Genomic DNA, 57,671 nt, shown 5'->3' with positions numbered 1-57,671 from the left:
GCTTTCCGCCGGCACCGTCTCGCCCCAGGGGTTGGACAGGGAGGCGATCAGCGCTCCGGCGTTGCTCTTGTCTTCCTGTGCCTTGAGCACCATGGCGCTGACGTTGAGCAGCTTGCCGTTGTCGGCACTCTGCGCGTACATGGCCGGCAGGCCGGAAAGGGAGGCCAGGTAGTCCCGCCAGCCGATCGCCTCGCCCTCGCCGTTGTAGTGGGCCAGCACCTCGGCGTAGCCGCGCGCCAGCGTCGCATCTGCCGCCCGGTCGGCCTGCTGGCGGTTCTTGCCGAAGCCGACCACCAGGTCGAGGGTGGTTTCGCTGCCCGCCAAGGGCAGGCGGGCCAGCATGGTGACGTTACCAGCAGCATCCCCGGTGCTGTCGTAGCGGTTTTCGAGCTTGCCGTCCTTGAGGTCGGTCAGGCCGTCGGAAACTCCGGCGAAGCCGACGGTGGGTTGTTCCAGAGGGCGGCTGGCCTTGACCACCAGGGTGGTCTCGCCCTCCCGGGCGTACAGCGCCTGCCCGTCGACGAAGGCGCTGTCGCCACTGCCGTCGTTGCCGATGGCCGGATCGATGTGCACATAGGCCTGGATGCCCGGCTCCTGGCTGCGGAAGATGACCCGTATCACCAGCGAATCGGCGTCCGGGTCGGTGAAGATGTGCTTCTCGATCTCGTAGCGGCCCTGCCTGTCGCGGTTGACGATCTTGTAGGCCAGTGAGGTGGGGCGGCCCTGATCGTCGACCGACAGATAGTGGATCTCGCTGTCGGTGTCCTGCGCTTCCAGGTCCAGGAAGTCGGGGCCCTGGATCACCAGTTGCATTTCGCGGAGCTGGGCTTCGTGGATCAGCCCGAACATGGTTTCGGTGACGACCCCCCGGGCCAGGGAGAACCAGACCTTCGAGACTTCGCCGGTGGCCGCTTGCGGCGAGTACTGGCCGTCCTCGTACTGCTCGTAGGAAGTACCGATGCCGGTCTTGCCCGAATAGGACCAGAACGGCGCCGCGCCCGGCGCGCCGGGGGCCATGTTGGCCGCCCCGGCGGCCTGGGCGATTCCCAGTGCGCCGATCAGGACGCTCAGCAGTGTTTTGCGGAATCTAGCTGGTTGTTGCATATGACCTTCTCTTTTTCTTGTGTGGGAATTCGAAGGAGCCGCCGTCCGGCGGCGTCGATGGGCGAAACCGCTTCAGGCACGAGGCGGCGGGACCGCTCTGTCTTCGCACAGGCAACGGGACGGCGTCGGTACAGGGCGAATCGCCTGGCGCGGCACCGGTGTCTGCAAGCGTCGAAGGAGGAAAGGGGAGTGGAACCCGGCACGCTCGCGAGCGGCGGAGGTACGCATGGCGAATGCCTGAAGCGGGACAGGCGCGTGGTCGAAGATAGCCATCGGAAACCTTGTATTGAGGCAGCGCTGTCTTTGCGGGTGGACCCCTGCAAAGCTTGTCTGTCTCCCTTCTTGTTGTTTTTGTCCCTGCTCGTCCGGCGCCGACGTTTCCGGAGCAATGGGCGAGATAGGGAAGAACTGGCCGATCGATACGCGAATGCCAGCCATTCGTTAGGGTAGCGCTATCTTATTCGTGGCGTATCGTTTTTAGCAAGTCAGGTACGCTCCGGTATCGTGCGGAGTGATGTACCGAGCGTGATTGGCAGGTCGTGATCTGAAGTATCCGCGGGGTTGGAGCGGGCGGGACAGGGAATTTGCCGCTTGGTATGGATGGGCGTACGCAGCCAAGACACGGAAACCAGGGCAGAACCCTGGTTTCCGGGTGTATCGCGGACCGCTTATCGCCGCTCCGGGCCGACTGGCCGGTATTTCCTCGAGAAAACGCCGCTGGCTATTCGCAGAGCAGAGCGGGTTGCTCCGGCTCCCGGGTTTCGGCAAGCGCTTTCTGCCGGCGCATCGCCCAATAGGCGGCCGCGAAATAAACCAGGGTGCAGGCGAATCCCGCATCGTAGAAAATCTCGCGGTTCGCTTCGTAGGCCGCCATGTCCTGGCTGAAGAACAGGGTATTGCAAGCCAGCAGCATGGCGATGGCCAGGCTCGTGAGGGACGCGGCGCGCAGCCATTTCGAGAAGGCACTATTGTCCTTGACCGGCATCCGCTGGGCGCTGGCCTGTTCCTCCTGGAAAGCCTTGACCTTCATGTCGAATGCCCGCGACGCGGCCTCTTCCTGCGGATACCGCTGCGCAGCGCCGTGCTTTTTAGCCAGGACCGTGTAGACGACGATCGTGAAGATCCAGGTCGGGACGAACAGGTAGTAGAACGAGATGACGTCCAGTGCGTTCAGGCCGAAGCCGAAGACCAGTCCCGCACCCCAGGAGGCGACCGCCGGAGTGCTGTGGCCGAGCTTGCGATAGGTCACCCAGTAGCGGGTCAGGCCGATGCGGGGAAACAGGACGTGTTCGGCGAAGACGATGGCCCCGACCGGCACCACCAACAGGCCCGCATAGGTCAGCAAGGGCAGGATCTTCGAAAAGACGAAGGGGAAACAGGCGACGATCACCGTCACGATGCCGACGGCCAGCGTGGCCTGCTGGCGCGAGTGCTCACGGAAGATTGCCTGCGCCGCCAGACCGGCCCGGTAGAGGTTGGAGTTGGCGGTCGTCCAGCCGGCGACGATCACGATCACGAATCCCGACAGGCCGAGCGCATGGTAGGCCACGTCGCCGGGGTCCAGGGCGGTGATCGAAGTCTTCAGGAGGATGGCGGCGCCCGCGCCCATGATCCCCGCGGCGATCCAGGCGATATAGTGGCCGAACAGCATGCCCGCGCCCGTGCAGAGGCCGTAGGATTTCTTCTTGGCGTAGCGCAGCAGGGCCATGTCGATCAAGCCGAAGTGGGTGATGGCATTGGCCGTCCAGGCGAAACCTATCACCTCGAGCAGCCCGATCCCCGGTTCTCCCTGGGCATTCGCCCCGGTCCAGATCGACTGATCGCCGATGCGCATGAAGTCGCTCCAGCCGTTCAGGCCGGTGTGGCCCAGAACCGACTCGGCCAGGGCCGGCAACAGCACGAACGCGCCGCTGATGAACATGACGAACAGCCAGGGCGCACAGATTCCCGAGAAGTCGGAAAGGGCCTCGAAACCGTACATGGCGACCAGGACCACGATCGCGCCGACGCCCAGCACGATCACGACGAACCAGGGGTCGGTCGGAAACCAGTTCAACTGCGCCGGTATGTCGAACAAAAAGCGCACGGCGGTCGACGACACGGTGATCATCGCCGCGGATATCACGGTGAATATGACGACGTTCGCCCCGTTGTAGAGTTTCGTCATCGAACCACCGGCGATCTTGTGCAGGTAGGTGAACAGGCTCAGTCTCGTTTCCACGGCGATCGGCGCGGTGATCAGGAGCCAGCTCAGGACCGCCAGGATATTGCCGATCAGCAAGCCCAGGAGGATATCCGTGGTCCTGGCGCCCAACGCCACGAAAGTGGCGCCGATGACGAACTCGGTCGCCGCGACGTGCTCGGCGGCGTACATCCCCGCGAAATGGGTCCAGCCATGAAGTTTGTGTTGCGGAATCGGCAATTGCTCTTCGCTCATGCCGGCGATGTCCGGGGTGTGTATTTCTGTATTCATTTCGATGCTTCCGCTGATTTCCTCGTTCAAGGAATTCCGAAAAATACTTGCCCAGGACGAACTCGCGCCTATGCGAGTATGCTTCTCGCGCGCTTCGAACCTATGGAGGGGACTTTCTCGGACTCGGGATATCTCGCCGTTATGGCTGCCAGTTATCCACGGATGGAGCGAAAGCGGACTTTGCCGGGGATTCCCGAGAGAGAAGTGCAATGGAAAAAGCAGGCATGCCTGGGCTGAAAGAGGATTTCATTGTTATTCACTCCTTGCCGATCGGGCGATCGGCCATCTTGTCTTTATTGTGACCCTCCACCGCGAATGGACTTATTCGACGGGAAAGCCGGGTAAAAGGAATTACACCGGGCATTCCCCGCCAAGACAAATTCATAACTACCGAAAGTCTGTACTTTTTTGCACGAACGGCGACAGGATCGGATCGGCCGCTTATGCCGGGCGTTCAGAGCCGATAATGCATGAAATGCATGTTCGTTCCGGAGCGCGAGGAGTCATGCCGCGTACTCATCGATGGCCATTCCGGTCCGCCGAAGGCTGTTCGGATAATCGGACTTCCCCATGGCCCGCTCATTTCCACCAGTGTTCGATCTGCACGCCGAAGTTGGAGCCGTTGCGATCGGAGCCGAAGGGACCGCTGGCGGACAGCGCGGAGTCGGGAGCCATAGCGGTCGCCGCGCGCTGGGCCGCCTCGTTCCAGGCCGCGTAGGTGTAGTAGAAGCGGATCTCCGGGCGCGTCCAGAAGCCCGGCCCCGACGGCGACCAGGTGGGGGCGATGGTGAACTTGGTCAGCTTGCGGGTACCGCCGGGGGCCTTGATCTGGTCGCGGCCCAGCTCGGCGATCAGCTTGAACTGCTCGCTGAAGGCGTAGACCGGCCGTACGCCGATGGACAGCCAGCGCTGGTCGTCGCCGTCCGGGCGGATGTCCTTCTGGTAGACGATGCCGAACTGGCCGCCGAACCGCTCGGTGGTCTGCCAGTCGAAATACTCGACCAGGCGCCAGCTCTTGTCGCTGCTGTCCAGGCCCGGATCGCCGGTATAGCCCAGGCCGGTGCCCGGACCGCGGCCGTATTGCAGCGCAAGGGTGTTGGCCCGGCCGCCGAGAAAGCCTTTCTGCTTGTGCTGCAGGATCGCCGACCAGCCACTGTGGGCGTCGCGGCTGTCCGGTTTCTGGAGGTAGTTGAGGCCGACGGTCAGTTCGCCGCCCGGGTTGGTCTTGAAGCCGCTGACGCTGAAGTCGTGGCGATTGATGTAGGGCTCCTGGTCCTGGTTGTCCTTGCGCGAGAACACGTAGCTGTACTTGAGGTCGCCGATGGCCACCTGATCGAAACCGAAGCCGGTACCGCTCTGGTTCCAGTAGAAGTAGTCGGAGATGTGGATATCGTTACGGTTGTACCAGCGCCGTCCGATCCAGAAGTTGCCACCGTTGAGCACGGGCATGTTCTTCCATTCGAGATACCACTCGCTCAGGCGGCTGAAGCCGTGCTCGTCGCTGAACTTCAGTTCGTGGCCGTACTGGTTGTAAAGCTGCGCCATGGTATGCAGGCCGAGCGACGAGCCGTCCCCCAGGTCGAGCAGGCCCTGGTCGAAGATCAGCTCGGCATATTCTTCGCACTCGTTGCCGAGACGGTATTTGGACGGTGCGCCGGGCAACTGGAAGCAGGACTGGGTGCCGCCTTCGTCCGAGCCGGCGAGGCCGATGCGGGAATAACCGCTGAAATCCAGGGCCTGGACCTGTACGGGGAGCGTCAGGCAGGCGCAGAGCGTAAGCAGCGTCCCGCTCTGGAAAATGTTTTCGGTCGATCTTGAATATTGATGCGGGGAAATATATTTACGGTTCTTCATTGTTTTTATTACCGATCGATTGCGATTGAAAAGCGAATCTCTCCCGTCGCGAGGGCGAATGGGGCCTTTCCTCGTGGCGTGGCAATATATTCGGGGCGGAATTTTTCCGGCGCTCCGCGGACAAGTTTTTCTCGACTGGCATCAAGCCTGCGAGTTTTTCGTTTGTTTTTGGGTTTCCCGCTGCCGTCGATTCGAAATACGAGCGTTAATGAGTCGCTCGATATAAAGAATGGTATTTGGGAAATCGGTTCGCCTTGTCCGGCGAGTCCGGTTCGAGCGAGGCGCGCTGGCCTCGTTCGCTTCGCTGGAGGGCTTCAGGGGAGGGATTACCGCCATCATGGCGTCGGCGAAGAATCGCCTCACGAAATAGCGATGGGGTTCGAGCGGTCTGTACGCTCGGGCTCGATGAATGTTTCATGATTGCCGAGTTCCCTGCCGACCGTGCGATCGGCTGTTGTTATTATCTTTCCTTGTCGGTCTTCCTTCTCGAATGAGGAACATTCGAGGGGCGAGTCAGGATGGAAATAATTACAACGGGCATCCGGCAGCGGGACAAACGCATAACTTCCAGAAAATCTGTACTTTTTCGCACGACAGGCGACGGCGCTTCGATTCGATCGAACTTTCGAGTGCGCAGGGTGGGAAATGGCCGTGGGGCCTTTCCCACCGGATCGCTGCGATATCGGTGAAAGTCGTCGCGCGAGTTTCCCACCCTGCGGCCTGGCCCGGGGCCGGCGCCATGCTCGGTCTTCTTCAGAACAGCGAGAGCGGGTACTGGACGATCAGCCGGTTGTCGTCGAACTTGTTGTCGGCGCCCCAGTCGCGACGCACCGTCGAGTTCCGCCAGCGCAGGGCCAGGTTCTTCGCCGGACCGCTCTGCACCACGTAGCTCAACTGGGTCTCGCGGTTCCACTCCTCGCCGTCGTCGATACCGCCCGCATGCACGTTGTGACCCTTGATGTAGCGGGTCATCAGGGTCAGGCCGGGCATCCCCAGGGGCGCGAAGTCGTAGTCGTAGCGCACTTGCCAGGAGCGCTCGCGGGGGTTGTCGAAGCTGCCGTTGTAGCTGTCGTTGGCCGCCGTGCCGCCGCTGGTGCCGTTGACCCGCAGCCAGCGGTCGTCGCCGCCGACCCGCTGCAGGCCCAGGTAGAAGATGTGCGCGCCATGCTTGAGCGAGAACATCCCGGTCAGCAGGCTGTTGTCCAGGTCGCCGGCCTGGGCGCTGCCGTCCTCCTCGCCGTCGAAGTAGCCGAGGTTGGCGCCCAGGGTCCAGTCCTTGCCCAGCGGCTGGCTGTGCACTACCTGGAAGTAGCGCTGCTTGTAGATGTCTTCCAGTTGGCCGAACCAGGCGCCGAGCAGGGTGCGGTTGTCGTTGAAGGCGTATTCGGCGCCGGCGAAGCTGAAGCGGTCGGAGGTGACGCTGGCGTTGCCGACCCAGCTCATGTCCTCGAGGCTGCTGTCGTCGCGCGGGCTGTTGCCGCGGAAGCGCCCGCCGTAGAGGGTCAGGTTGCGGATCTCCTTGGAGGTGAACATGCCGCCCTGGAAGGTCTGCGGCAGCGAGCGGCCGTCGTCGGAGCGCAGGATCGGCAGCGCCGGCGACCACTCGCCGAGCTTCGCCTCGGTCTTCGAGAAGCGCAGCTTGCCGGCCACCGCCAGGCGGCCGAAGTCGTCGGCCGGCTTGCCGTCCTTGCCGACGGGCAAAAGCTGGGTGCCGCCGGTGCCCTTGCCGCCGTCGAGCTTGACCGACCAGAGGCCGAGGATGTCGATGCCGAAGCCGACCGGGCCTTCGGTATAGCCGGACTGCAGGTCGAGGATGAAGCTCTGGGTCCATTCCTCGGCCTTGCTGCGGGTGGCGCGGTCGTCGACGAAGTTGCGGTGGATGTAGAAGTTGCGCAGGGTCAGGGTGCCCTTGGCATCCTCGAGGAGTTCGGCCTGGGCGCTTGCGACGGGCAGCAGGAGCGCCAGGGGCAGGAGGTGGAGGATGGAATTCAGGTAGCGCTGTCTTTGAGGTTTCTTGTTGTTGTGCATTGTTGTTATGGTCCCTTGATGGCACGGATTCCTCCCACACCCGGGCCGCGATCGCGGCAGGGAAGTCCGGGGTGGGAGAGGGAATTGCGGTCGGTGGGCGATCAGCCCGCGGTCCGGACGACCTCCAGGGCGGCCGGATTGACCAGATTGGCCGGACGCTGGCCGGCCAGCGCCGCCAGCAGGTTGTCGACGGCGCAGCGCGCCATGGCCTCGCGGGTTTCGTGGGTGGCCGAACCGATGTGCGGGGTCGCCACCACGTTGTCCAGGCGCAGGAACGGCGAGTCGGCGGGCAGCGGCTCGCGCTCGAACACATCCAGCCCGGCGCCGCGCAGGCGGCCGGCCTGCAAGGCTTCGAGTAGCGCTGTCTCGTCGACCACCTTGCCGCGCGAGATGTTAATCAGGATGGCCTCCGGGCGCATCCGCGCCAGTTCGCGGGCACCGATCAGCCCGGTGGTGGCGGCGGTCAGCGGCAGCGTCAGGCAGACGAAGTCGGACTCCGCCAGCAAGGCCTCCAGCGAGCGGTAGCCGGCGCCGTAGCGTTGCTCGACCTCCGGCTTGGGCGACGAGCTGTGGTAGAGGATCGGCATGCCGAAGCCGAAGTGCCCGCGGCGGGCCAGGGCCTCGCCGATGCGGCCCATGCCGACGATGCCGAGGGTCTTGCCGTGCACGTCGCTGCCGAAGTGCGCCGGACCGATGCTTTTGCGCCACTGCCCGGCACGCACCCAGCCGGCCAGTTCGACGACCCGCCGGGCGGTCGCCAGGATCAGCGCGAAGCCGGTGTCGGCGGTGGTTTCGGTGAGCACGTCGGGGGTATTGGTGAGCAGGATGCCGCGTCGGGTCAGGTAGTCCTGGTCGTAGTTGTCGATCCCCACCGAGACGCTGGAGACGACTTCCAGTTGCGGCGCCAGATCGAGCAGTCCGGCATCCAGCCTGAGGCTGGCGCCGAGCAGGCCGTGGGCGCCGGGCAGGGCGTCGCGCAGGCGGGCCAGGCCGTCGGCCGACAGGTCGTCGATGCAGGTGACCTGCGCCTGCTGGCGCAGGCGGGTCATCAGCTCGGCGGACAGCTTCTTGTAGAGCACGATGTTCTTCATGGACACGGATTCCTCAGGAATTGGTCGCCGGCCGGAATTGGCGGCCGGACAGCGGCGCCGGGCGGGCGCCGCTGGTGGGGTCGAGCAGCAGGGTCAGCAGCACGGCGATCAGCAGCGCGCCGCTCATCAGCAGGAAGGAAGCACCGGGATTGCCGGTGGCGCCGTTCAGGTAGCCGACCAGCCAGGAGCCGGCGAACGAGCCGAGCGCGCCCATGCTGTTGATCAGCGCCATGGCGCCGCCGGCGACGTTGACCGGCAGCACTTCCGGGACGATGGCGAAGAACGGCCCGTAGGGGGCGTACATGCAGCCGCCGGCCAGCACCAGCAGGGCGTAGGATAGCCAGAAGTGCTCGCTGCCCAGGGCATAGGAGCCGTAGAAGGCCAGCGAGGCGATCAGCAGCGGCGGCCAGACGAAGCACTTGCGCTGCTGGAAGCGGTCCGAGGCCCAGGACACGCCGAGCATGCCGATCACCGCGGCCAGGTAGGGCAGCGATGACAGCCAGCCGGCCTGGACGATGTCCAGTTGGGCGGCGTCCTTGATGATCGACGGCAGCCAGAGGACCAGGCCGTAGACGCCGATGCTCCAGCAGAAGTACTGCACCGAGAGCAGGATCACCTTGGGCGAACGGAATGCTTCGCGGTAGTTCTTCACCGGCTTCAGGCCCTGCTGCTCGGCGGCCAGCGCCTGCTGCAGTTCCTCCTTCTCCCGGGCGTCGAGCCATTTGGCGTCGGCCGGACGGTCATCCGCCAGGCGCCACCAGATGAAGGCCCAGAGCACCGCCGGCAGGCCTTCGATGATGAACATCCAGCGCCAGTCGAAGTGTTCGATCAGGTAACCGGACACCACCGACATCCAGAGGATGGTCACCGGGTTGCCGAGGATCAGGAAGGTGTTGGCCCGCGAGCGCTCGGCCCGGGTGAACCAGTGGCAGAGATAGATCAGCATCGCCGGCATCACCGCGGCCTCGACCACGCCGAGCAGGAAGCGGATGGCGATCAGCAGGTAGACGTTGGGGATGACGCCGGTGAGAGTCGCCAGGCCGCCCCAGAGGATCAGGCTGACGAAGATCAGCTTCTTCACGCTGCGCCGTTCGGCGTAGATGGCGCCGGGCACCTGGAAGAAGAAGTAGCCGAGGAAGAACAGCGCACCCAGCAGCGACGACAGGCCGGGGGTGATGTTCAGGTCGGCGGCCATGCCGGAGGCGGCGGCGAAGCCGTAGTTGGCGCGGTCCAGGTAGGCCAGGCTGTAGGTGATGAAGATGACCGGGATGAGATACCACCAGCGGCGGCTGGCGAGACGCGGATTTTGCATGGATGTCTCCTGAGCTTGTTGTTTTTGTGGCAGCAGGTGCCGTCGGGATCGGCGATCGTTCGTCAGACGTTCAGGGTTTCCTCCGACAGTTCGTGGCGACGGGGCAGGCCCTCCATGTCGCCGATGCATTGCACGGCGCGGCTGCCGAAGGCGTTGCCGCGCTTGAGGGCTTGCGGAAAGCTGCGCCCTTCGAGCAGGGCGCTGATCACGCCGACGGCGAAGGCGTCGCCGGCGCCGACGGTGTCCACCACCCGGGTTGCCGGCACGCCATCGATGCGCCCTTCGCTGTCGGCGGTGCGGTAGTAGGCCCCTTCGGGACCGAGCTTGATCACCACCGCCTCGGCGCCGCGTTCCAGGTAGAAGGCGGCGATGTCGGCGGGGCTCTGGTAGCCGGTCAGCAGGCGGCCTTCCTCGATGCCCGGCAACACCCAGTGGGCGAGGGCGGCCAGTTCGTTGATCTCGGCGATCATCCGGGCCTGGCTCGGCCACAGCGAGGGGCGCAGGTTGGGGTCGAAGGACAGGCTGCGCCCGGCGCTGCGCATGCACTCCATCAGTTCGCGGGACAACATGCGGCAGCTTTCCGAGAGCGCCGGCGGAATGCCGGTGGCGTGCAGGTGGCGGGCCTTGAGCAGGTCGGGCACCAGGTCGGCGATCGACAGGTGGCTGGCCGCCGAGCCGCGCCGGAAATACTCCACCTTCGGGTCCCTGCCGTCGGTTTCCCGGGACTTGAGCTGGAAGCCGGTGGGATGCGCCGGGTCGATCCGCACATGACGGCAGTCGAGGCCTTCGCGGGTCAGGCTGTCGAGCACGAAGCGGCCCAGCGAGTCGTCGCCGACCCGGCTCAGCCAGGTGACCTTGAAGCCCAGCCGCGACAGGCCGATGGCCACGTTGCTGTCGGCGCCGGCGATGCGCTTGCCGAAGCGTTCCACCCGGGCCAGATCGCCGCTGTCCTCGGCCACGAACATGGCCATGGTTTCGCCGAAACAGAGCACGTCGACTTCATGCATGCTGGCGTTCCTCCTGTATCTGGCCAAGGCGGGCGAGGGTTTCGACGTGCTGCCGGGTGACGGCCAGCAGGTCGTCGCCCTGCAGGGGGTACTCGATGGCGCGCGGCACGCCCACCGGGAACTGGCGGAACAGGCGCAGCCACTGCTGCAGGTCGATTTCGTCGGGCGGCAGGGCCACCAGACGACCGTCGACGTTGTGCCGGACCGCCTTGCAGTGCACGTAGCGTACGTGCCGGCCGAGGCGCTGGGCGGCCTCGTCGACCGGCTGTGTCTGCCAGAGCCAGTTGCCGATGTCGAAAGTCATGCCGATATCGAGATCCCGCGTTTCGGCCTCGGCGAAGAGCGCCTGCAGGGCATCGATGCGGCCGCCCTGGGCGGTCTGGTCGTTTTCCACCAGCAATTGCACGGACTGTCCCGCCAGTTGCTGCGCCAGCTCGTCCAGGTCGTAGCCGGCGCGGTAATGGCCGAGCGAGACCTTCAGCCAGCGTGCGCCGCAGGCGCTGGCGCGCTCCAGGGTCGGACCCAGGGCGGCGCTGAGCCGGCCTTGCTCGGTCCACAGTTCGAGCGGGGCGGAATACAGGCAGTCGAGCTTCAGGCTGCGGACGGCGGCGGACAGGGCCTCCGGGTCCGGCGGGGCGTCGAACAGTTCCTCGCGCAGTTCGGCGCGGGCGGCGCCGGCCTGGGCCAGCAGCGGCAGGAAACTGGCCTGGCCGCGTTCGCGCACCAGACTGGCGCCATAGCTGGAAAGACTCACGGAGACGGGGTAGAGGGGCATTATGGTTATTCCTCTGAAACCGGTTTCATTTTCGACCGAACAGCCTGCCGGCAAACAGCCGGCGGGCTGTCAGCCGCGTGGGTGGGTGGAGCCTCGGACGATCAGTTGTGCCTTGAAGTCGAAATGGCGGGCCGGCCCCCTGGCTCCTCGCAGACGATCGAGCAGGCACTCGAAGGCAGTCACGCCGATCCGCTCGGTCGGCTGGGCGAGGGCGGTGATGCCGCTGCCCACCAGGGGATACCAGTCGAGGTCGTCGAGGGCGATCAGACCGATCTCCTCGAACAACCGGTAACCGAATTCGCGCAGTTGCCGGGTGGCGCTCAGGGCGGCCATGCCGTTGGCGGCGAACAGTGCCTTGGGCCCCGGTCCTGAGGCGACGAGAAAATCCCGCAGCGATTCGCGGAAGGCCCCATCGGTCTGCAGTACCCGGCCCTGCAGCAAGGGACTCCGGGCGATCCCGGCCTCGAAAGCCGCGACGCGCTCCTGGCGCGAGCTGGTGCCGTCCAGGGGCTCGCTGACCAGCAGCAGGTCGCGGTAGCCGCGCTGCTGCAGATGGTCCAGGGCCTGTTGCACCGCATCGCGGTTGTCCAGGCCGACCAGGTCGGCCTGCAACGCCTCGACCTTGCGGTCCACCAGCACCATCGGCAGTTCGCTGTGCAAGGACAGCAACTCGCCGGCGTGGTGGCCGAGGGTATTCACGATCAGTCCTTCGACGTTGTACGAGCGCAGGGCCGCCAGATGCTGGCTTTCCTGTTCGGTGCTGCGGTCGGTGTTGCACACCACCAGGGTGTAGCCGTGCTGGCGGCAGGCGGTTTCCACGCCATGCATCACGGCCACGGAATAGGGATTGAGGATATCGGCGACGATCATGCCGATCAGCCGGGTACGGCCGCGTTTCAGGCCGCGGGCCATCTGGTTGGGGCGATAGCCGAGCCGTTCGATGGCCTGCTCGATGCGCAGGGCGGTGGCATCGGCGAGCAACTGACGGTCGCCGCCGATATAGCGCGACACCGTGGCCTTGGAGACGCCGGCGGCTTCGGCCACCTCGCTGATGGTGACGCGGCTGCGGGTGGGCAGGGACGGACCGTTCACGGGCCTGGAACCTCTTGTTCTTGGTATTGTTCGTCGGTGTTCATTGCTTGAAACCGGTTTCAGTAAAGCTCAAAAGTTGGACCCCGTCAAGGAGGATGGATCGCCGCCGGAAGTCGGGCGTGGCTGGCTCGTTGCCCTGGATGCGCGGACGTGGACCATTGGTCCGGGCCATGGGCCATGCCGGGAAGGTTATCCGGGCTGCGGGAGGCCTGCCCATCGCCGTGGCCTCGGCTGCAAGGGCGATTTCCATCGTTTCCCGCCTTCCCTGGCTGTCGCGGTCAGTGCGAGGAACGGGTTATCCATATTTTTTCTTGACTCCTGTCAAAAGAACCTGCATCAATAATGTCAGACAACCTGATCTTTGAATTCCATGCTAGAACTCGAACGCCCCGATACGCTGGTCCAGCGGGTAGTGAACTCCATACGCGAGGAAATCGCCTCTGGACGTCTGCTCGCCGAGTCGCGATTACCCACCGAACATCAGTTGGCCGAGCAGTTGAATGTCAGCCGATCGGTGATTCGGGAGGCGGTTTCTCAACTCAAGGCGGACGGGATACTGATCAGTCGCCGGGGATTTGGTTCCTATATTTCCAAGACCCCGGCGGGCACGGTATTCCGACTCCCCAGCAAGAACGGCCATACGCTCGATTTGGCGCAGCTTTTCGAAATGCGCCTGTGGATCGAGGCGCAGGCCGCCGGCATCGCGGCCAGCCGGCGCAATGCGGCCGATCTGCGGAGAATGGAAAAGGCGCTCGAAGTGATGGCCGCCAACGCTTCGGATTTCGATCTTTCCGCGGCGGCCGACGTGGAGTTTCACCGGGCCATAGCCGCGGCCTGCAGGAATGAATATTTCCTGGCTTTTCATGATTTCCTGGGTAGCCAGCTCACCGCGGCCAGGCGCACCGCCTGGGAGAATTCCGCCGCTTTGCGCGGCGGCTCCATGGATGCCCAGAACGAACATCGTGAATTGTTTGCAGCGATCGCCCTGGGTGACCCGGAGACGGCGGCGAAATGTGCCGAGCGGCATTTGCAGGCTTCGGCCGGGCGTTTGGGGATGGTGTTGCCCAATAGCGTTTATCATCGCTCGCAGGATTGATTCGTTCGTATCCGTTTAGTCCGATGAACTGAATTTTTGCGAGAAATGTTTATCGGTTTTATTTGTCTGACAACCTGATTATCGAGGTGTCCACGAAGAACGATATGGCGTTTGATCTTGTTCCTATATTTGTCTGACAACCGGACATAGGCATGGGTGTTCTCAGTTGGGAAAAATAAAATGGTTCATGACTTTTGCGTGATCGGTGGCGGCATAGTTGGCCTGGCTACCGCCATGCGGCTCTTGCAGATCGACCCTGGTGCCTCCCTGGTCTTGCTGGAAAAGGAAAACAGCCTGGCAAGACACCAGACCGGGCATAACAGCGGTGTGATTCATGCGGGTATTTATTATCAACCGGGTAGTTTGAAAGCCAGGCTTTGCAAGGAGGGAGCCCGGGCAACCAAGGACTTCTGCACCGAGCATGGCATCGCTTTCGAGGAGTGTGGGAAGTTGCTGGTGGCTTCCACTCCTCTCGAAATGCAGAGGATGGAGGCGCTTTATGAGCGATCCCAGCAAAACGCCCTGAAAGTCGAACGCCTGGATGGGACCGAGTTACAGCGGCGCGAACCGAATATAGGGCACCTCTAAAAACACCCACCTGAGCTGGGTCGAGCAGTGACGAACCCAGCGCTTGGCATCCGTTGACCGGGTTGATGTCTCGCAGAAGTTCCTGCTGCCGGTCGCGGTATGCAACCAGCGACCTGACTCAGGCCATTTCCAGTAGTCTCGACATCCGCTTGAGGTTGTAGACCGCCGATTTGACCACCAAACCGAACTCCGCCCGGACCAAGCCAATGCTTCGGACCATCTTGCCGCCCATCTGGGCCAGGCTGGCAAAGACATGTTCGACCCGGGCTCGGGGACTGGCTATGCGTTTGTTTCGTGCCTTGTCCCGTTCACCGATCGGCTTGCCGGCCTGGCCCTTGCGCTGGATAGATGGCCTCCAGCCGATCAGTTGGAGCCAGCGCTCCCGGGGTCTGTCGTGATACCCGCGATCCGCCCAGAAGTCCCGGCTGCTGTTGCCCCGGTCGAGCACATCCACCAGATGCAGGGTGTCGGCCTCGCTGGCATCGCTCACCTTCACGCAGCGGATCAGCTTGTGCCGGCGATCCACGCTGACCGACAGCTTGTAGCCGAAGTACGACTTGCCGTGCTTCTTCGTCCAGCGCGCCTCGACATCCTTTTGCCGGCGCTTGGCGGGCGACCATTCGACCGGCACAGCCTGCTCCTTCACCACGGCCTGCTCATCGGCCGTGTTGTGCTGGATGGGCGCGCGAACGATGCTGGCATCGATGATCTGCCCTTCGCGAGCCCGGAAGCCGTGTGCCTGCAACTGACGCTGCACCTCGGCAAAGATCCGATGCTCGACGTTGGCCTGTACCAGGCGCTCGCGAAAGACCCAAATCGTGTTGCGGTCCGGCACTCGGCCGGAGTTTTTCAACCCGGCAAAACGCTGGAAACTCATACGGTCGAGCAGTTGAAACTCCATCTGCTCGTCGGACAGGTTGAACAGTTGCTGGAGTACCAGCAGTCGCGTCATCTGCTCCGTTGGATAAGGCGGCCGGCCGCCCTTGGCCCTACTGGGCCTGGGAGCCCAGTGGTCGATCTCGGCGGCCAAGGATGCAAAGTCCACATGCTTGTTCAGTAGGGCCAGTGGGTCGCCCAAGCTGTCCAGCTTGGCTTCACGCTCCTGGTCGGCAAAAAGACTGAACATCAGTAGGCTCCGGGTGATCAACAGGCGGATGATCTTACCCAGCGGCCGGGCTGGTTTTTAGAGGTGCCCTATAGTGGGTCTGGGCGGGTTGTTTTTAGAAAGCACCGGGATTGTCGATTATCGCAAGGTTTGTATGGCGATGGCCGGGGTAATCGCCAAGGCCGGTGGCGAAGTCTTGCTGGGCAAGCAGGTCCGTTCCATCGTTGAAAACGATGACCGAGTGACGGTGGCCACCGAAGATGAGTCCTGGAGCGCCAGGAAGCTGGTCGTTTGTGGCGGGTTGCAGTCCGACCGTCTGGCCAGGCTTGCGGGTCTGAAGATCGAACACCAGATCGTACCCTTCCGCGGCGAATACTTTCGCTTGCCGGAAATCAAGAACGATATCGTCAAGCACCTGATATACCCGATTCCGGACCCCGAGTTGCCTTTCCTGGGTATTCATCTGACCCGAATGATCGATGGTGGCGTGACGGTGGGGCCCAACGCCGTACTCGGTTTCGCCCGGGAAGACTATCGGAAGTTTTCCACCGACCTGAGGGACATCCTGGAGTACGGCCGCTTTCCAGGCTTCTGGAAAAGCATCGCGGGGAATTTGCGCTCCGGCTTGGTTGAAATGAAAAACTCCTTGTGCAAGCAAGGCTATCTGAAACAGTGCCAAAAATATTGTCCGTCGCTCGTTCTGAAGGATTTACAACCTTGCGAGGCTGGTATCCGGGCTCAGGCCGTGATGCGCGACGGAACCCTGGTGCATGACTTCCTATTTGTCGAGTCGCCACGGATGTTGCATGTCTGCAATGCCCCGTCTCCGGCCGCCACCTCGGCCATTCCGATCGGAGCCATGATCGCCGAGCGTTTGCTCAAGAAGAGCTAGCTTCAGGTCCAACGAATTCATTCAATTATCATTGTCTGGGAGACGTTATGGATAAAGTCGTCACGAGTTGATCATTGCCAGTCGAATTTGAAAGGACGGACTCGATCGTTCCGTCCGGACTCCTTGTTTCCTGACAACAAATAATATGGTGCGGGTCATGAGTACAATAATAAATGCTGCTCAACAAGTTGCGGAGTCTCCATCCGAACAGAAAGCTCGACTCAGGAAGGTTGCGGCTGCGACCATAGTCGGCTCCATGCTGGAGTGGTACGATTTTTATCTCTACGCGACGATGGCGAGCATTGTCTTCGCGAAAATCTTCTTCGATCCCGGCAATCCTCAGAACGCCACTCTGCTGGCATTCTCGACCTTTGCCATCGGCTTCATCGCCCGGCCTTTCGGGGGCATTCTATTCGGTCACCTGGGCGACAAGTTCGGTCGCAAACGCATGCTGGTGGTGACTTTCTGCCTGATGGGCATTTGCACGACGCTGATCGGGCTGATTCCCGACTATGCCACCTGGGGGATCTGGGCTCCCGTATTGCTCGTCGTCATTCGCATAATCCAGGGATTGGGCGCGGGAGCCGAACTTGCGGCAGCGGCAGTCACGTCCTATGAGCATGCTTCGGAAGACAAGCGCGGCAGCCAAGGGGCCTGGCCCGCACTGGGACTGAATCTGGGGCTGCTGCTTTCTTCGTTGACCGTATACCTGCTAACCCTTCCGGGTGACGAATTCCTTTTGGCGGGCGGTTGGCGGATTCCCTTCATTTTCAGCATCGTACTGGTCGGGGTTGGCCTCTGGGTACGCAACAGCATTCCCGAGACGCCCGATTATCAGGAGGTCAGGGAACATGAGCCTCTGCCCAAATTACCTTTGCTGGAAATTTTCAGGAACGATCTGAAAGGCTTGCTGGTGGTTTTCTTCGTGGCTATCGGCTACAACGCCCTGAGTTATATTTTCAAGGCTTTCTCGTTGGCCTATCTGACTCAATACAAGGGCGTGTCCGCCAATATCACCTCGTTGTCGGTGACCATCGCCAGTTCGATCGCGATATTCGCGGTGCCACTCTTCGGGCACCTTTGTGACAAATGGAGCAGCAAGTCGGTATTGATCGCCGGTGGTCTTCTGTCGGCCATCTTCGCTTATCCCTTCATGAGCCTGCTCGATACAGGCGTCAACTCCTGGATCTATATCGCCCTGGGTGTCGGTACCGGCCTGCTGGCGCCCTTGATGTTCGCTCCGCAGGGGTCGTTTCTCAGCCGCCAGTTCCCGACCGTCACGCGTTCTTCCGGTGTGGGCAGCGGACGGGAGGTCGGCACCGCACTCTCGGCAGGCCTGATACCCTTATGGGCATTGTCGCTGGTTTCCACTTCGCCCGGCCATTCTACCGAAGGCGTGGTGATCATCATGGTCGTTGCCGCACTGATATTGATAGTAGCGGCCTGCTGTGACCAGGGCGGCAAGCATTCGTTGTCCAGGAACTAGCCTTCCCCCCGGACTGACTGCGGCTCGAGAAAGCTGCAGTCAGTTCGGATATCGAAGAATGTCGATGAGCCGCGATGGCCGGCGGCATGCAGGAGCGGAGGTTCGCGTCCCCACGGGGATTGGCTTCGTTCAAGGCCGTATCGAACCCGACCGATAGCGGGGCGGAATTGGCGCTCGCCGGGCATCCGGTTCGGTCCGATGATCCGCAAGAGCGCTTCTGGTTATGTTGGATGCCGAATACTTTTCCCGGAATAAAAAGATTCAATGACCGTCGTCTCTCATATTTAAACTGCATGCCTGCTACGGCAGGCTATTTTGGGAATGCGAACCCTGTCAGCCTTGGCGCTTGTTCTGGCCGGGAAGTCCTTGAGCGTTCCGCCGGTATCTCTTTCGGGTTTGGTTGCCGTCCATTCGGCCGCGAGCGCTTCGATCTGGTCGCGTGGCCACAGCATCGTCTTGCCTATGACCGCTGCCGGCCGTGGGAGGCGACCTTTGTACAATAAATAGCGGACGGCTGCCTCCTTGCAGTTCAGGAGTTGCGCGACCTCGCGTAGCTGTATGATACGTGACAGGCTGCCATCCGGATTTATGAGTCTCAGTCGATCTGTTTTCATAAAAGGCTGGTCGAGTCTTCTAATGGTTCGAGTCAATATTTAAGCAACCCTTTCCAGGCTTGCCTTGTTTTGCGGTCGTGTTTCATCCGAAAAACTTCGGTTCCTGATTTCGTATGCACTGCGGAGTCGATGGGCTTCGCTTCCGTGCCTTTCATGGTCGATTGACGAATGGCGCGGAACCCGATTTAGGTGCATTCCTGCCTGCCGGTATCGCCCGATCGGCTCGCAAGGCAGCGTCCCGGCAGCGGTAGCGTTCCGATGCCTGACGCGATTGGCGTCGACACGGTGAAGGTGGAGGGGCCAGCGGCGTGACCGAACGAGCGGGGATATTTCCCTAAACGGATCGGCGGGGGATTCGTCTTGATCGGATAGAGCCTTTCCACGTGCCCCGACCGAGGTGTCCATCCGTGCTTGCCCACCTGATCAGACAGTCCCGCCGCCTGCTGACCGCCGCCACCCTGGCGAGCGTCGCCGCCGGGGTGTGCAGCGTGCTACTGCTCACCCGGATCAACGCCGCGCTGGTCGCGAGCGACCCGGCGGAGCGCACGGCCCTGGCCTGGGGGTTCGCCGTCATCGCGTTGCTGGCGATGGTCAGTCGCATGCTTTCCTCGGTATTGTTCGAGCGCCTTGGCCAGTATGCGCACGCCGAACTGCGGCGCTTTGTTTCCGCGCGGGTAATGGCCACCGATTTCCGCCGGCTGGAGGAGATCGGCGGGCCGCGGGTGCTGTCGGCCCTGTCCGAGCACTGCGCCAGGGTGGCCGACTTCTTCGTCGGCTTTCCGGCCATCCTGGTCAATGCCATCGTCGTCGTCGGCTGCCTGGTCTACATGGCCTGGCTGTCCTGGTCGATATTCTTCGTGGCCGCCGTGGTCATCGGCCTGGGCTCGCTGGGCTATCACCTGGCGCACCTGTGGGCGATCCGTCATCTCGATGCCGCTTCCCGCGAGCAGGACCGCCTGTTCGGCCATTTCCGGGCGCTGGTGGACGGGGCCAAGGAGCTGCGCCTGCACGCCTCCAAGCGGGAGCGCTTTGCCAGGGATGTGCTGGGCGCGTCGATCGAGGAGGTGCGCCGCGAGCGTACGCGCGGTTCGTCGATCTTCCTCGCCTCGTCGGCATGGGGCAACTTCCTGATCTATGCCTTCATCGGCCTGGTGCTGTTCGTGCTGGTGGGGGAGGTGCCCGAACGGGAGCGGATCATGACCGGTTTCGCGCTGGTCTTCGTCTTCATGGTGTCGCCGCTGGAGAACCTGCTGCTCGTCCTGCCGCGGGCCAACCTGGCGAAGGTTTCGGCGCAGCGCATCGACGAGATCACCCGGGAGCTGCAGCCGGGCGGGGCCGAGGCGCCGACGCGGTCGCCGGCCGCCTTCGCGAGCCTGAGCCTGGAGGGCGTGAGCCATCGTTACTACCACGAGGCAGCCGACGAAGTGTTCACCCTGGGGCCGGTCGACCTGGATTTCTCCCCCGGGCAGATCAGTTTCCTGGTGGGCGGCAACGGCAGCGGCAAGACCACTCTGGCCAAGCTGCTGGTGGGCCTTTACCGGCCGGAGGAGGGGGCGATCCGAATCGACGGCGAAGCGGTGGAGGAGGCGGGCCTCGACGGTTATCGCCAGCTCTTTTCGGCCATCTTCTCGGACTTTCACCTGTTCGACCGCCTGCTGGACGTGCCCTCGGCCGACCTGGATGCCCGGGGCAACGTCCTGCTCGCCAAGCTCCATCTGCAGCACAAGGTGCAGGTACGCGACGGCGCCTTCACCACGCGCGCGCTCTCGCAGGGCCAGCGCAAGCGCCTGGCGCTGGTCGTAGCCTACCTCGAGGACCGTCCCTTCCTGGTCTTCGACGAGTGGGCGGCCGACCAGGACCCGCTGTTCAAGGAGGTGTTCTACTGCGAGCTGCTTCCCGAACTGAAGGCCATGGGCAAGGCCGTGCTGGTGATTTCCCATGACGACCGCTACTTCCACCTCGCCGACCGGGTGATCCGTATGGAGAACGGCCAGGTGGTGGCGATTGAGAAGCCGGATCGGCATCCCCTGGCGGAACCGCGGTCGCTCGAATCCAGCCTTCCGTCATGAGGTGCAGCCGGCACGACGGCAATGTAGCCGTGCCGCCCATCCTGCTGCCGGCGATCCGCTCGGGGGCGGTGCTATACCGCTCTCCGCCCTGGGCGTGGCTCCGGCCGCGCTGCGTCTGGAACGTGTCCGCGCGTCCGCCGGAGCGGCGCCTGTCCCGATGCGCCCCGGACCCGCGTCCCGGCGGAGGGCCGGGGCGACCGTTCTGCGGCGGTCGCTTCAGACATAGGCCAGCAAACGTCCGGCGGTCATCACCGCCAGCCAGATCGACAGTGATGCGGCCGCCTGCAGGCGGCCGGACAGTGGCGCCCGTTCGTCCCACGACGCCAGGGCGCCGCCGTGGCGCCGGCGGAACAGCCAGGCATTGCCGAGTCCCGCCAGGATCAGCAGCAGCTTGATCCGCATCAGCCCGTTGCCGAGCAGGGCCGTGGCGTCGGCCGCGAACAGGCAGAAACCGCTGACGGCCTGCAGCAGCAGTCCGCCGACGGCAAGGCCCGTCAGGTAGCGGGAAAGCGGCGGCAGGGGCAGCCCGCGGGCTAGGCCGAGCAGGCGCAGGTCGAGCAGCGTCATCGCGCCGAGCAGGAGTACCAGGCCGAGCAGATGCAGCAGGTTGACGCCCGGATAGAGCCAGGCCGAGCCGCGCATCAGTTCGCCGAGCGGCGACTGCTCCAGCCGCGCGGCCCAGAACAGGGGAGAGGCGGAGTCCTGCATCGGTGTCTCAGCGCAGTTCCACGGTGCGTCCGTCCAGGGTGATCCGCTCGGCGCGGATCTCCGGCGTGCCGTCCTTGCGCGGATAGCCGACCAGCTTCACCACCTTGCCCTCGCTCAGGTCGTCCTCCGACAGGCCGCGGGCCTCCAGGCGCGAGACGGGAGCCAGCACCACGTTCCACTCCCGGCCCTGGTAGTCGATCCTGGCTTCGGCGTGGGGATTGCGGTACTGCACCTGCTTCAAGGGCGCCTCGATGACCAGCGTCTGGCTGGCCTCGTAGGAACTCCAGCCATGGTGCGCCAGCGCCGCCGTGGCGACGAGCGCCAGGGCGAAACCGGAAAGCGGCGAAGCGATTTTCCTCGGCATGACGGCCTCCTTCGCGGACGGTTGCCGCGGGGGTGAAGTGTCGGTCTCCCTACTGGTTTTAGACCCTGTTCGCGATCTTTTCTTTGCCCGGGACTTCCGGTCCGATGCCGGGGCGCCTTCACTGGCGTACGGCGGCCAGGGTGATCGACTGTGGGTCCCCGACCCAGATGGCGATCGCCGAATAGTTGTCCTGCATGCCGCGGCAGCCGACCTTGTGCGAAAGCAGCGCGATCCAGTCCTCCACGCTCGCGGCCAGTTGCAACTGGACTTCCAGTTCGCGGTCGCTCAAGGCGTTCCAGAAGCCGTCGCTGCAGAGCAGGTAGGCGTCGCCATCCTCCAGCGACCAGGGCGCGGCCGGATGCAGCGACTCCATGTCGCCCCGTCCGAGGCTGTGGACGAGCAGGTTGGGATTGACGTTCTCGTGCGGCAGGCCGGCCGCCGCCAGTTGCGCCGTCAGGCTGTGATCGCGCGTGCGCTGCACCAGTACGCCGCGGCGGAACAGATACAGCCGGCTGTCGCCGGCGTGTATCCATTGCGCCAGTCCCCGGCGGCGGTCGATGAACAGGCCGATCATGGTGGCGGCCATGCGCGAGTGTTCCGGGCTGCGCGACTGTTCGGCGAGGATCGCGGCATGGGCCGCCGCCATGCTGCCGAGCGCCAGTTGCTCCAGCCCGGCGGAGCCGTGCGTCTCGAACCGTTTCAGCGCGGCATGGATGGCCAGCCTGGCGGCATGGTAGCCGCCGCTTTCCCCGCCCACCCCGTCGCTGAGTATGAAACAGGCATCCTCGCTGCGGATGCGCATGCCGATCGCGTCTTCGTTGATGTCGCGCTTGCCCGGATGCGAGCAGTGCGCGCTGGCCAGTTTGAGCATCAGGCATTCCTGTGGCAGGCGGTTCGGCGGCATTGCTGGCGATAGAGTTCGACCTCCGCGTCGTAGGCGGCGAGGAAAGCCTGGCCGAACACCGTATGGAAGTCTTCCTCCAGCGCCGTCAGCATGGCCTGGTGCAGGTTGCGGTAGTGCGCCCAGGCCCGGCTGTCGCGGCCGCCCGGCAGCAGCCGCTCGCGCCAGTCGGGGGCGCCCAGTTGCTGCTCGACGAGGGCGGGGCTGACCTTGTGCAATAACTGCCGCAGGGCCGCGCGCATGCCGGCCAGCATGCCGATCTGGTGCGCCTGCAGGTCGTGGAAGGCGTCGTCCACGGCCTGCTCCGGCGCCATGAAGCCCGGAAACGGCGGGCCGAACATCTGTTTCAGCACCGTGTTTGCGTCGGGCAGCAGCTTGAGCGGGTTGTTTTCCCGCTCAAGGATCAGGGTCAGGTCGGCCTTGACCTCGCGCTTGATGATGGTGCGGCTGGAGAGCAGGGCCATGGTGCCGCCGAGCAGGCTGGCGAGCAGGCGCCCGGCGCAGTGCAATTGTTCGTCGCCCAGGGCATAGCTGGCTTCGAGACCGGCGCCCTCGCGGAAGGCGCCGGCGGCGTCTTTCGTGGTTTTCGCCTTGCCGTGCGCGGCCGGGTCGCCGCCCGTCGGAGCGCCGCCCGGCGGATCGTCCGGCCGCGCCGACGGGCCGGCGCCGGTCGCCGGCGGCCCTTCCCGGCGTGGCCCGACGCGGGGCGCCTGGAAGTGGCCGTTCAGTTCCGCCACGCGATTCGCCTGCGGCGCGACGACGGGCCCTGTCGGGCGGATATCGAGCGGGATGGCGGGCGGCCCGGCCAGGGCGCTGGGACTGTCGTCGAAAAGCGCGTCCGGGTCCTCGCCGGGAGTGGCATCGAACAGCGCCAGGGGATCGACGGGAATCCTGTTCAGGGCGGCCAGCGTATCTTCGGTCGCAACCGTCGTTTCGGCCTGCCCGGAAGCCAGGGGGGCCTGGATTTCGTCGGCGGGGCTCAGGCTTTCGGGCGCGGGATGCCGGGCGAACTCCGCGATCAGGTTTTCCCAGAAGGCTTCCGGGACGGCTGCGCTGGCGGGCACCTCGTCGCGCTCGGGCTGGGCCTCGGGCTGGCCGGCAGGCGCCGCCTCGCCATCGGCGCGGCCTGCCGGCGCGGCGTCCATCCCGCTGGCCGGCGCCTCCTCGGCGAGCGCCGCGCGCTCGGGCGGCGACGGGGCTGCCGAGGTATCGCCGGCCGGTTCCCGCGGCGCCGGCGTTTCGCTCATGGGCGCGCCCGGGGGCGAATCCGCGCCGGGCGGGGACAGCGCCGTCTCGGCCTCGGCGAACGCCGCCATCGGCTCGGCCGGCGGCGGAGCGAGCGCTGGCTGTGCGGGGGCGGCCGTTTCCGCGCGCAGCAGGTAGGCGCCGATACGCACGATGTCGCCGGCGCACAGGGGATGTTCCTCCTGCTGCGCCAGCGGTTTTTCGTTGATTTCGATCGGGCAGACGGGGCTGAGGTTTTTCAGTTGCGCGCCGGCCTCGCCCACCTGCAGCACGGCCTGCAGCCTGGAGATCTGTCGTGTGTCGTCGGGCAGTACCAGATGGTTGTCGGCGCCTCGCCCGATGGTGCCGCCGGGGGCGCTGAACAACATGCTCAGTGGCGGGCTGGGCGCCTCTCCACCGTATTCGAGTACGGTCAATCGCATGCGGGGCTCCTGTGCATATGCGTGCCACACACCGGGATCACTTGGAGTCGCGCAGCTTGCGCGCCGACTCGAAAATCGGTCCCCAGAGCGGGTGATGTCTCTCCGCTTCGGAAAGCTGGAAGGCGGGGTCGATGGCGAGGAGCTTCGAGAATTCGTCGTGGCAATACGCCTTCTTGCCGTTGAGGCAATAGCTGAACGCCAGCAACTTGTGGGCCTCGGCCTGGGTTTCCGGGTCGGCCTGGGCGATTTCCTTGGTGCTGCTCAACAACTCGATCGTCTCTTTGAAGTTGCCGGCCTCGTACTGCCGGCTGCCTTCGTCGACGGCCGTCCGGGCCGCCTGCTGGGCCGGGGAAATCACGGGAGCGACTATCGCGGGAGTTTCCACCTTCTGGCTCTGGCAAGCGCCGAGCGTCCATAAAGTTTGCACGAGCAATATATAAGGGATCGGCTTCGCTTTCATTGGCCACGGCCCGAAGTAGAGTGGAAATCCGCAAGGGACAGGTTGGAACTAATAAAAGTTCCATCGATTTCTGAAGGCATTATCTTGGCGTCCACTGCTGCCTGTCGAATTGGGTATTAAATTTTCATCCCCTCCGGATGAAGATTTCATGATGGTGCGTGTGGCTTTGCGTAAATAGGCCAGGAATGTTTGTTCGGTATTAAAAATGTCACGAAGCGCGCTTAGGCTCGAATATCGATCAGGGATTGCTTTATTCACGCGCTTACAATTCGATGGAAACTTGAATGTTGCTTGTGTTGCGTGATTTCGTTTTGCCATCCGTCACGGGAAAGTTCGGATTCCTGCCGATCGGAGCGCCCGTTCCGGCGCTCCTGCTGGTTTCCGGCCTGCTGTCCGGGTGCGGCTCGACGCCGCCTCCGCTGGCCCCGGCGATACCCTATCAACTGAAGCTGAATGCCGGCGGAAATATCAATCCCGATATTCTCGGGCGACCGTCGCCGATTGTGGTGAGAGTGTTCGAGTTGCGTTCGGGCGGTGCCTTCGAATCGAGCGACTTCTTCAGTCTGCAGGATAAGCCGGAACTTGTCCTGGGCCGGGAGTTGATAGGCGTGGAGCAGGTGACCCTGTATCCCGGAGAGGTGAGATATGTGACGGGAGCCGGCAGTCCGGATGCGCGGAATATCGGCATCCTGGCCGAATACCGGGAGTTGGATGCCAAGCGCTGGCGACGCCTGATCGGCTTGCCATTGCCCCGACAGTCGAACTCCTGGTTTTTCTGGCGAAGTTCGCCGGATCGATTGAGCCTGTCCGTGGATATCAATAACGATGGTGTCGATTTCTTGCCGGTTGCACATAAACAATGAAATTCCATAGTCCGATTTCCACGATTCCCGCTGTATTGCGCCAACGTGTGGTGTGGAGCGAGGGCATGTTTCTCCGGCCCCAGCATTTCCAGCAGTTGGAGCGTTATCTCGAGCATTACGTGCAGGCGCGTTGCCTGCCCACGCAGGGATTCCACTGGGGCTGGCAGCAACTGGAAGTCGATCGCCAGGCGCTGGCGCTGGGCAAGGTCGCCCTGCTCGGCGGGAGCGGAACGATGCCGGACGGCACGCCCTTCGCCTTCGGCGGCGACGATGCGCCGGCGGCGCTGGAGATTCCCGCCGACCTCAAGAACCAGACCCTGGTGCTGGCGCTGCCGCTGTGGCGCGCCGGGGCCAGCGAGACGGGCTGGAGCCGGGACGGCGAGCCGGCCTGGAGCCGCTACCGGGTGACGGATTTCGAGGTCCCGGATGCCAACAGCGAGCCGTTCGGTCCCGCGCTCCTGCAGGTGGGACGGCTCGATCTGCGCCTGATGACGGAAGCGGCCCTGAACGGCGACTGGCAGTCGCTCGGCCTGGTCCGCGTGCTGGAGCGGCGCAACGACGGCCAGGTGCTGCTGGACGAGGAGTACATCCCGCCGCTGCTCTCGGCCACGCGCCACCCGGTGCTGCGCGGCTGCCTGGACGAACTGCACGGCCTGCTGCGGCAGCGCGGCGAGGCGCTGGCCGAACGCCTCGCCCAGCCGGGACGCGGCGGCGTGGCCGAAGTGGGCGACTTCCTGCTGCTGGCGCTGGTCAACCGCTACACGGCCGTGACCTGGCGCGCGCGCCAGGCGGCCTGCGTGCATCCCTCGCGACTGTTCGACGAGTGGCTCGAACTGGCCAGCGAACTGGCGACCCACACCCACGAGCGGCGCCGCCCCCAGGTGTTTCCCGAGTACCGCCACGACGCGCTGCGGGACAGCTTCGCGCCGCTGATGGCGGAGCTGCGCCGCGCCCTGTCCAGCGTGCTGGAGCAGCACGCCATCGCGATTGCCCTGCAGGAGCGCGGCAGCGGCGTGTGCGTGGCGCAGATCCCGTCGCTGGAACTGATCCGCGAGGCCGGCTTCGTGCTGGCGGTACATGCCGACGTGCCCGCCGAAACCCTGCGCGCGCGCTTTCCGGCGCAGCTCAAGCTGGGCGCGGTGGAGCGCATCCGCGACCTGGTTTCGCTGCAACTGCCGGGCATCGGTGTGCGCCTGTTGCCGGTGGCGCCGCGGCAACTGCCTTACCACGCCGGCCACAGCTATTTCGAGCTGGAGAAGGGCAGCGAATTCTGGAAGCAACTGGAGAAGTCGGGAAGCCTGGCGCTGCACGTGGCCGGCGAGTTTCCCGGTTTGAAGATGGAATTCTGGGCGATACGCGAATGAACCTGCACGCCGATACCTTCTTCGATCCTCTGAAGCCTTCGGCCAGCCCGGCGCCGGAGCGGGGCGACGACGGCCAGGAGCAGTCCGCCACCCCGGCGCAGCCCATCGTCAGCGGCGGCAACCCGCTGGTGGCCGCGGCCAATCCGCTGCTCAATCTGGTGCCGCAGATCGGCGGCACCCCGCAGCATCCCGACCCGCCGCAACTGCGTGAGCGACTGCTCGACGAAATCCGCCAGTTCGAGGTGCGCGCGCGCGCCGCCGGCGTGCCGGCGGAGACCGTGATGGGCGCGCGCTACTGCCTGTGCACCACCCTGGACGAGGCCGCCACCCTGACCCCCTGGGGCGGCGGTGGGGTCTGGTCGGCGCACAGCCTGCTGGTCAGCTTCCACAACGAGACCTGGGGCGGCGAGAAGTTCTTCCAGTTGCTGGCGCGGCTGTCCCAGGCCCCGCAGGAGCACATCGATCTGCTGGAGCTGCAGTATTTCTGCTTGATGCTCGGCTTCGAGGGCCGCTACCGGGTGCTGGACCAGGGCCGCTCGCAGCTCGAAGCGCTCAAGCAGCGCCTGCTGCAGTTGATCCGCAAGGTCCGCGGCGAATATCCGGCCGCGCTTTCACCGCACTGGCACGATCCGGTCGCGGCGCCGCCCAGGGTGCGCCGCAGCCTGCCGGTCTGGGTCGGCGCCGCGCTCGCCGCCCTGCTGTGCCTGGGCCTGTTCGCCACCTTCCAGTGGCTGCTGGCCGGCCGTTCGGACGCGGCCTTCGCCGCCATCGACCAGTTGCGCCTGCCGCGCGTGCTCGCCGTCGCGCCGACGCCCGCGGCCCCCGAGCCGCGCCTGGCGAAACTGCTGGAGGCGGAGATCCGCGACGGCCTGGTGCGGGTGAGCGACGAGGTCGACCGCAGCCTGGTCGTGCTGCGCGGCGACGGCCTGTTCGATTCCGGCGCGGCGCAGGTGATCGAGCGCTTCCAGCCCCTGCTGGCGCGCATCGGCGACGCCCTGAACACCACCCGCGGCAGCGTGCTGGTGATGGGCTACACGGACAACGTGCCGATCCGCGGCCTGCGCTACGCCTCCAACTGGGAGCTGTCCCAGGCCCGCGCCGATACCGTCAAGGCGCAGTTGCAGGCGCGTCTCTCCGACCCCGGACGGGTGCGCGCCGAAGGGCGGGGCGCCGCCGACCCGGTGGCGCCCAACGACAGCCCGGCCAATCGCGCACGCAACCGGCGGGTGGAAATCACCCTGCTGGTGCCCCCCGGAACGGAGGCACGGCCATGAATCGCCTGCTGGACTTCCTGGCGCGCGCGCTCGGCCTGATCCTCGGCCGGCAGTTGTGGGTCCTGCTGGGGCTGGCGGCGCTCGTCGCGCTGATCTGGCTGGTCGGGCCGCTGATCGCCATCGACGGCTACCGGCCGCTGCAGAGCGACCGGCTACGCCTGGGACTGATCGCGGCGATGCTGATGGCCTGGCTGATGCGCGTGCTGTATCGCACCTGGCGCTCGGCGAACCTGAACGCGCAACTGCTCAACCGGGTGCGCGAGCCGGCGGAGGGCGCCGCGACGACGGCCGATCCGCACCTGGAGGAATTGCGCAGCCGCTTCGGCGAGGCCGCGGAACGGCTCAAGGGCGCCCGCTTCGCCGCGCAGGGCGGCAGCGGCTGGGGGCGCTGGCTGGAGCGCATCTCGCGGCAATACCTGTATCAACTGCCCTGGTACCTGTTCATCGGCGCGCCGGGATCGGGCAAGACCACGGCCCTGGTCAACTCCGGGCTGGATTTCCCGCTCGCCGACCAGTTCGGCAAGGCCGCGATCCGTGGCGTCGGCGGCACCCGCAATTGCGACTGGTGGTTCACCAACGAGGCGGTGTTGATCGACACCGCCGGTCGCTACACCCTGCAGGAAAGCCATCGCGAGCAGGACCAGAAGGAATGGCTGGGCTTCGTCGAGCTGTTGAAGAAGTACCGCGCGCGCCAGCCGATCAACGGCGTGATGCTCACCGTCAGCACCGCCGACCTGCTCAGCAGCGACGAACAGGAGCGCACGCAGCACGCCGTCCGACTGCGCCAGCGGCTGCAGGAGCTGCGCGCCCAACTGGGCATCCAGTTCCCGGTCTATGTGCTGGTGACCAAGATCGACCTGCTGTCCGGGTTCACCGAATATTTCGCCCGCTTCGGCCGCGAGGAGCGCAGTCAGGTCTGGGGCATGACCTTCCCGCTGGAGGCGGTGCGCGCGCCGGACTTCGACCTGCGGCGGGCCTTCGCCGACGAGTACCGGCTGCTGCTGGAGCGCCTGTACGCCGGTCTGCCCGAGCGCCTGCAGGGCGAGCAGGACCCTCTCCAGCGCGAGCTGGCCTACCTGCTGCCCCAGGAGTTCGCCGGGCTGCAGGCGGTGCTGGAGCGCTTCCTGGAGCAGGTGTTCGTCGAGTCCCGCTTCGAGGCCAATGCGCTGCCGCGCGGCGTGTATTTCACCAGCGGCACCCAGGAAGGCACGGTGTTCGACCGGGTGATGGGCGGCATCAAGCGCCTGCTGCAGCTCGGCGGCGGCGCGCATCTGCCACAGGTCGGCGAGCCGGGGCGGAGTTTCTTCCTGCGCCGGCTGATGCAGGAAGTGATCTTCCAGGAAGCCGCCCTGGCCGGGCGCAACGAGCGCTGGCAGCGCCGCCAGGCCTGGCTGCGTCGCGCCGGCCACGCGCTGGTGGGCGTCGGCGTGCTGGCGCTGGGACTGGCCTGGTTCAACAGCTATCGCCACAACCTGCGCCATGTCGAGGAGGTGCTGGCCAGGGTGCCGGCGGTGGCGGAGCGGATCGCCGGGATCAAGGTGGACGACCGGGCGCCGGTCGGCGCCCTGATGCCGGTGCTCGACCAACTGGCTTCGCTGCACGCCAGCAGCCGCTTCGACGTCGACGACCCGCCGCTGGATCACCGTTTCGGCCTGTTCCAGGGCGACAAGCTGCGCGCCGCGGCCGACGGCGCCTATGCCCGCGCGCTGGAGGACGTGCTGCTGCCGCACCTGGCGCGCCGCCTGGAGGACGGCCTGCGCCAGGCGCGGCCCGACGATGTGGAGTACGCCTACGGCGCGCTGAAGGCCTACCTGATGCTGTACGAGGCGCAGCATTACGACGCCGATTACCTGCAGGCCTGGCTGTCGTTCGACATCGAGCGCGGCCTGGACGGGCGGCTCGCCAACGACCGGCGGGAGGCGCTGCGCCAGCATCTGGCGCGGCTGCTGGGCGGTCGCGCGGTCAGCTCGCCCTATGCCCGCGACGACGCGCTGGTCGCCCAGGTCCGCGGTCGCCTGCTCGGGCATGGCTTCGGCGAGCGCAGCTACGGCAGCCTGAAGCGCGCGCTGCGCCACGACGAACGCCTGACGGATTTCAACGTGGCCGAAGTCGTCGGCCCGCAGGCCACCCTGGTGTTCCTGCGGGTCAGCGGCGCCAGCCTGGGCAACGGCGGCGTGCCGGGACTCTTCACCTATCGCGGTTACTGGGAAGTGTTCGCCCCGCGCATCGAAGACGACCTCGTCGCCCGTTCCCGCGAGGAGAGCTGGGTGCTGGGCCTGCCGGAGCTGGAACGCATCGATCCGCAGACCCTGGCCAAGTGGGTCCGCGAGGTCAAGCGGCTGTATTTCGACGACTACATCCGCGAATGGGAAGGCTACCTGGCCGACCTGCGCCTGCGCAGCGGCGCCGACCTGGCGCAGAACATCCAGATCGCCCGCGCCCTGTCGGCGGCCGACTCGCCGCTGGTGAAACTGATGAGTGCCGCAGCGCAGGAGACCACCCTGCTGCGCGCGGGCGAAGACGACCGGCGTCCGGCGGCCGAGCAGGCCAGGGACCGGGTCGGCGCCGCGCGCGAGGCGCTGGAAAGCCTGTTCGGCCGGCCCGAATCGAGCGCGGACCCACGCCCGTCCGCCACCGAGCGTCCCGAACGGGTGGTGGACGAGCGCTTCGCCGCGCTGCGTCACTTCACCCGGCCCGGCGAGAAGGGCGAGCCGGCGCCGATCCAGAGCGTGCGCGACACCCTGAACGAGCTGTACATCCATCTGATCGCCACCGACACGGCCCTGCGCGACGGCCAGACGCCGCCCGGTGACGGGGTGCTGAACAAGGTCCGCGCGGACGCCGGCCGGTTGCCGCTGCCGTTTCGCAACATGCTCAACGAACTCGCCCGGGTATCCGACGGCAACGTCAGCCGCGTGGTGCACCGGCAGCTCGGCCAGAACGTCGCGGCGAACGTCGGCGACTTCTGCCGGCAGGCGGTCGACGGCCGCTATCCGCTGGCGCACGGCTCGGCGCGCGACATCAGCCCGAACGATTTCGCGCAGCTCTTCGCGCCGGCCGGGCTGATGGACGAGTTCTTCCAGAAAAACCTCGCCGGCCTGGTGGATACCTCGGTGCGGCCCTGGCGCTTCAAGGGCGAGGCCGGCGGCCGGGCCGCCTACCTGCAATCCTTCGAGCGCGCGGCGGTGATCCGCGACGTGTATTTCGCCGGCGGCGGGCGCACCCCGTCGATCCGCATCGAACTCAAGCCGCTGCGCATGGACGCCGGCATCGCGCAGATCCTCTTCGATATCGATGGCCAGACCCTGCGCTACGCCCACGGGCCGCAGGTACCGGTCCAGGTCCAGTGGCCCGGTCCGGGCGGCGGCAACCGGGTGCGGCTGGAGGCCAGCGGGCCGGACGGTACCAGCAAGGTCCTGCTCAGCGAAGGACCCTGGGCGCTGCACCGGCTGTTCGACCGGGCCGCCCTGGCGCCCGGCGGGGCGCCGGAGCAGATGATCGCCACCTTCGACATCGGTGGCGCCAAGGCGGTGTTTCAGGTGACCGCCGGCGGCGTGCGCAACCCTTTCCGGCTGGCGCAACTGGAATCCTTCTCCTGTCCGAGGCGCTCATGAGCATGGTGGCCCCCATCTTCCAGGCTGAAACCGCCGTGGGCTGGTACGGCAAGATCCCGGCGGCCGGCGACTTCGTGATGCGCCAGTTGCCTTATCCGCTGCTGCGCGCCTGGGAGCGCTGGATGCAGAGTGGCCTGAACGCCCTGCGCCAACAGGGCGCGCAGATGCTGTCGCAACACTACGCCGTGGCGCCGGCCTGGAATTTCCTGCTGCCGGCCGGACTGGGCTGCGACGCCGTGCAACTGGGCTGCCTCGCGCCGAGCCACGACCGGGTCGGTCGCCACTACCCGCTGGCGGCGATCCTCGGCGTACCGCCGGCGGAGTTCGACAACGCCCTGCTGGAAGGGGCGGCGCCGTTCTACCGCCAGGTCGGCGAGGCCATTCTCGGCGCCGTGCGCCAGGGACTTTCGGTCGAGCAACTGAGCGACCGGCTGGCCGCCGTGCCGGGCGACTGGCGGGGGCGGCCGCCGCGTGGCGGTGCCGGCGACATCCTCGCCGTGCTGGAGCCCGGAGCCGGCGACCAGGGCCTGGCCTGGCCGGAACTGTCGCTGTCCTTCGACGCCCGCGGCGCGACCGGTTTCTGGTGGACCCACCAGGGCGACGGCGCGCCCCTGCAGACCCACACCCACAACGGCGAACCGGACGATGCGCTGTTCGCCCGCCTGTTCGGTCCTCAACGGGGGGACGTATCGTGATGACCCATTCGCTGCACACGAATCCCGCGCAGATGGTCGCCGCCCAGCCGCTGCCGGCGGGCCACCGCATGGGCGAGCTGGAGATCACCGGCGTGCTCGGCATCGGCGGCTTCGGCATCGTCTACCGCGCCTTCGACCACGCCCTGCAGCGGGTGGTGGCCGTCAAGGAATACATGCCGGCCATGCTGGCGGTGCGCGGCAGCGACCTGACCGTGTCGCTGCGCGGCGAGCGCTACTCCGCCACCTTCCAGGCGGGGCAGGCCGGTTTCATCAACGAGGCGCGGCTGCTGGCGCAGTTCGACCATCCCTGCCTGATCAAGGTCCTGCGCTTCTGGGAAGAGCACGGCACCGCCTACATGGCCACGCCCTTCTACGAGGGCCAGACCCTGGAACAGCGCCTGGCCGGCGGCCGGGCGCTGGCCGAGGGCGAGATCCTGCGGCTGCTGGCGGAGCTGCTGGGCGCGCTGGAAACCCTGCACCGGGCGCAGTGCTTCCATCGCGACATCGCCCTGGACAATATCCTGATCCAGCCCGACGGGCGGCCGGTGCTGCTGGACTTCGGCGCGGCGCGCAAGCTGATCGGCGACCTGATGGACGACAGCACCATCATGCTCAAGCCCGGCTACGCGCCCATCGAGCAGTACACCGACGACCCTTCGCTGCGCCAGGGGCCCTGGACCGATATCTACGCCCTCGGCGCGGTGATCCACGTGCTGGTCAGCGGCGAGCTGCCGCCGGCCGCCGTGGTGCGCAGCATCCAGGACAACTACCTGCCGCTGGCCGGCCGCGCCCTCGGCTACGGCCAGGCCCTGCTGCAAGCGGTCGATGGCGCCCTGCAACTGAGCATCAAGGATCGCCCCCAGAACGTGGCCGCGTTCGCCGCGCTGCTGGGCCTGCAGGCGGTCTCGCCGGGGCAGTACCGCCTGCCCGATTCCCCCCTGCCGGCCGTCCCGCCGCCGCCTCCGGGCGGAGCGGAGATCCAGCCGCCGGCGCCCGCGACGCCGCCGCCAATGGCGCAGGAGCCCGCGCCGAGCGCGCCGGCCGAGCCGCCGCCGGCGGAACGGGCGCCGCGCGGCGGGTTTTCGCCGCGCCTGCCGGTCTTGGGCGTGGGCTTGCTGGCGATCGGCGGCATCGCCTTCGCCCTGCTGCGCCCGGACGGCGAGACGCAGCCGGAGCCGAACGCGCAGCCGCAGCCCGCCGTCGCCGCCGCACCGGCCGGGGAAGGGGAGCCCGCCGCGGAGCCCCATCGCCGACTCCCGACGCGGCAGGATGAGGTCGCCGAGGCCGGGGCCGCCGAGGAGAGGGAGAGGGCCGCCGAGGAATGGGCGCGGACGCCGTTCGCCGAGCGCGAAGCGCCGCCGGCCGAGCCGCCCGTGGCCGCGACAGCCCCGGTCGAAGCATCCCCGGCCGGGACGCCCCCGGCCAGGGACGGCGGACCCGGCGAGGGCGCCGCCGATGCGGTTGCGCAGGCACCGGGCCTGGCGGTGGCGGACAAGCCCCGGGAAGCGGCAGCCGCGCTGAAGAAAGAAGAGAAGAAAGTCGCCAAGCCCAAGGTCAGCCCCGTTCAGGTGCAACTGCGCATCCTGCCCTGGGGCGAGGTTTATGTCGGCGGCCGCCGGCGCGGCGTGAGCCCGCCGCTGAAGACGCTGTCGCTGCCGCCGGGCGTCTACCGGATCGAGGTCCGCAACGGCGAACTGCCGCCATTCCGCACCCGGCTGGTGGTCGATCCGGAGGCCGGCGGCAAGCAGGACCTCGTCATCAGCCATCGTTTCGAATGAGGCGCGCCATGTCCACGTCATGCCCGGAACATCTGCTTCCCCTGCTGGCCCCGGTGAGCGACGAGCGGCCGTGCGGCGACAATCTCGAATACGCGGCGGAGTTCCTGCAGTTGATGCAGGCCGTCCAGCCCAGGGCCGAGCAGCAGTATGGCCGCACCATCATCCCGGCCGAAGAGCCGGACTGGCGGGCGGTGGCGCAGCAGGCCGAACGCCTGTTGGCGACCAGCAAGGACCTGCGCATCGCCGTCCTGCTGAGCCGCGCCTGGACCGAATTGCGCGGGCTGGCCGGCTACGCCGACGGCATGCGCCTGGTCGCCGCGCTGCTCGACGGCCACTGGGACGGACTGCATCCGCTGCTCGAGGAGGACGGCGAGACGGACCCCTTGCCGCGCCACAACGCGCTGTCCGGCCTGTTCGACCCGCAGCTCTGCCTGCGCGCGCTGCGCGCCGCGCCGCTGGCCGCCGTGGGAGGGCTGACGCTGCGCGAGGTCGGCCTGCTGCTCGAAGGCAACGCCCCGGAGCAGCTCGATTATCCCGGCGGGCGCGAGCGCGCGCAGGCCGAACTGGCCCGTGCCTGGGAGATGGCCGACCCGGAGCTGCGAGCCGTGCCCGAGATCCTGCAGGCCCTGGGCGCTATCGCCGAGCGGCTGCGCGCCAGCCTCGGCGAGGGCTGGCTGCCCGACAGCGCCGAGCTGGAAAAACTTCTGCTGCGCCTGCTGGAGGCCTCCCGCGGCACGTCGCCGGCGGCCGCCGCCGAAAGCCCGTCCGCCGGCGACGAGGCAGCGGGGAGCGCATCCCCGGCCGCGTTCGCGCCGGCCGCCGTCGACTGGCGCACGGCGGAGCTGGACAGCCGCGCCGATGTGAATCTCTTGCTGGAAAAGATCTGCGTCTACCTGGAGCGCCACGAGCCCAGCCATCCGGCGCCGATTCTGCTGCGCCGCGCGCAGCGGCTCATGCAGCTCGGTTTCTACGACATCCTGCGCGACCTGGCTCCGGCCAGCCTGGCGCAGATCGATCTGCTGATCGGCAAGGCACCTTCGTGATGCGCGCCGCGGCCCTTTCCACCCACGACACCACAGGTGCCGACCACCCGTCGTTCCAATCAGGAGCCCAGGATCATGGCTGATATCCGCAAAAACTCGCCCCAGAAAGACAGCGGTCAGAAGTTCGTCGGACGCAATCGCTCGCCGCGCGTGCAGATCGAGTACGACGTCGAAATCTACGGCTCGGACCGCAAGGTGCAGCTTCCCTTCGTGATGGGCGTCATGGCGGACCTGACCGGCAAGCAGGTCGAGCCCCTGCCGGAACTGGCCGAGCGCAAGTTCGTGGAAATCGACATCGACAACTTCGACGACCGCATGGAGTCGCTCAAGCCGCGCGTGGCCTTCGGCGTGCCCAACACCCTGACCGGCGATGGCCAGTTGCTGGTCGACCTGACCTTCGAGCAACTGGACGACTTTTCCCCGGCCCAGGTGGCGCACAAGATCGAGCCGCTGCGCAAGCTGCTGGAGGCGCGTACCCAGTTGGCCAACCTGATGTCCTACATGGACGGCAAGACCGGCGCCGAGGAACTGATCGCCCAGGTACTGCAGGACCCGGCCCTGCTGGAAACCCTGGCCACCAACCCGAGGGTGCCGCGCGAGGCGGACCAGCCGGTCCGCGACGAGCAGGCGCAGGAATCCTGAGGAGTAAGGGACGATGAAACAGATCGATGGCGCCCTCGTACCGGGCGCGCAGCTTGCCGAATACGACGAAAGCGAATTCGCCGCGCTGTTGCAGAAGGAGTTCCGGCCCAAGACGGAACAGGCGCGCAGCGTGGTGGAGGACGCCGTGCGCACGCTGGCCCGGCAGGCGCTGGAGCAGAGCGTCGGCCTGTCCGGCGACGCCTACAACAGCATCCAGTCCATCATCGCGGAAATCGACCGCAAGCTGACCGAACAGGTGAACCTGATCCTGCACCACGCCGACTTCCAGCAACTGGAAGGCAGTTGGCGCGGCCTGCATCACCTGGTCAACAACACCGAAACCGACGAGATGCTGAAGATCCGCGTGCTGCCGATCTCCAAGAAGGAGCTGGCGCGCAATCTCAAGCGGCACAAAGGCGTGGGCTGGGACCAGAGCCCGCTGTTCAAGAAGATCTACGAAGAGGAATACGGCCAGTTCGGCGGCGAGCCCTACGGCTGCCTGATCGGCGATTTCCATTTCGACCACAGCCCGCCGGACGTGGAAACCCTGAGCGAGCTGGCACGCATCGCCGCCGCCGCGCACTGCCCGGTGATCACCGCGGCAGCGCCATCGGTCATGCAGATGGAAACCTGGCAGGAACTGGCCAACCCGCGCGACCTGAGCAAGATCTTCCAGAACAGCGAATACGCCGCCTGGCGCGCCCTGCGCGAGTCGGAGGACTCGCGCTACCTGGCGCTGACCATGCCGCGCTTCCTGGCCCGCACGCCCTACGGCAGTCGCACCAACCCGGTGGACGCGTTCGATTTCGAGGAAGACACCGACAGCACCAACCACGACCGCTACGCCTGGGCCAACTCGGCCTACGCGATGGGCGTGAACATCAACCGCTCGTTCAAGCTCTACGGCTGGTGTACCTCGATCCGCGGCGTGGAAAGCGGCGGGGCGGTGGAAAACCTGCCGTACCACAGTTTTCCCACCGACGACGGCGGGGTGGACATGAAATGTCCCACCGAGATCGCCATCAGCGACCGCCGCGAGGCGGAACTGGCCAAGAACGGTTTCATGCCGCTGGTCCACCGCAAGAACACCAACGTCGCCGCTTTCATCGGCGCCCAGTCGCTGCAGAAACCCGCCGAATACATGGATGCCGACGCCACCACCAACGCCCGGCTGTCGGCGCGCCTGCCCTATCTGTTCGCCTGCTGCCGCTTCGCGCATTACCTCAAGTGCATCGTGCGCGACAAGATCGGTTCCTTCCAGGAGCGCGGCGACATCGAGCGCTGGCTCAACAAATGGATCATGACCTATGTGGACGGCGATCCGCTCAATTCCTCGCAACTGACCAAGGCCAGGAAGCCCCTGGCCGCCGCCGAGGTGCGCGTCGAGGAGCAGCCGGACAACCCGGGCTACTACGCGGCCAAGTTCTTCCTGCGTCCCCACTACCAGCTCGAAGGGTTGACCGTGTCCCTGCGGCTGGTCTCGAAACTGCCGTCGGTGAAGGGCAGCGAAGCCTGAATACCGCAACCGAAAGATTCTTTGGTCCGATAAAGGAGAGTTAGCGATGAGCACGTCGATGCACCTGAAGATCGAGGGCGTCCAGGGCGAGTCCCAGGAGTCCCAACACGCTGCCTGGCTCGACATCAAGTCGTTCACCTGGGGAATCAGCCAGCCCGGCTCCCTGGATTCCGGCGGCGGCGGCACCCCCGGCCGGGCCAGCTTCACCGACCTGCACGTGGTTTCCTACGTGGAGGCCTCCGCGCCGACCGCGTTCAAGAAGTGCGCCAACGGCACCAGCCTGGGAACGGTGGAACTGTCCTGCTCCCGGCTCTCCGACGGCGACAAGATGGTCTTCATGACCATCACCCTGACCAACGTGCTGGTCACCAAGGCGGACATCAAGGGCGTCGACAGGGACGACGAGCAGGAGCGCCTGCTCATCGAGTACGCCTTCCAGGCCCCCGAGGTGGAATTCGGCTACACGCCCCAGCAGGACGACGGCAGCGCGGGCGGCGAGGTCACCATGGGCTGGAACATCCCCCAGAACACCGAGCTCTGAGCGCCGCGGGCGCGCCCGACCGTGGGCGGCCGGTCGCGCCCGACTCTATCCCGGAAAGCCGTTGCATGAAGAATCCACGCGACCCGTCCGCCGAGGTGGCCCATGGCTGATCCGCTGCACACGCCCAGGGACAGGCGGCAAGCGCGCGGCAAGCGCGACCGCCTGCGCCCGGCGCTGCTCGACCGTCTGACCGACGACGAGCCCCTGCAACGCACGGAACCCCTGACGCCGGGCGCCAGCACCGGCGAGTTGCGCGCCGCGGTGCTGCGCGACCTGGCCTGGCTGTTCAACACCATCAGCATGGCCGCCGACCTGGATCTGGCGCCGTTCGGCGAAGCGCAGCGCTCGGTGCTGAACTACGGCGTGCTGCCGCTGGCCGGCAAGCGCATTTCCGAGCTGGACTGCCAGGAACTCGCCTCCCGGCTGCGCCTGGCCATCCTGCGCTTCGAACCGCGCCTGCTGCCGGACAGCGTCGAGGTGCTGCACATCGACGAGCCGGACAAGCGGCTCATGCACCACAACGAACTGGTCTTCGAGATCCGCGCCCGGCTCTGGTCGGCGCCGTACCCGGTGGAATTCCGCGTGCGTTCCGAACTGGATCTGGAAAGCGGCCAATCCCTGTTGCACGACCTGGCGATCGACTGATGGATGCGCGTCTACTGGATTACTACAACCGGGAACTGGGCTACCTGCGCGAGCTGGGAGCGGAGTTCGCCGAACGTTTTCCCAAGGTGGCCGGCCGCCTGGGCATGCACGGCATCGAAATCGCCGACCCCTATGTCGAGCGCCTGCTCGAAGGTTTCAGCTTCCTCACCGCGCGCATCCAACTGAAGATGGACGCGGAGTTTCCGCGCCTTTCCCAGCACCTGCTCGATGTGATCCATCCCAACTACTCGGCGCCGATGCCGGCGATGGCCATCGTCAGGCTGCAACCCAGCCTCAACGAGGGCAGCCTGGCCAACGGCTTCACGCTGCCCGCCGGCACCGCGCTGCATGCCAACCTGGCCCACGGCGAGCAGACCGTCTGCGAGTTCCGCACCGGCCATGCGCTCACCCTGTGGCCGCTGGAGCTGGACGGCGTGCACTACGGCCGGGTGCCCACCGACCTGCCCGCCGGGGCATACCGGCAGCGCGCCCGCGCCGCCCTGCGCATCCGCCTGCGCATCACCGCCGGCCAGCGCTGCGACAGCCTGGCCCTGGAGCGGCTGGAGTTCCACCTGGCGGGCCCCGAGCAGCGGGCGCTGCGCCTGCTGGAGCTGATCGCCGGTCACAGCGTCGCGGTGCTCTGCCGCGAGGCCGGCCCGGACGGCGCCTGGGGCACGCCGCTGGACGCCGCCTGCGTGCGTCACGAGGGCTTTTCCGCCAGCCAGGCGCTGTTGCCCGACGACGGCCGCACCTTCCAGGGCTACCGGCTGCTGCAGGAATACTTCGCCTGCCCGGCGCGTTTCCTGTTCTTCAGCGTCGGCGGCCTGCGCCGCGCGCTGCAGGGGCTGCGGGGCGAGCGCTTCGAACTGCTGCTGCTGTTCGATCAGGACGACGCCGCACTGGAGCGCCTGGTGGAGACGGACGACCTGGCGCTGCACTGCACGCCGGTCGTCAACCTGTTCGCCAAGCGCGCCGACCGGGTGCTGGTCTCGCCGCGCAGCCGCGACTACCACCTGGTGGTGGACCGCACCCGGGCGCTCGACTACGAGGTGCATTCGGTCACCCGCATGTCCGGCCACGGCAGCGGCAGCGAGGCCCAGGAGTTCCGTCCGTTCTACGCCTCGTTCGGCGCCGACGGACGCGACCACGGCGCCTACTACGCGCTGCGCCGCGAGCCGCGCCTGCTCTCCGAGCAGGCCCGCCTGCACGGCAGCCGCACCGGCTATGTCGGCAGCGAAATCTTCGTTTCCCTGGTGGATCAGCACGAGGCGCCCTTCGGCGCGGCGCTCCGCCATCTGGTGGTGGAGACACTGTGCACCAACCGCGACCTGCCGCTGCTGCTGCCGCTGGACGGCGACAGCGATTTCTCGCTGGCGGTATCGGCCCCGGTGGGACGGGTCAAGGTGTTGCGCGGGCCGACCCGGCCCCGGCCGTCGCTGGCCGAGGGCGCGCAGACCTGGAAGCTGATCAGCCACCTGGGCCTGAACCATCGGCTCATGACCGAACTGGACGGCGAGCGCGGCGCGGCCATGCTGCGCCAGTTGCTGGCCTTGTACCTGGACGACGCCGAGTCGGGCCTGCGGCGCCAGGTGGAAAGCCTGCGGCGGGTCGCCTGCAGCCCGGTGTTCCGCCGCCTGCCGCAACCCGGCCCCCTGATGCACGGGCGCGGCGTGCAGGTGGCGGTGACGCTGGACGAACAGGCGTTCTCCGGCGACAGCCCCTTTCTGTTCGGCGCCGTGCTGGAGCAGTTCTTCGCCCGCCACGTGGCGATCAACCTGTTCTCCGAACTGACGCTGCACAGCCTGCAGCGCGGCCAGGTGGCGCGCTGGGCGCCCCGGCTGGGCGCGAGGCCGGTGGCATGAACGCGCCTTCGCCCCTGCACTGGATGGACGCTCCGCTGTGGCAGGCGCTGCGCGCCGAGCCGCATGCCCACGACCTGTTCCAGGTGCTGCGCTGGCTGGATGCCCGCGCCGGCCTGCCGGTCCCGCTGGGACGCGCCGCGCGGCCGCAGGACGAGCCGCTGCGCCTGGGCCAGCGGCCCTCGCTGTCGTTCGCGCCGTCGATGATCGCCGGTCTGGACGAAACGCTGGAGCGGCCGCCGTACCTGTCGATCTTCGGCTTCGGCCTGTTCGGCCCCCACGGCCCGCTGCCGCTGCACCTGACCGAATACGCCCACGACCGCGAGCGCATGGCGGGCGACCCGACCCTGGCCGCCTTCGCCGATCTTTTCCATCACCGGCTGATCCTGCTGTTCTACCGCGCCTGGGCCGACGCGCAGCCCACCGTCGGCCTCGACCGCCCCGGCGCCAACCGCTTCGAGGACTACATCGCCTGCCTGCTGGGCCGGGGGCTGGAGGCGCAACGGGACGCCGAGCCGCTGGGACGCCACGCCATTTACCACCAGGCCGGCCACCTGCTGCGGCAGACGCGCAACCCGGAAGGCCTGCAACGGATTCTGAGCGGCTATTTCGGGATACCGGTGCGCATCGTCGAGTACGTGGCGCACTGGGTGGCGCTGGAGCCGGACGCCCGCCTGGCCCTGGGCCGCAGCGGCGAGAACATGGGCCTGGGCACGGGCGCGACCCTGGGCTGCGCGGTGCGCGACGCCCAGTCGCGTTTCCGCCTGGTCCTCGGGCCGATGGGCTGGGCGGACTACCGCCGTTTTCTGCCCGGCGGCGACCGGGTGCCGGCCCTGCTGCACTGGCTGCGCGAATACGTCGGGCTGGAACTGGCCTGGGACGCGCAACTGATCCTGGCCGCCGACCAGGTGCGCGGCACCGCCCTCGGCGAGCCGCGCCCGCTGGGCCTGGGCACCTGGCTCGGCCGGCGGCCGGCGGATGCCGGCGACGCCGGCGATCTGATCATCGATTACAGCCACCTGGGGGAGTCCCATGTCTGATATCAGTCGCGTCTCGTTGTTCGGCAAGCTCGACCCCTTGCTGTTTTCCACGCTGGAGAAGGCCACCGCGTTCTGCCGGCAGCGCGGCAACCCCTATGTGGAACTGGCCCACTGGCTGTTCCAGCAATGGCAGGAAAGCGAAGGCGACCTGCGCCTCGCGGCGCGCCACTTCGAACTGGACGGCGAGCGCCTGGAGCGCGACCTGCAGGCCGCCCTCGACCGCCTGCCGCGCGGCGCCGGGGCGGTCAGCGACCTGTCCGGGCACATCGACGACGCGGTGGAGCGGGCCTGGGTGTACGGCAGCCTGAAGTTCGGCGCCGCCCGCATCCGCGGCGCCCACCTGCTGATCGGCCTGCTGCGCACCGCCGCGCTGCGCCACCTGCTGTTCGGCATCTCCCGCGAATTCGAGCGCATCCTGCCCGATGTGCTGGGTGAGCGCCTGGACAGCATCCTGGCCGGTTCGAGCGAGGAGGTGGTGGTGTCGGCGGCCGCCGCCGGCGCGCCGTCCCCGGCCGCCGACAGGGCGCTGGAGCAATACGGAGTCAACCTGAGCGAACGCGCCAGGACGGGCGAGATCGACCCGGTGACCGGACGCGACGGCGAGATCCGCCAGATGGTCGACGTGCTGTTGCGCCGCCGCCAGAACAATCCGCTGCTGACCGGCGAGGCGGGCGTCGGCAAGACCGCGGTGGTCGAGGGGCTGGCGCTGCGCATCGCCGCCGGCGAGGTGCCGCCGCCTTTGCGCGAGGTGGAGCTGTACCTGCTCGACATCGGCCTGCTGCAGGCCGGCGCCAGCGTCAAGGGCGAGTTCGAGCGCCGTTTGCGGCAACTGATCGACGAGGTGCGCGCCAGCCCGCGTCCCATCGTGCTGTTCATCGACGAGATCCATACCCTGATGGGCGCCGGCGGCAACGCCGGCACCGGCGACGCCGCCAACCTGCTCAAGCCGATGCTGGCCCGCGGCGAACTGCGCACCATCGGCGCCACCACCTGGGCCGAGTACAAGAGGCACATCGAGAAGGACCCCGCGCTGACCCGCCGCTTCCAGGTGGTGCAGATCCACGAGCCGGACGAGGAGCGCGCCCTGGCGATGATCCGCGGCCTGGCCGGCAAGCTGGCGCACCATCACGGCGTGCTGCTGCTCGACGAGGCGCTGCGCGCCGCGGTGAGCCTGTCGCACCGCTACATCCCGGCGCGGCAATTGCCGGACAAGGCGGTCAGCCTGCTGGACACCGCCTGCGCGCGGGTCGCGGTGAGCCAGCACGCCCTGCCGCCGGAGCTGGAGGATTGCCGGCGGCGCATCGAGACGCTGCGCGTCGAGCGCGGCATCGTCGAGCACGAATGCGCCATCGGCGCCGGCGACGCCTCGCGGCTCGACGAACTGGCGACGCGGCTGGCCGGCGAGGAGGCCGAGTGCGAACGCCTGATGGCGCGCTGGCGCGACGAACAGGAACTGGCGGCGCGGATCTTCGATCTGCGCGCCCGGCTGGGCGGCGGCGCCGCGACGCCGGCGGAAGAGGAGGTCCGCCGGCCCCTGCTGGCCGAACTGTACACGGTGCTGGCCGAACTGGAGGCCCGCCAGCAGGACGAACCGCTGATCCTGCCGGCGGTGGACACCCACGCGGTCGCCGCCGTGGTGGCGGACTGGACCGGCATCCCGGTCGGCCGCATGCTCAAGGACGAGGCCGCCGCCGTGCTCAACCTGGCCGACACCCTGGCGGCGCGGGTGATCGGCCAGCGCCACGGCCTGGAGGCGATCGCCCGGCGGATCCGGACCGCCCGCGCGCGGCTCGACGATCCGGGCAAGCCGGTCGGCGTGTTCCTGCTCGCCGGCCCTTCGGGGGTGGGCAAGACCGAGACCGCGCTGGCGCTGGCCGAGGCGTTGTACGGCGGCGAGCAGAACCTGATCGTCATCAACATGAGCGAGTTCCAGGAGGCGCACACCGTCAGCACCCTGAAAGGGGCGCCGCCCGGCTACGTCGGCTACGGCGAGGGCGGCGTGCTGACCGAGGCGGTGCGCCGGCGTCCCTACAGCGTGGTGCTGCTGGACGAGGTGGAGAAGGCCCACCCGGACGTGCACGAGATCTTCTTCCAGGTGTTCGACAAGGGCTGGATGGAGGACGGCGAGGGCCGCCGCATCGACTTCAAGAACACCCTGATCATCCTCACCTCCAACGTCGGCAGCGACCTGCTGATGCGCCTCTGCCAGGACCCGCAGCGGATTCCCGACCCCGAGGCGCTGGCCGGCGCGCTGCGCGAGCCGCTGCGCCGGGTGTTCCCGGCGGCGCTGCTCGGGCGCCTGTCGGTGGTGCCCTATTACCCGCTGTCGGACGAGATGCTGGCGCGCATCGTCCGCCTGCAACTGGAGCGGATCGGCCGCCGCCTGCGCGACAACCACGGCATCGATTTCCACTACGCGCAGGCGGCGGTGCAACTGGTCGGCGCGCGCTGCACCGAGGTCGAGTCGGGCGGGCGCATGGTCGACGCCATCCTCACCCATACGGTGCTGCCACACATCAGCCGCGAACTGCTGCTGCGCGCCGGCGGCGAGGCGCCGCTGACGCGCATCCAGCTGGACGCGGAGCAGGGCGAATTCGTCTACCGCTTCGAGAGCGGGCAGACGCCGGCCGACGCGCAAAGAGGACGGGACTGAAGGCATGGATCGTAACGTCAAGGTACACAGCGTGTTGGGCGAGGACGTGCTGCTGTTTCGCGCCATGACCGGCACGGAAACGCTGTCGCAGCTCTTCCGGTTCGAAGTCGAACTGCTCGCGGAAAGCCATTCGCTGTCGCTGAAAACGCTGCTGGGCAGCGCGCTGACCCTGGAAATCGCCACCCGGGACGAGGGGGTGCGCTACCTCAACGGCCTGGTCACCCGCTGCGAGCTGTTCGGCCGCGAGGACCGCACCGCGCGGCTGTACCGCTACCGCGCCACCGTCCGCCCCTGGCTGTGGCTGCTCAGCCGCAACCGCGACTGCCGGATCTTCCAGGAGCAGAGCGTCCCGGAGATCGTGCAGGCGATCTTCGCCAAGTACAGCAGTCTGACCGTCGAACTGTCGCTCACCGGCACCTACCGCCAGTGGGGCTACTGCGTGCAGTACCAGGAAAGCGACTTCAGCTTCGTTTCCCGGCTGCTGGAGCACGAGGGCATCTACTACTACTTCCGGCACGAACTGGGCAGCCACACCCTGGTGCTGGTGGACGACATCGAGACGCACGAAACCTTCGCCGGTTACGAGAGCATTCCCTTCTTCGCCGCCGACCGCCTGGTGGCGGTGCAGGAGGAGTGCATCGACATCTACCGGGTCAGCGAAGAGATGGCGTCGGGCAGCTATATCGGCGACGACTACAACTTCACCGCGCCGAAGAGCCTGATGCGCGCCCTGCTCAGCAATCCGGCGGAACACGAACACAGCGACGCCGAAGTCTACGAATGGCTGACCGGCTACCGGGACTACGGCGAGGCGGCCCACTACACGCGCATCCGCCTGGAGGAACTGCAGACCCGCCGCGAACTCGACGAAGGCCACGCCATCGCGCGCGGCCTGGCGCCGGGCTACCGCTTCACCCTGCGCAACTGCCCGCGGGAAGAAGCCAACCGCGACTACCTGGTGGTGAGCGTCACCTACCACCTCAAGGAGCCGGGCTACGCCAGCAACCCCGAACCGGCCCGCTACGACTTCGACTTCGTCACCCAGCCGGTCAGCCTGCCGTTCCGCCCGCGGCGGATCACGCCCAAGCCCCGTCCCCACGGCCCGCAGACCGCCGTGGTGGTGGGGCCCGAGGGCGAGGAGATCTGGACCGACGAATACGGCCGGGTCAAGGTGCAGTTCCACTGGGACCGCTACGGCCAGATGAACGAGGAAAGTTCCTGCTGGATCAGGGTGGCCAGCAGCTGGGCCGGCTCGACCTTCGGCGGCATCTACATCCCGCGGATCGGCCAGGAGGTGATCGTCGACTTCATCGGCGGCGAAATCGACCGGCCGATCGTGATCGGCAGCACCTACAACGCCGACCAGATGCCGCCCTTCGAACTGCCGCTGAACTCCAGCCAGAGCGGTATCGTCACCCGCACGCTGGAGGGAACCCCGGTCAACGGCAATTTCTTTTACTTCGAGGACCGGGCGGGGGAGGAACTGGTCCGTATCAAGGCCGAACGCGATCACGATACCGAAGTGCTGAACGATACCAATCACTTCACCGTCAAGACCCACAGCCTGACGGTGGGCGATCTCGAAATCGCGGTCGGCGACGATGGCGGGGGCGCCACGAGCAATACCATCAACCAACCCCTGAGCGTCGCCGGAGGCGGGAACTTCAACGTGCGGACCGTCAATATCACGATCCGCTCGGCCGTGAATATCGATATTTCCGCGATAAAGGTGGGCGTAGCCGGAGTCAATACGAGTCTGGATGGAGTGAAGGTTGCCATTGTCGGGGTCAATACGGTTTATAACGGTGCGACTTTCATTCGCAATGAGACGATAAAAAAGGAGCACAACTTCTATAAGTCAGAGTCGACGCACCTCGAACACAAAGAGTCGCATGCCGTTGAGGAAAAAGGCACGCTTCGCCGGATTCGTTACAATCTCGTGAATTTCAGCAGTGGAACCTTCAGGGCGGATTATCAAAAGAAAAAGGACGATGCGAAGCAAAAGGCGCGGGATGAGCTTAAAAAGAAAATAGGGTCGCCGCAATTGCCGCCAGGAACGGCGATATAGCATTGACGATATAATTGATTCGTACCTTTGAGGCATGAATTCATGGCGCTTATCCCATGGTGCGCGCCCAGTAAGGTTTGATGAGTATTCTTGAGCAATAACTGTCACATCCCGCTGCGACATCCGGAAATCGGCATGACCGGCGATTCCGCAGTGAAAATTCGGTAATACGGGAGATTGCATTGAGTCGCTCGCAAGTTCCATACGCCCTGTTGGCGTTGTTCATTGTCGGTCTGGTCGTTTTCGGCGTCTGGACGCTGATACAGCCGATCATGCAGCTCGACGATACCTATGCCGAACTACTGGAAAACGGCCAGGCAGTGGAGGGACGGGTAGTGGCCATCGAGCCGACCGATGTACTGCTCGACAACCAGCCGGTTTCCCGCTTCACGGTCACCTATGCGCAAGAGGGCGGCGAGCGGCGGGCGGTGTTCGAGCAGCGGGTGCCCTTCACCGATCTGCCGCGGGTGCAGCCCGGTGCCGCGGTTCCGCTGCGGCTGGGGGCGGATGGAAAGACGGTGATCGATCTGCAACGGCTCAATGTTCCGCTCGAAGAGGAATGACATGGAAATCATCAAACCCCTGAGGCTCGGCGTGCTGCACCGCACCTATCACTGGCGGCACGGCCATCGCCTCGCCGTGACGGCGATCGCCCTGGCGACCCTGGAGGAGTCTCCGGTGCTGCTACCCGAGCAGGAACTCTGGGCGTTGCTCGACGAGGCGCTGGACGAGAACGAGCAGATCGACCTGCTGATGCCCAAGCCATGTCCGGAATTCCTGGTCAACGGTCACGCCTACAACGTCCACGGGACGGACCGCCGGCGCTGCCGGGTGCAGGCGCGGCTGGACGACCGCTGCAAGGCCCTGGTGGTCCATGGCGACCGGTACTGGGCGGAAGGCGAGGCCGGCGAGCCGGCTGACTTCGAGGCCATGCCGCTCGGCCGGCGACGGGCCTATGGCGGCCCCGGTTACGAGGCCAATCCCATCGGCATCGGCCATGTCCCGGAGTCGGTCGACGGGGGCGAGCGCTGGCCCTTGCCGAACGTCGAGCACGACGGACAGCCGCCGTTCGCCCCCGGCCAGCCGCCCGGGACGCCGGCGGGTTTCGGCATGCGCGACATCGATGCGCCGGCGCACCGGGCGAAGCTGGGCCAGTACGACGAAGAGACGCTGGAGCGGGACGGTCCGGGGCTGGCGGAGTCGTTCGACTGGCGCTTCTTCAATCTGGCGCCGGACGACCAGCAATGGCCGGATCGCGACCGCCTGGCGGGCGGCCTGGAGTACGAATTCCTCAACCTGCACCCCGAACTGGCGCGCCTCGCCGGGCACCTGCCGGACGGATTGGCGCGCTGCTTCGTCATGCGCCAGCCGGCCGAAGGCGAATCCGCCCTGGAAGAGATTCCGCTGCGTCTCACCACGGCCTGGTTCTTTCCCGACCGGCGGCGCGTGGCGCTCATCCACCATGGCGACCTGGCCGTCGACGACGAGCAGGCTTCCGACATCCAGTACCTGATGCCGGCCTTCGAGGCCGGCGCCGCGCCGCGTGGCCTGGAGCACTACGCCGAGGCGCTGGCGCGGCGGCTGGACGAGGAGGAGGGCGACCTGTACGCCTTCGACGAGGCGGCGCTGATCCACGAACCCTTCATCGGCGCCGGCTTCGATACCGAGCCGCTGGACCAGGGGCCGTCCGATCCGCTGATGGACAACCTGTTGCGCCGGCAGGAAGAGGCAATGCGCAACGAACGCGAGCGGATGAACTCGCTCGGCCTCGATCCGCAGCGCCTGGCGGGCCTCGCGCCCGCCGGGGACGACGAGGAACTGCGCCTGCAGCGGCTGGCCGACCTGCCGCGGGTCGGGCGCAATATCCGGCGCAAGGAGGCGGAACTCGAAGCCCAGGCGGAACGCGAGCGGGCCGCCGCCCTGGAGCGCCTGCGCGACCAGGAGCCGACGACGGCGAACCGGGAACTGCTGGCGCAACTGGAAAACCCGGACAGGGAACTTCCGCCTTTCGATTTCGCCGCCCGTTCCGCGCAGTTGCGGGAGGTCTACCGGATGGACTTTTCCCCGGCGTCCGCCGACTTGCCGTCCCGGGAGGAAAGCGAGCGGCGCCTGCGCCAGCAGTACCGGGACTCGGTGCATTGCTGCGGGGCCGCCCCGGCCCTGCAGGGCGCGGCGGCCGAGGCCCTGCGCCGGAAGGTGGCGCAAGCCTATGCGCGGGATCGCGACCTGGCGGGTATGGATCTGACCGGCGCCGATCTGTCCGGCATGGACCTGTCCGGCGCGCGGCTGACCGGCGTCCTGCTGGAAAGCGCCAACCTGGCGGATGCGCGGCTGGACGGCGCCGATCTGCGCGAGGCGATCCTCGCCAGGGCCCGCCTGGACGGCGCCTCGTTGCGCGGCGCCGATTGCCGGGGCGCCAACCTGTCCCGCGCGCAGGCCCGCAACGCCTGTTTCAGTGGCGCGACCTTCGGCGACGGGCAATGCTGGGAAGCACGCTTCGAGACCTGCGATTTCAGCCACGCCCGGTTCGGCGGGATACTGTGGCAGGGGTGCGAACTGGACGCCTGCCGTTTCGACGGGGCGGTGCTGGAAGACTTGTCCCTGCATGCCTGCCGGCTGAGCCGGCCTTCCTTCGTCGGGGCGAGCCTGAGTGCCGTCACCTGGGTCGAGTCGAGCCTGGAGGCGGCCGATTTCGAGCGCGCGGAGCTGGACGACTGCAGTCTGGTGGAGACGCGCTCGCCCGATGCCCGTTTCGTCGGGGCCGCCCTGAGTGCGTGCTACATGGTGCTCGGCAGCTCCCTCGAGGCGGCGGATTTCGGCGGCGCGCGGCTGGCCGAAAGCAACCTGCGCGGGGTGGATTTGTCCGGTGCGCGCTTCTGCGGGACGCGCCTGGCCGATTGCGATCTGTCGGAGGCCCGCCTGGCGGGCGCGGATCTGCGCCGGGCGACGGCCAGCGGCTGCCTGTTCAGCGGCGCCGACCTGCGTACCGCCCGGCTCGGAGACGCCCATCTGATGCAGTGTCTGCTGCGCCGCGCGGATCTGCGCGGCGCCGATCTGCGCGGCGCTTCGCTGTTCGGCAGCGATCTGGCCGAGGTGCATCTGGACGAGGACAGCCTGCTGGACGAGACGGATTTCGGCCGGGTCGCTTTCCACCCGCGCCGCCGCTCGGAGGCCGCGTCGTGACGGCGGAGGAGATCCAGGCCGCGGTGCGGCGCGGCGAGGCCATCGAGGGGCGCGCGCTGCCGGGCTTGCGCATGGCTGGTCTGGAACTGGCCGGCGGCCTGTTCCGCGGCTGCGACCTGAGTGGCAGCGACTGGCAGGGGACGACGCTGCGGGCGTGCCTGTTCATCGACTGCGCGCTCGAGGCGGCCGATTTCCGCATGGCCCGGCTGGACGAGGTGCAGTGGCAGAACTGCGCGCTGGCGGATGCCGCGTTCGCGGGCGCCGAGCTGGAGCGCTGCCAACTCATCGAGTCCGGCCTGGCGCGGGCCGTGTTCGACGGGGCCCTGCTGGGGGGCCTGGCGTTCATCCAGTCGGTGCTGGCGCACGCTTCGTTCGAAGAGGCGACCCTGGCCGAGACTTCGTTCAACGAATGCGACCTGCGGGATTGCCGGTTCGCTCGTGCCCATCTGAGCGAAACCACCCTGTTCGAGCTGGACCTGTGCTCGGTGGATTTCGCCGAAACCCGCTTCGAGTCGGTCATCTTCAGCGGTTCGAACCTGTCCGGGCAGTGCCTGATGCGCACCTCGCTGGCCGGCTGCCAGTTCTCCGCGGCGCTCCTGGACGGCTGCGACCTGACGGAGGCGGTCCTGAGCCAGGCGGTGTTCAAGGACGCCAGCCTGGTGGGTGCCCGGCTGACGGGGGTGGAGGCACGCTATGCGCTGTTCCCGGACGCCGACCTGAGCGACGCGGATTGCCGCCAGGGCCGTTTCGCCCAGAGCGTCTGGGCGGGCGCGCAACTCGCCGGCGCCGATTTTTCCCAGGCCTGCCTGGACATGGCCGTGTTGCAGCGGACATGGGCCAGGGGCGCCCGCTTCGAGCGGGCCAGTCTGCGCCACGCCGAATTGTCCTATGCCGATTTCACCGGCGCCGACTTCGCCGGCGCCCTGTTCGAGCGCACGTCCTTTCACCGTTCGCTGCTGGAGGACGCCCGCTTCGATTCGCGCGACGGGCTGATCGAGCGCGACGAGGAACTCTGGGCGGCGGAGGAGCGCGCGCAGGCCGGGTCGCGCCGATAGGGCGGGGCCGGCCGCTGTTCATCGGTTCACTTTTTTTCAGGGAGGCTTTCATGTCCGTACCGTTCGAACCCCAGGGCGCGGCCTTGCCGGCGAATCTGTCGGCCAGGGTCGTCGCCGCGCGGGGCGATGACCTCTTCCTGGTCGAGCTCGAAGGCCGCGCCCACGAGTGCCGGCGGGCAGCCAGTTGCCTGTTGTTGCCGGAGCCAGGTGACCGGGTGTTGATCGCTGCCGTGGATTCGATGCCCGAGCTTTATCTGCTCGCCGTCATCGAGCGGGCTTCCGCCGGTCCGGCGCGACTGCAGGTGGACGGCGACCTGCTGCTGGCCAGCGGACGCGGCTCCGTCCGCCTGCGCGCGGCGCAAAGCCTGGACCTCGCCAGCGAAAGACTGGCGCTGCGGGCCGCCTCGGCGGAGCTGGCCGTGGAACGGCTGAACTGTTCCGGTGTGCTGTGGCAGGGCACCCTGGGCACGGTGCGGCTGGTCGGCCGGGTCTGCGAAACCATGGTCGATCGCCTGATGCAAGTGGCCAGGGTGAGCTTTCGCCGCGTCGAGCAACTGGAGCAGGTGCGCGCCGCGCAGCTCGACTACGAGGGTTCGGTACGCCTGCGCCTGCGCGGTCGGCACACCGCGATCACGGCGCGGGACGTGCTGAAGGCGAAGGGACGTCAGGTGCATATCGGCTGAGGAGCAAACGCGCCATGTTCATGAATACCCAGCAGAAGGGCAAATGCCTGGCCGTCGGCGACCTGTGCAAGACGCCGCCGACCGCGGCGCCGGTTCCCTATGTCAACCAGGCGGAAGCCATGATGTCCATTCCCGGTTGTTATCACGTGCTGGTCCAGGGCATGCCGGCCCACAACATGCGCACCATCACCCCGATCACCACCGGGGACTCGGCGGGGGCGATGGGGGGCGTGGTCTCCAATACCGTCATGGCGCAATCGCGCTACGTAGCGGGCTCCTACAGCGTGCTGCTGCAGGGCATGCCGACGACCCGGCTGACCAGTCCGACCCTGCAGAACAACAACAACATAGCGGGGCTGCGGGTGACGCCGAGCCAGAACATCGTGCTGATAACCGCGCCATGACCGGCGTCGGCCAGCCGCTCGGATTTCTCTGCCCGGCGCCCAGGCCCTCGCCCGCGGCGCCCTGGACGGCCGCGACGCCCTGGCTGCGGGAGGTCCTGCACCTGCCCTCGGCCGACCGGCCGTCCGTGCCGCTGGTCACCACCCTGTATCTGCCGCCCGGCGACGGGCCCTTTCCGCTCTGGGTGTTCAACCATGGCAAGAGCTTCGGTGGCGACGCCAGGGCGCAACCCCGCTGCGAACCCATCGCGTTCGCTCGCGTGCTGATCCGTCACGGCCATGCCGTGGCCGCGCCGAACCGCAGGGGCTTCGCCGATTCGGGCGGGGTTCATTGCAGCCACTGGCTGAACCCGCTGGCGGGGGCCGGTTGCTGCGCCAGGGATATCTGGGCGGCGGTCGAGGCCTTGCTGGCGCATCCGAAGATCGATGCCGGACGGATCGTCGTCGCCGGGCATTCCTATGGCGCGCTGGGGACGCTGGCCTATGGCGGCGAATTCCGTCATCCGGGAGTACGCGCCCTGGTGAACTTCATGGGCGGGCTGCGCGCCGAGCGCGAAGACGGCTGGCAGCAGCCCCTGCTGCGGACCTTCCGCCATCTGGGCCGGCGCACGCGCTGTCCGTCGCTGTGGTTCTACGGCCGCAACGACAGCTTCTGGCCCATCGAACTCGCCAGGAGCCTGCACGCCGCCTACGTCGAACGGGGCGCGCCGGCGCGCTTCGTCGATGTCGGCCACTTCAGGGACGATGCCCATGGCCTGGTGCTCGACGAGGCGGGCGTCGTGCGCTGGTGGCCCGAAGTGGCCAGGCTGCTGGCGGCCAGCGGGATGCGCGGCGACTGAGCGAGCCGGCACACCGTCCTTCTTTCGGCGCGGTTCTTCGGGATATTACGGATGGCCCGAGGCACGAGCGGCTGTCTCCGCATGCTTTTTTATCCATGACTAAACCGAGCGGGGGGCACCTCTAAAAACGTAGGCGAGGCAGTCAGCGCAAGGCAAAAACAGGCGAAAAAGCGGAGTTTACGAGTTGTAAATGAGCATTTTGAGCCTGTTTTTAACGCAGCGATGACCACGCAGGTAGTTTTTAGATGTGCCCCGGGTGGGAGTCGGGCCGAATATATATACGAATTATATGGCTAGTGGCTTATTGCTGGTATCGGTCGATTGTCGTCGCTATATGTAATGCCGATGCTTTTCAATGATTCATGTCATTCGGTTTCCCGATTCATGAGAAGTTACGCGAATAGCCAAGGTAATTTAACTTCGCTGAAACCTGATTTAATCCCGCTGCAATCTGTGGCCCGCACTCTTTTCGAGGAAACAGGATCGACCGGCCAATGAGCGACTGGCATATCGAACGATGATCGCTGTCTTGGGGAGGGATTGAAAAAAGATCGACCGATTTCATTCGCGATATCGTCGGAAAAATCATTGCCGCGGCACGGATGCGTATTCGCAGCGCCAGGCGGGATATCGCCGCCCGGCGCGTACCGCCCAGCGTAAGTGAACTCAACTCTCGTAAGGAGTCGGAAACATGTTGCTGAATACTCTGAAGTCCCCGATAACCCTCATCAATCTCGCCGAATTGGGGATAGATACCCAGGAAGTACAGGGCTGCATCAGCAAGGAATATCAGAATTACGAGCCCGACAACTATCTGCTGCGGCAAAACAAGGTCAGCCTGTTGAAATCGCAATTCTCGCGGCAGGAGCTCGATGGCATCGATCCGAACGTCTGGATGGGTATCTACGAAGGCGTCATCGCCGACTCGGATCTTCCGGCGCTACTGCCCGGGGTTTCGGACGAAACCCTGGAAAAGGTCAGCGAGTTGCGTCCGACCCGTTATCGGCTGGTTTCGGAGTTCGAAATCGCCAGGGATGGCGACTGGTCGATCAATCGGGTGCCGAGAAAGGGCTTCGCACAGCCCCAGGCGCTGATTACCGGCCCCGGCGTGGACTACCGGATATTCGCGCGGGAGTTCAAGGAGTTGCCGGACTCGATGTACGACACCAACCTGAACAGGATTCTCGCGCATCTCTCCGAGCAGATAGGCAGGAAACACGAGTCGGTCCAGAAGATCGAAGCCGTGGTTCACCACACGATCATTCGCTACGAGCACGGTCAGATAAGCACGAACTCACCGGAAGGCATTCATCAGGACGGCGCGGATTACATTCTTTCCGCGCTGGTCATCGAGCGGAACAATATCGGCGGCGGCACGAGCATCATTTATGGCTCCGACAGGAAAACGCCGATCTTCGAATGCGAGTTGCAGGTCGGCCAGGGCATCATGCAGCCCGACCTGGGCACGGATCTCTGGCATGAAGTGACCCCCATACATCTGCTCGACGAGAGCAAGCCCGGTTATCGCGCGTCGATCGGCGTGGACATCAAGCTGGTGGAGTGACGAGCGTGGCGAAGCCGAAACTGAAATTGTTGGCCACGAAGTTCGCGGTCTGGAAAACCGGCAAGGAAACGCCGACCGGCGACCTGAAGGTTTTCGCGCTGATCGCGGAGGAAAACGTCAATACCGTCATAGGTTCCCGGGAGCAAAGCCTGCCGGATGCTCTCGAAAAGTCGGATGACTGGTGCGCGATAAAGCTGGATACCGTCCTGGACATGTCCGAGTCGGGAATCCTGAATGCCGTCACCGCGCCGCTGGCGGCGGCGGGCATCAGCATTCTGGCCATTTCTTCCTTCGATACCGATTACCTGTTCGTCGGGAACGACGATATCGGCAAAGCGATCGAGGTATTGCGAGCGGCGGGTTATGAACTCAGTGACGAAGGGGCGGGCTGATATATGGAAAACTTTTTGAAAGGCGCCCTGTTGTCCGGCAGCATGATCATCGCGATCGGCGGACAAAATGCCTTCGTGCTCAAACAGGGATTGTTGCAGAGGCACATTTTCTGGGTATCGCTGACCTGTTTCCTGTGCGACGCGCTTTTGATAACGGTGGGGGTCATGGGACTGGGCTCGATGATCACCGGTAGTCGCATGGCCTCCATAGCCCTGTCCCTGGGCGGCGGCGGTTTCCTGATCTGGTACGGCATCCGCTCGTTCGACAGTGCCCTGCGCTCCACCAGCGTCCTGGAAGTCGGCAGGGACGATCCGGGCGGCGGCAAGGCCAGGCAAGTCATTCTGGCGACGCTGGCCGTGACGCTGCTCAATCCCCATGTGTATCTCGATACCGTGGTCGTGGTCGGCGGCGTGGCGGGCACCCTGCTGCTTCTCGACCACAAGATCCAGTTCCTGGTGGGCGCCCTGCTGGCATCCGGCTGCTGGTTCTTCGGCCTGGGTTACGGCGCCAAACTGCTGGTACCGTTTTTCAAGAGCGCGAGAGCCTGGAGGATTCTCGATCTGCTGATCGGCTGCTTCATGGTCTGGATCGCATTTCAACTGCTCGGGCATGGCATCGCCTTGATACGGGCCGCTTGAAGGGCCGCCCGGTTCCGCTGAAACGCGCTGTTCCCTTGCCCGATCTGTTCGATCGGGCAAGGGGGCGCCACCGCGGCCTTTGGCCGGACGGTTCTCCGGCGCATGGGGCTGCACCGCTGTCGTACGTTCGTTTCCCTCTCTGTATTCCTGCCGGAGACGGCGGCCCCGCGCCGGGGCCGCTTCGGTGCTCGCCGGGTCGTTCAGGAAAGCGCGCGGCGCGCGCAATCTTCGGCCCAGTCGCGGATTTCCCGGGTTTCGATTTCGTCCAGGTGGACGCCGAGCCGTTTCCAGGCGTCCCGGACGCCTTGCGGCGGGGGAGCGAAGGACGTGCCGCGGGCGGGGAAAAGATGCCCGGTATCTTCCGGATGCTTGGTGCAACCGGCCGGCAACGCGCCATGCCCGACCGCGCCGAAGCGCAGGATCAACGCATCCTGTATTTCGGCCGGCAGTGTTCGCATGCTTTCCAGCGAGGGAGCGGTTTTCGGCAGCAGGCGTTCGAGCGGCGCTTCGTTGTCCGCCCAGAGCAGGACCGCGCAGAGCCAGCCGACATCATGGAAGGCCTGGAGAATGGCGTAGTTGCCGGGCAACCCGCGCGGCGGACGCTTGTCCACCCAGACGCGCCTGGCCTCTTCGCTGCGCCGCGCGTCGATGCGCGCGAAGGCGCGTTCGAGGGCATTGCCGTCGGCTCGATCGCCGCCCTGCGGCAGGTTGCGGGATACCGGCGCATCCGGGTCGTTTCCGGGGTTGAAGACAGGCTGCCAGTTGCCGGCCGATGCCCAGATGGAAAAGCCGGCCTTCTCGTCCGGACTCCAGTCCGATGTCGCCTCCTTGGTCGAGGCCGTGCGGGCGGCGCGGATCGATTCGGCCTTTCTGCCATCCGAGGCCGGGTCGGCCGCCATGATCTCCGACAGCGACGCCAGGTTCCGCAAGGTGTCGCTTCCCTCCTTGAACACGGCGGGCAGCGGTTTCCGCTTCCCGAGCGGCGAAAAGCTGACCTGCCGGACGCTCGATCGGTCGGCGAAGTCTGCCAGACGGCGGATGAAGGACCAGTCGCCGAGCAAGCGGGTCTTATCCGGCTGCGCCTCGGTGAGGCGGGATATCCACTCGCCGGGCTGGCCGCTCCGCTGGAGGTCCAGTTCTTCCAGGGCGATCGCCAGTTCGAGGGAGGTCGATCGGTCATCGGCGGGGGAAGGGGCATGGCCGGAAAGCCCGCGGAAGCCTTCGTGTTCCGAGCGGTTGCAGCCGACCTGGATCGAACAGGCGCTGAAGTGGCCGCTTCGGGCCGCGCTGCCCAGGATGGCCAGGTTTTTCAGCGAGGCGAAATCGAGGTTGAGGTAGCGCGCGTTCCGTGCCGTGGACACGCGCAGATCGTCCGCATCCACGCCGGGGGCGTAGAGATGTTCCGTGTCGCGCAGTTCGATGCTGTCGGCGCGGAACCAGGGCAGGAACACTTTCCGCGCCTGGGCGCAAAGGCGGGACAGATACTTGCCGGGGGCGATGAAGGCGTCGCGTTTGGCTCCCTCCCAGCGTTCGGGGGCGCCGGTGAAAACCGACTTTTCATCGAAGATCAGCTTTTCCAGGCGGCCGAGGAAGAGTTCGCCGTCGGCGCAGGAGGGGACGAGCAGGTCGGAATCCAAGATGACCTCTTCCACTTGCCAGGATCGGGCATCCAGATAGTGGATTTCCTTGTGCAGGCGGATGCGCCTGGCATCGAGGGATGCCGGCCAACGACTGGTGTCGCGGGCATTGTAGATTTCCAGGGTAGCGAAGCGCAGGCCTTCCGGAATGACGGCATCGCTCGCGCCGTCCCAGGCCATGCTTTCGATGAAGGCGCCGGCCGGGAAGCTGGCGACGGGTTCCAGTATGCCGCGGTCCTTGACGATGCCGGTGAGCCGGCAGTTGTCGAATTCCTCGCCGCGCCAGATGACGTATCCCCGCGAGCGAAGATGCGACTGCAGTTGCAGGAAGGCGTCGATGACGGCGGAAGAGACATCCTGGTTCAGACGTCCGCGCAGTTGAATGAAGGCGAGCACCCTGTAGCCCGCGTCGAGTTCGCGCTGGCGTTCCCGGCGCGCTACGGCGGAGCACGGCCACATGTCGAGCAGTTGCTGCGGTGAGCGATGGGGCGAAAGTTCCAGCGTGGCCAGGGAAAGGTCGTCGCCGTCGCGCAGGGAATAGACCTGGGCGCTGCCGTCGCCGACCTTGTCGGCATAACTGCGTACGCAGTGCTTCATCAGGATGCCTTCGCGCTCCAGGGCGCTGGCATCGTTCAGGCTGACCCAGTGGCAACCTGCGGGCAGGCCGGCATGCTTCGCGACCTCCATGATCCTGGTCGTCCCGACCTCGGCCGAAGCGTAATCGTCGCGGTCTTCGGGGGCGATGGTGAGCATCCATGACACCATCTTGTCCAGCGCATCCTCGAAGCTGACCTTGTTGATCTGCCTCGGGGCGGCGTACAGGGACCAGTCGGCCAGATGATGCAGGCGTGTCCGCAGTCTCTTGTCCAGCGACACTTTCCATAAGGGCTGGTGCTCGGCCAGCGCTTTCAAGGCCCATGGCTGGGCGTCGTCCGGCAAGCGTTCGACTTCCCAGGCCTCGCCTTCCCGGATCAGCCATTTCGCGGCCGCGCCGGTG

The 57,671-nt window shown here is 66.3% G+C and carries 43 protein-coding genes and 2 pseudogenes (2 of these 45 running past the window's edge); 29 read left to right on the top strand and 16 right to left on the bottom strand.

From position 1 onward, the window contains the following. The 9 genes from AVCA_RS12305 to AVCA_RS12265 all read right to left on the bottom strand — a co-directional run. Positions 1-1,104, bottom strand: partial view of a glucan 1,4-alpha-glucosidase gene (locus tag AVCA_RS12305; protein ID WP_012701263.1) — the 5' end (the start) only. 1,362 nt of this gene lie to the left of the window's left edge; the window shows 1,104 of its 2,466 coding nt (coding positions 1-1,104); the start codon lies at positions 1,102-1,104; the stop codon falls past the left edge of the window. Positions 1,105-1,825: 721 nt separating this feature from the next. Next, on the bottom strand, positions 1,826-3,577 hold the full coding sequence (locus tag AVCA_RS12300; protein WP_050764413.1) for a purine-cytosine permease family protein: 1,752 nt from the start codon (positions 3,575-3,577) through the stop codon (positions 1,826-1,828). Positions 3,578-4,156: 579 nt separating this feature from the next. Further along, positions 4,157-5,431 (bottom strand): maltoporin, encoded by a 1,275-nt coding sequence (locus AVCA_RS12295; RefSeq protein WP_012701259.1) that lies wholly within the window; start codon positions 5,429-5,431, stop codon positions 4,157-4,159. 753 nt (positions 5,432-6,184) lie between these two features. Next, positions 6,185-7,459, bottom strand: coding sequence for an OprD family porin (locus tag AVCA_RS12290; RefSeq protein ID WP_012701257.1), 1,275 nt, complete (start codon positions 7,457-7,459; stop codon positions 6,185-6,187). A gap of 101 nt (positions 7,460-7,560) precedes the next feature. Continuing rightward, positions 7,561-8,550: a 2-hydroxyacid dehydrogenase gene (locus AVCA_RS12285; RefSeq protein WP_012701256.1), complete on the bottom strand. Its 990-nt coding sequence runs from the start codon at positions 8,548-8,550 to the stop codon at positions 7,561-7,563. 13 nt (positions 8,551-8,563) lie between these two features. Further along, positions 8,564-9,862, bottom strand: coding sequence for an MFS transporter (locus AVCA_RS12280; RefSeq protein ID WP_012701255.1), 1,299 nt, complete (start codon positions 9,860-9,862; stop codon positions 8,564-8,566). A 62-nt stretch (positions 9,863-9,924) separates the two neighbouring features. Further along, complete coding sequence (locus AVCA_RS12275; RefSeq protein WP_012701254.1) at positions 9,925-10,869, bottom strand: sugar kinase; 945 nt, start codon at positions 10,867-10,869, stop codon at positions 9,925-9,927. After that, entirely contained in the window at positions 10,862-11,644 is a 783-nt protein-coding gene (locus AVCA_RS12270; protein WP_012701253.1) for a sugar phosphate isomerase/epimerase family protein, read from the bottom strand. Before AVCA_RS12270 ends, AVCA_RS12275 begins: the two co-directional genes overlap by 8 nt. Positions 11,645-11,713: 69 nt before the next feature. Further along, positions 11,714-12,736: a LacI family DNA-binding transcriptional regulator gene (locus AVCA_RS12265; RefSeq protein ID WP_012701252.1), complete on the bottom strand. Its 1,023-nt coding sequence runs from the start codon at positions 12,734-12,736 to the stop codon at positions 11,714-11,716. A 370-nt stretch (positions 12,737-13,106) separates the two neighbouring features. Between AVCA_RS12265 and AVCA_RS12260 the strand changes: the two genes are divergently transcribed. Continuing rightward, entirely contained in the window at positions 13,107-13,832 is a 726-nt protein-coding gene (locus tag AVCA_RS12260) for a FadR/GntR family transcriptional regulator (protein ID WP_012701251.1), read from the top strand. Positions 13,833-14,012: 180 nt separating this feature from the next. Further along, a pseudogene (locus tag AVCA_RS12255) lies at positions 14,013-14,408 on the top strand (FAD-dependent oxidoreductase); the annotation flags it as partial. A gap of 130 nt (positions 14,409-14,538) precedes the next feature. On the opposite strand, the gene AVCA_RS12250 reads toward AVCA_RS12255, so the two are convergent. Continuing rightward, entirely contained in the window at positions 14,539-15,567 is a 1,029-nt protein-coding gene (locus tag AVCA_RS12250) for an IS5 family transposase (protein WP_407919052.1), read from the bottom strand. Positions 15,568-15,616: 49 nt separating this feature from the next. Between AVCA_RS12250 and lhgO the strand changes: the two are divergent. The 3 genes and pseudogenes from lhgO to AVCA_RS12235 all read left to right on the top strand — a co-directional run. Next, positions 15,617-16,417: pseudogene (gene lhgO / locus AVCA_RS12245) on the top strand (L-2-hydroxyglutarate oxidase); the annotation flags it as partial. Between the two features lie 157 nt (positions 16,418-16,574). Continuing rightward, positions 16,575-17,903, top strand: a complete 1,329-nt coding sequence (locus tag AVCA_RS12240) for an MFS transporter (RefSeq protein WP_012701248.1) — start codon at positions 16,575-16,577, stop codon at positions 17,901-17,903. Between the two features lie 1,021 nt (positions 17,904-18,924). Next, a complete protein-coding gene (locus AVCA_RS12235) occupies positions 18,925-20,586 on the top strand; it encodes a cyclic peptide export ABC transporter (protein WP_012701247.1) in 1,662 nt (553 codons plus the stop codon). A gap of 216 nt (positions 20,587-20,802) precedes the next feature. Here the strand turns inward: AVCA_RS12235 and AVCA_RS12230 are convergent, their stop codons facing one another. The 5 genes from AVCA_RS12230 to AVCA_RS12210 all read right to left on the bottom strand — a co-directional run bounded on the left by AVCA_RS12230 (position 20,803) and on the right by AVCA_RS12210 (position 24,611). Next, entirely contained in the window at positions 20,803-21,294 is a 492-nt protein-coding gene (locus tag AVCA_RS12230) for a hypothetical protein (RefSeq protein ID WP_012701246.1), read from the bottom strand. A 7-nt stretch (positions 21,295-21,301) separates the two neighbouring features. After that, the gene (locus AVCA_RS12225) at positions 21,302-21,658 is read right to left on the bottom strand and encodes a DUF6152 family protein (RefSeq protein WP_012701245.1); all 357 of its coding nucleotides are present in this window, start codon (positions 21,656-21,658) and stop codon (positions 21,302-21,304) included. A gap of 118 nt (positions 21,659-21,776) precedes the next feature. Further along, positions 21,777-22,529, bottom strand: a complete 753-nt coding sequence (locus tag AVCA_RS12220) for a PP2C family protein-serine/threonine phosphatase (RefSeq protein WP_041807209.1) — start codon at positions 22,527-22,529, stop codon at positions 21,777-21,779. Then, positions 22,529-24,226 carry a type VI secretion system-associated FHA domain protein TagH gene (tagH, locus tag AVCA_RS12215; RefSeq protein WP_012701243.1) on the bottom strand — a complete coding sequence of 566 codons (1,698 nt, stop codon included), beginning with the start codon at positions 24,224-24,226 and terminating at the stop codon, positions 22,529-22,531. The genes AVCA_RS12220 and tagH overlap by 1 nt, the downstream gene beginning before the upstream one ends. 37 nt (positions 24,227-24,263) lie before the next feature. Continuing rightward, the gene (locus AVCA_RS12210) at positions 24,264-24,611 is read right to left on the bottom strand and encodes a TssQ family T6SS-associated lipoprotein (protein WP_197471077.1); all 348 of its coding nucleotides are present in this window, start codon (positions 24,609-24,611) and stop codon (positions 24,264-24,266) included. Between the two features lie 359 nt (positions 24,612-24,970). Between AVCA_RS12210 and tssJ the strand changes: the two genes are divergently transcribed. The 24 genes from tssJ to AVCA_RS12090 all read left to right on the top strand — a co-directional run bounded on the left by tssJ (position 24,971) and on the right by AVCA_RS12090 (position 55,037). After that, entirely contained in the window at positions 24,971-25,549 is a 579-nt protein-coding gene (tssJ, locus tag AVCA_RS12205) for a type VI secretion system lipoprotein TssJ (RefSeq protein ID WP_012701241.1), read from the top strand. Between the two features lie 65 nt (positions 25,550-25,614). Further along, on the top strand, positions 25,615-26,913 hold the full coding sequence (gene tssK, locus AVCA_RS12200; RefSeq protein ID WP_236616139.1) for a type VI secretion system baseplate subunit TssK: 1,299 nt from the start codon (positions 25,615-25,617) through the stop codon (positions 26,911-26,913). Continuing rightward, positions 26,910-28,187, top strand: coding sequence for a DotU family type VI secretion system protein (locus AVCA_RS12195; RefSeq protein ID WP_236616138.1), 1,278 nt, complete (start codon positions 26,910-26,912; stop codon positions 28,185-28,187). The genes tssK and AVCA_RS12195 overlap by 4 nt, the downstream gene beginning before the upstream one ends. After that, on the top strand, positions 28,184-31,801 hold the full coding sequence (gene tssM / locus AVCA_RS12190; RefSeq protein WP_012701238.1) for a type VI secretion system membrane subunit TssM: 3,618 nt from the start codon (positions 28,184-28,186) through the stop codon (positions 31,799-31,801). Before AVCA_RS12195 ends, tssM begins: the two co-directional genes overlap by 4 nt. Next, positions 31,798-32,496, top strand: a complete 699-nt coding sequence (tagF, locus tag AVCA_RS12185) for a type VI secretion system-associated protein TagF (RefSeq protein WP_012701237.1) — start codon at positions 31,798-31,800, stop codon at positions 32,494-32,496. The genes tssM and tagF overlap by 4 nt, the downstream gene beginning before the upstream one ends. Further along, on the top strand, positions 32,496-34,274 hold the full coding sequence (locus AVCA_RS12180; RefSeq protein WP_012701236.1) for a serine/threonine protein kinase: 1,779 nt from the start codon (positions 32,496-32,498) through the stop codon (positions 34,272-34,274). The genes tagF and AVCA_RS12180 overlap by 1 nt, the downstream gene beginning before the upstream one ends. 8 nt (positions 34,275-34,282) lie before the next feature. Continuing rightward, a complete protein-coding gene (tssA, locus tag AVCA_RS12175) occupies positions 34,283-35,317 on the top strand; it encodes a type VI secretion system protein TssA (RefSeq protein ID WP_012701235.1) in 1,035 nt (344 codons plus the stop codon). Positions 35,318-35,392: 75 nt separating this feature from the next. Next, the gene (gene tssB / locus AVCA_RS12170; protein ID WP_012701234.1) at positions 35,393-35,959 is read left to right on the top strand and encodes a type VI secretion system contractile sheath small subunit; all 567 of its coding nucleotides are present in this window, start codon (positions 35,393-35,395) and stop codon (positions 35,957-35,959) included. Positions 35,960-35,972: 13 nt separating this feature from the next. Next, positions 35,973-37,475, top strand: a complete 1,503-nt coding sequence (gene tssC, locus AVCA_RS12165) for a type VI secretion system contractile sheath large subunit (RefSeq protein ID WP_012701233.1) — start codon at positions 35,973-35,975, stop codon at positions 37,473-37,475. Positions 37,476-37,521: 46 nt separating this feature from the next. Further along, positions 37,522-38,016 carry an Hcp family type VI secretion system effector gene (locus AVCA_RS12160; protein ID WP_236616137.1) on the top strand — a complete coding sequence of 165 codons (495 nt, stop codon included), beginning with the start codon at positions 37,522-37,524 and terminating at the stop codon, positions 38,014-38,016. A gap of 102 nt (positions 38,017-38,118) precedes the next feature. Next, positions 38,119-38,661 (top strand): type VI secretion system baseplate subunit TssE, encoded by a 543-nt coding sequence (tssE, locus tag AVCA_RS12155; protein WP_012701231.1) that lies wholly within the window; start codon positions 38,119-38,121, stop codon positions 38,659-38,661. Further along, a complete protein-coding gene (gene tssF / locus AVCA_RS12150) occupies positions 38,661-40,523 on the top strand; it encodes a type VI secretion system baseplate subunit TssF (RefSeq protein ID WP_012701230.1) in 1,863 nt (620 codons plus the stop codon). Before tssE ends, tssF begins: the two co-directional genes overlap by 1 nt. Continuing rightward, positions 40,520-41,560 (top strand): type VI secretion system baseplate subunit TssG, encoded by a 1,041-nt coding sequence (gene tssG, locus AVCA_RS12145; protein WP_236616127.1) that lies wholly within the window; start codon positions 40,520-40,522, stop codon positions 41,558-41,560. The genes tssF and tssG overlap by 4 nt, the downstream gene beginning before the upstream one ends. Next, positions 41,553-44,213: a type VI secretion system ATPase TssH gene (gene tssH, locus AVCA_RS12140; protein WP_012701228.1), complete on the top strand. Its 2,661-nt coding sequence runs from the start codon at positions 41,553-41,555 to the stop codon at positions 44,211-44,213. Before tssG ends, tssH begins: the two co-directional genes overlap by 8 nt. Before the next feature lie 4 nt (positions 44,214-44,217). Beyond that, positions 44,218-46,281: a type VI secretion system Vgr family protein gene (locus tag AVCA_RS12135; protein WP_012701227.1), complete on the top strand. Its 2,064-nt coding sequence runs from the start codon at positions 44,218-44,220 to the stop codon at positions 46,279-46,281. 182 nt (positions 46,282-46,463) lie between these two features. After that, positions 46,464-46,844, top strand: a complete 381-nt coding sequence (locus AVCA_RS12130) for a DUF3592 domain-containing protein (RefSeq protein WP_231876296.1) — start codon at positions 46,464-46,466, stop codon at positions 46,842-46,844. Between the two features lies 1 nt (position 46,845). After that, positions 46,846-49,464: a DUF2169 family type VI secretion system accessory protein gene (locus AVCA_RS12125; protein WP_012701225.1), complete on the top strand. Its 2,619-nt coding sequence runs from the start codon at positions 46,846-46,848 to the stop codon at positions 49,462-49,464. Beyond that, a complete protein-coding gene (locus tag AVCA_RS12120) occupies positions 49,461-50,519 on the top strand; it encodes a pentapeptide repeat-containing protein (RefSeq protein ID WP_236616125.1) in 1,059 nt (352 codons plus the stop codon). The genes AVCA_RS12125 and AVCA_RS12120 overlap by 4 nt, the downstream gene beginning before the upstream one ends. Positions 50,520-50,569: 50 nt before the next feature. Next, entirely contained in the window at positions 50,570-51,202 is a 633-nt protein-coding gene (locus AVCA_RS12115; RefSeq protein WP_012701223.1) for a DUF3540 domain-containing protein, read from the top strand. 14 nt (positions 51,203-51,216) lie between these two features. Beyond that, positions 51,217-51,606 (top strand): DUF4150 domain-containing protein, encoded by a 390-nt coding sequence (locus AVCA_RS12110; protein WP_012701222.1) that lies wholly within the window; start codon positions 51,217-51,219, stop codon positions 51,604-51,606. Next, positions 51,603-52,442 (top strand): dienelactone hydrolase family protein, encoded by an 840-nt coding sequence (locus AVCA_RS12105; protein WP_012701221.1) that lies wholly within the window; start codon positions 51,603-51,605, stop codon positions 52,440-52,442. Before AVCA_RS12110 ends, AVCA_RS12105 begins: the two co-directional genes overlap by 4 nt. 691 nt (positions 52,443-53,133) lie before the next feature. Further along, on the top strand, positions 53,134-54,006 hold the full coding sequence (locus AVCA_RS12100; protein ID WP_012701220.1) for a 2OG-Fe dioxygenase family protein: 873 nt from the start codon (positions 53,134-53,136) through the stop codon (positions 54,004-54,006). A gap of 5 nt (positions 54,007-54,011) precedes the next feature. Next, a complete protein-coding gene (locus AVCA_RS12095) occupies positions 54,012-54,398 on the top strand; it encodes an ACT domain-containing protein (protein ID WP_012701219.1) in 387 nt (128 codons plus the stop codon). A 15-nt stretch (positions 54,399-54,413) separates the two neighbouring features. Continuing rightward, positions 54,414-55,037, top strand: a complete 624-nt coding sequence (locus tag AVCA_RS12090) for a LysE/ArgO family amino acid transporter (protein ID WP_231876417.1) — start codon at positions 54,414-54,416, stop codon at positions 55,035-55,037. A gap of 200 nt (positions 55,038-55,237) precedes the next feature. On the opposite strand, the gene AVCA_RS12085 is transcribed toward AVCA_RS12090, so the two are convergent. Then, positions 55,238-57,671: the 3' portion of a hypothetical protein gene (locus AVCA_RS12085; protein WP_012701217.1), read on the bottom strand. It continues 161 nt past the right edge of the window; the window shows 2,434 of its 2,595 coding nt (coding positions 162-2,595); its start codon lies off the right edge, out of view; its stop codon occupies positions 55,238-55,240.

Origin of the sequence: Azotobacter vinelandii CA (genome assembly GCF_000380335.1) — a bacterium.
Lineage (GTDB): Bacteria > Pseudomonadota > Gammaproteobacteria > Pseudomonadales > Pseudomonadaceae > Azotobacter > Azotobacter vinelandii.
The sequence above is the reverse complement of the archived record's forward strand: the minus strand, read 5'-3'. Positions and strand labels throughout refer to the sequence as shown.

Coding starts and splice junctions, on each gene's coding strand:
- AVCA_RS12295 (WP_012701259.1), bottom strand. CDS start 5,431: ATGAAGAACCGTAAATATATTTCCCCGCATCAATATTCAAGATCGACC.
- AVCA_RS12240 (WP_012701248.1), top strand. CDS start 16,575: ATGAGTACAATAATAAATGCTGCTCAACAAGTTGCGGAGTCTCCATCC.
- tssH (WP_012701228.1), top strand. CDS start 41,553: ATGTCTGATATCAGTCGCGTCTCGTTGTTCGGCAAGCTCGACCCCTTG.
- tssA (WP_012701235.1), top strand. CDS start 34,283: ATGTCCACGTCATGCCCGGAACATCTGCTTCCCCTGCTGGCCCCGGTG.
- AVCA_RS12300 (WP_050764413.1), bottom strand. CDS start 3,577: ATGAATACAGAAATACACACCCCGGACATCGCCGGCATGAGCGAAGAG.
- tagH (WP_012701243.1), bottom strand. CDS start 24,226: ATGCGATTGACCGTACTCGAATACGGTGGAGAGGCGCCCAGCCCGCCA.
- AVCA_RS12115 (WP_012701223.1), top strand. CDS start 50,570: ATGTCCGTACCGTTCGAACCCCAGGGCGCGGCCTTGCCGGCGAATCTG.
- AVCA_RS12195 (WP_236616138.1), top strand. CDS start 26,910: ATGAACCTGCACGCCGATACCTTCTTCGATCCTCTGAAGCCTTCGGCC.
- tssF (WP_012701230.1), top strand. CDS start 38,661: ATGGATGCGCGTCTACTGGATTACTACAACCGGGAACTGGGCTACCTG.
- AVCA_RS12110 (WP_012701222.1), top strand. CDS start 51,217: ATGTTCATGAATACCCAGCAGAAGGGCAAATGCCTGGCCGTCGGCGAC.
- AVCA_RS12135 (WP_012701227.1), top strand. CDS start 44,218: ATGGATCGTAACGTCAAGGTACACAGCGTGTTGGGCGAGGACGTGCTG.
- AVCA_RS12270 (WP_012701253.1), bottom strand. CDS start 11,644: ATGCCCCTCTACCCCGTCTCCGTGAGTCTTTCCAGCTATGGCGCCAGT.
- AVCA_RS12160 (WP_236616137.1), top strand. CDS start 37,522: ATGAGCACGTCGATGCACCTGAAGATCGAGGGCGTCCAGGGCGAGTCC.
- AVCA_RS12220 (WP_041807209.1), bottom strand. CDS start 22,529: ATGCTCAAACTGGCCAGCGCGCACTGCTCGCATCCGGGCAAGCGCGAC.
- AVCA_RS12275 (WP_012701254.1), bottom strand. CDS start 10,869: ATGCATGAAGTCGACGTGCTCTGTTTCGGCGAAACCATGGCCATGTTC.
- AVCA_RS12280 (WP_012701255.1), bottom strand. CDS start 9,862: ATGCAAAATCCGCGTCTCGCCAGCCGCCGCTGGTGGTATCTCATCCCG.
- AVCA_RS12230 (WP_012701246.1), bottom strand. CDS start 21,294: ATGCAGGACTCCGCCTCTCCCCTGTTCTGGGCCGCGCGGCTGGAGCAG.
- AVCA_RS12290 (WP_012701257.1), bottom strand. CDS start 7,459: ATGCACAACAACAAGAAACCTCAAAGACAGCGCTACCTGAATTCCATC.
- tssG (WP_236616127.1), top strand. CDS start 40,520: ATGAACGCGCCTTCGCCCCTGCACTGGATGGACGCTCCGCTGTGGCAG.
- tagF (WP_012701237.1), top strand. CDS start 31,798: ATGAGCATGGTGGCCCCCATCTTCCAGGCTGAAACCGCCGTGGGCTGG.
- tssC (WP_012701233.1), top strand. CDS start 35,973: ATGAAACAGATCGATGGCGCCCTCGTACCGGGCGCGCAGCTTGCCGAA.
- AVCA_RS12180 (WP_012701236.1), top strand. CDS start 32,496: ATGACCCATTCGCTGCACACGAATCCCGCGCAGATGGTCGCCGCCCAG.
- tssB (WP_012701234.1), top strand. CDS start 35,393: ATGGCTGATATCCGCAAAAACTCGCCCCAGAAAGACAGCGGTCAGAAG.
- tssJ (WP_012701241.1), top strand. CDS start 24,971: ATGTTGCTTGTGTTGCGTGATTTCGTTTTGCCATCCGTCACGGGAAAG.
- tssK (WP_236616139.1), top strand. CDS start 25,615: ATGTTTCTCCGGCCCCAGCATTTCCAGCAGTTGGAGCGTTATCTCGAG.
- tssM (WP_012701238.1), top strand. CDS start 28,184: ATGAATCGCCTGCTGGACTTCCTGGCGCGCGCGCTCGGCCTGATCCTC.
- tssE (WP_012701231.1), top strand. CDS start 38,119: ATGGCTGATCCGCTGCACACGCCCAGGGACAGGCGGCAAGCGCGCGGC.
- AVCA_RS12105 (WP_012701221.1), top strand. CDS start 51,603: ATGACCGGCGTCGGCCAGCCGCTCGGATTTCTCTGCCCGGCGCCCAGG.
- AVCA_RS12260 (WP_012701251.1), top strand. CDS start 13,107: ATGCTAGAACTCGAACGCCCCGATACGCTGGTCCAGCGGGTAGTGAAC.
- AVCA_RS12100 (WP_012701220.1), top strand. CDS start 53,134: ATGTTGCTGAATACTCTGAAGTCCCCGATAACCCTCATCAATCTCGCC.
- AVCA_RS12125 (WP_012701225.1), top strand. CDS start 46,846: ATGGAAATCATCAAACCCCTGAGGCTCGGCGTGCTGCACCGCACCTAT.
- AVCA_RS12285 (WP_012701256.1), bottom strand. CDS start 8,550: ATGAAGAACATCGTGCTCTACAAGAAGCTGTCCGCCGAGCTGATGACC.
- AVCA_RS12225 (WP_012701245.1), bottom strand. CDS start 21,658: ATGCCGAGGAAAATCGCTTCGCCGCTTTCCGGTTTCGCCCTGGCGCTC.